Origin of the sequence: Corallococcus sp. CA054B, from assembly GCF_003611625.1 — a bacterium.
In the GTDB taxonomy this organism is placed as follows: Bacteria; Myxococcota; Myxococcia; order Myxococcales; family Myxococcaceae; genus Corallococcus; species Corallococcus coralloides.
This window is the reverse complement of record NZ_RAVY01000044.1, coordinates 1-51,028: the sequence shown is the minus strand read 5'-3', so window position 1 is coordinate 51,028 and position 51,028 is coordinate 1. Positions and strand designations below refer to the sequence as shown.

The following is a 51,028-nucleotide window of genomic DNA, read 5'->3' as shown; positions in this document are numbered from 1 at the left end:
CCCCAGGAGGCCCGCCCGGAGCGTCCGCCGCGGCCTCCCCGCGAGCCCCGCGCCGAGCGTCCGCCGCGTGAGGACCGGGGTCCCCGCGAGGAGCGCCCCGCCCGTCCGCCGCGCGAGGACCGTCCGCCGCGCGACCCCAAGAGCCTGCCCGGCGAGCTGACCTTCAAGCCGTTCAGCGCGCTGGCGCCGGCCCCGAAGTCCGGTGGTGAGGGTGGTGGCTCCTCGGAGGGCTGAAGTCCATGGCGAAGCGGCTGGGAGAGCGGTTGATTGAGGCCGGCCTCGTGGCTCCGGGGGCCGTGGAGCAGGGTCTGGAGCACCAGAAGATCACCGGCCACAAGCTGGGGGACTGTCTGGTGGAGCTGGGCCTGCTCCAGGAAGCCGCGCTGCTGCGGCTCCTGGCCAACGAGTTCCAGACGCGCTTCGTCACCGCGGACAAGCTGGCCAAGGTCCGCATCGACACGAAGGTGTTGGACAAGCTGCCGGTGCGGCTGGCGGAAGCGCAGAACGTGCTCCCGCTGGCCGTGGATCCGGAGCGCAAGCTGCTCTCGGTGGTGGCCGCCGAGCCGCAGAACAAGTCGCTGCTCGACGAGATCGCCCTCGTCACCGGCATGTCGGAGGTCTACGCGTACATCGGCCTGCGCAGCGCCATCTCCGCGGCCATCCGCAAGCACTACTACGGCGACCCCACGGCGTTCACCACGCTGCTGGAGGGCCCCTCCGCGAACAATGGCCCCCGCCGTCCGGACACCCCGTCGAACACGCACGTGGGCGCGGAGCCCGGGCGCGGCGGGAGCTCCGCCGGACGCAGCAGCGCCACCAGCCTGAGCATGCGGCTGGAGACGGACGCGCGCATGCGGCTGCAGCGCGGCGGCAGCGGCACCAACGTGGCGCGCGTCTCCACGCAGCGGCGCGAGCCGGGCGGCCCGCGCGGGCTCATCAGCGACACGGACTACGTGGAGACGCTGAGCCTGATGGTGGGGCTGCTGGAGCAGGACCGGCCCCGGCACCGGGGACACTCCGCGCAGCTGGCGCGGCAGGCGGGCATCGTCGGCCAGCGCATGGGCATGCCCCACAAGGAGCTGGCGGCGCTGTCCATCGCGGCGTACCTGCACGACCTGGGCAAGCCCCCGGAGCGGCACTACTCGCTGGCGAGCAACGCGGCCAATCCGGAGTGGAAGGCGCAGGCGAAGGCGTGCTGCCGCGCTCCCACGAAGCTCTTCGAGACGGTGCATCTGCCCGCGCAGGTGAACACCATCCTGGCGCAGCTGTACGAGGCCTGGGACGGCTCCGGCACGCCCCAGGGCGCCAAGGGCGAGGACATCACCCTGGGCGCGCGCATCCTGGCGGCGGTGGACAGCTTCCTGGAGCTGACCAAGAACCCGGGCAATGCGTTCGGCCGCGTCTTCACCAAGCAGCAGGCGCTGGAGCACCTGAAGAAGAACGCGGGCGTGCTCTACGACCCGGTGGTGGCGGACATCGTCGGGCAGCTGCAGAGCGGCGCGCTGCTCGTGCACCGGCTGGCCAGCGAGGGCCGCCAGGTGCTCATCGCGGAGCCCGACGAGGCCACGCGCGGCGAGCTGCTGGAGGCGGTGCTCAAGCAGGAGCTGGTGGCGCACGCGCTGTCCACGCTGGACGGCGCGCTGGACGGCCTGGCTCGGCAGGACTGCGACGTGCTGGTGGTGAGCCTGCGGCTGGGCCAGCAGGAGGTGATGGACCTGCTGGAGGCCGTGCGCTCCATGCCGGAGAGCGCGGGCCTGCCCATCGCCGTGGTGGGTGAACCGGATGCCCAGGCGCGCGAGCGGCTGCTCATGGCGGGCGCGACGGCGGTGCTCTCCCCCAGCGACAAGGCGGAGGTCGCCCGCACGGTGCTGTCCCTCTTCCAGGACCGCGTGCAGCACAACGGCCCGGGCCGGGTGGTGCGCGGCAGCTTCGACGAGCTGCCCCCGAAGGAGCTGTTGCGCACGCTGGGCGGCGGCAAGAAGAGCGGGAAGCTCCAGCTGCGGAGCCACACGCTGGAGGGCTCGCTGCACCTGGAGCGCGGCCGCGTGGTGCACGCGGCGTTCGGCGGCCACGCGGGCGAACCCGCGCTGCAGGCCCTGCTGAAGCTGAAGCAGGCGGACTTCGTCTACGACCCGGACGCGCTGCTCCTGGACATGCCGCAGCTGGACCAGGACCTGGAGGCCCTGGCCAACGCGCTCACCCCAGCGTGAGGTTGAAGAGGCGGGCCGCGTTCGCCGTGGTGACGCGGGCCACCTCTTCCAGCGTGACGCCCTTCAGCTCCGCCACCTTCTTCGCCGTCTCCAGCACGTGCGCGGGCTCGTTCTTGCGGCCGCGGTGGGGCACCGGCGCGAGGTAGGGGCTGTCCGTCTCCACCATCAGGCGCTCCAGCGGCGCGAAGCGCACCGCGTCCTGAAGGGCCTCCGTCTTCTTGTAGGTGACGACGCCGGACAGCGACAGGAAGAAGCCCCGGTCCAGGTACTTGCGGGCCGCGGCCGTGTCGCCGGTGAAGCAGTGGATGACACCGCTGGTGACGTCCTCGGCCGCCAGGGCCACTTCGCAGTCGTCATGCGCGTCGCGCACGTGCACCACCAGCGGCTTGGACAGGCGCTTCGCGAGCGCGCACTGCCGCCGGAAGACGGTGGCCTGAATCTCGCGCGGCGAATGGTCGTAGTAGTAGTCCAGCCCGGCCTCGCCCACGGCGCGCAGCTCCGGACGGGCGCAGGTGCGCTCCAGCATCTCGAAGTCCGCTTCGGTGGCGCGGGCGGCCTCGTGCGGGTGGATGCCCAGCGTGGGCGACAGGAAGTCCGGGTGCCGGGCGGCGACCTCCAGCGCGTGGCCCCAGTCACCGGGGCCGTGGAACTGCCCCACCAGCACCGCGTGCACCAGCCCCGCGGCGCGAGCGCGCTCCAGCACCGGCGCCACGTCCGCGTAGTCCTTCGGCTCCAGGTGGCAGTGCGCATCAACCAGTTTCATGGCTTCTCCTGAAACAGCTCTTCCAGCTCCGTCCGCGCCTCTTCCGAGGCGAAGGTGGGCACGGCGGCGCGCAGGCGCTCCACGCCCTCCGCCACGCCCAGGCGCCACACTCCGTCCGCCGCGTCCAGCCGGTCGTCCTCCGGCGCGCTCCGGTCCTCCAAAACAGCGAGCAGCCAGGGCAGCGCCTGCGCATCCCCCAGCCGGCCCAACCCGCGCGCGGCGGCGCCACGGCACGGGTCCTTCGCGTCCGCGAGGATGTCCTTCAGCCGCTCCAGCGCGCCCGGGACCTTCAATTCACCGCACAGCTCCACCGCGAGCGCCCGGTCCGCGCTCCACTTCTTGCGCGTGCGCTGCATCAGCCAGTCCGCGCCCTCCGGGTCGCCCAGCTTCAGCAGCACGCCCGCGGCCTGCGTCTTGTCGAACGCGGGCAGCAGCCACTTGCCGAAGAGGCGCTTCACCGCCGGCAATGCGCGCGTGTCCTCCAGCTCCGCCAGCGCGCCCAGCGCCCGGAAGCGCAGCGTGTCCACGTCCAGCGCGGCCACGAGCACGTCCAGGCCCGCGGGGTGCTTGAGGGCGGCGATGCCTCGCGCGGCCTCGAAGCGGACCTCCGGCGTGGGGTCCTCCAGCATTCCGGCCAGGGCGCCACGCGCGTGTGGCAGCGCGAGGTCCGCGAGCCGTCCGGTGGCCTCCAGCCGCACGCGGGTGTCCTCGTCGCGCAGCCTTGGCAGGAGCATGTCCGGGAGCTGCTCCGGCGGCAGGATGACGGACGCCAGGCTCACGCCCGAGCGGCGCACCTCCGGCTGCGCATCCGCGAGCAGGCGCACGAGCACGTCCGTGAACTCCGCCGCGTGCGCGGGCTCCTCGGACGCGAGTTGGAACAACAGGTCCGCCGCCTCGGCCCGGCTCGCTGGCCGCTTCTCCCGCTCCAGGGTCAACAGGGCGCGGTCCCGCTCGGCACGCCAGTCCGCCACGTCTCGTCACCTCTCTGGCGCCCGGGCCTTCCCATGCCTGGCGCGTCCTTGGAGTTCCTGTGGATTTCCGGCCACTGGCGAGGTGTCCCGCCCTACGTCCTGGCTCGCCCGCGTCCCGGTTCCCGGCGGATGCTCGGGCCTGCCGCACGACAGGCATCCCAGGGAGCGCAGCGGCCGCCCGGGATGCCATCGCCCGCGCTACTTCACTTCGGCGCCAGGCGGCACGTCGCCCGGATCCAGCAGGGACAGGTCCTTGCCGCCCGAGCCCGCCGTCAACAGCATGCCGCGCGACTCGATGCCCTTGAGCTTGCGCGGCTTCAGGTTCGCGACCACGACCACGCGCCGGCCCGCCACCGCCTCCGGCGCGTACGCCTCCGCGATGCCGGACACGATGGTGCGCGGCGTACCCTCGCCCAGGTCCACGTCCAGCTTGAGCAGCTTGTCCGCGCCCTTCACCTTCTCCGCGGCCACGATGCGCCCCGCCTTCAGCACCACCTTGGCGAAGTCCGCGTACTCGATGTCGGCCGCGGGCGCGCCTTCCGCCGCCCCCGCTCCGGGGGACGCCTGCGTGGTGGGCGCCGCTTCGGGAGTCTTCGCTTCCACGGGCTTCTTCTCCGTCTTCTTGTCCTTGCCGCCTGCCTTCGCGGGCTCGGCGGCCGGCGTCCCCGCGGGGACCTTGATGATGGCGTTGACGCGCTCCTCCTCCAGCCGGGGCAACAGCGGCTCCGGCGTGCCCAGCGGACGGGTGCGGTCCAACAGCGGGTACTTCGCGGTGGCGAGCGCCTGGAACGTCAGCGGCTCCGCCCCCAGCTGCCCGAACAGCTTCTCCGAAATGCGCGGCGTCACCGGCGCCAGCAGCGCGCCCAAGAGGTACGCCACGTCCGCCGCGTCCGACAGGTCCGCCCGCGCGGCCTCCGCGTCCTTCTTCACCAGCGCCCACGGCGCCGCCGTCTGCAGGAACGCGTTCGCCGTGGAGGCAATCTCCGTGATGACCCGGATGGCGTTGCGGTACTCCAGCTTCTCGAACGCCTCGCGCACCTCCGGCACGCGCGCCAGCGCGTCCTCCACCAGCTTGCGCCCTGCCCCTTCCGCGCGGCCCGGCGCGAGCTTCTTCTCCAGCGGCCCGGCCAGGAGCGACAGCGCGCGGTTGGCCAGGTTGCCCACGTTGTTGACGAGCTCGCCGTTCACCCGGAGGCGGAAGTCCTTCAGGTTGAGGTCCAGGTCCTCCACGCCCGCGCCCAGGTTGGCCGCGTAGAAGTAACGCAGGTAGCTGGGGTCCAGCAGGTCCAGGTAGTCACGCGCGGCCACCATGGTGCCGCGGCTCTTGCTCATCTTCTCCCCGTTCACGGTCAGGTGCCCGTGCACCTTGATCTCGTTGGGGATGTGGAACCCCGCGACGTTCAGCACCGCGGGCCAGAACAGCGCGTGGAAGTAGACGATGTCCTTGCCGATGAAGTGGACGATGCGCGTGGGCGCGTCCTTGCCCCAGTACGCGAGCGCGTCCGGGACGCGGCCCGACTCCTTCGCCCACTTCTCCGTCGTGGCGATGTACCCGATGGGCGCGTCCAGCCAGACGTAGAAGAACTTGTCCGTCTCACCCGGAATCGCGAAGCCGAAGTACGGCCCGTCACGGCTGATGTCCCAGTCCGCCAGGCCCTTCTCGAAGAAGCCCTGGAGCTGGGCGGCCAGGCCCGGGTGGATGAAGCCGGGGCGCTTGAGCACTTCCTGGAGGAAGTCCGCGTGCCGCGACAGCTTGAAGAACAGGTGCACGGAGTTGCGGCGCACCGGAGGCGTGCCGCACAGCGCGCACTTCGGGTCGATGAGGTCCGTGGGGTTGTACGTCTTGCCGCACTTCTCGCAGGCGTCGCCGTACTGATCCGTGGCCCGGCAGTTGGGACAGGTGCCCCGGATGAAGCGGTCCGGCAGGAAGCGCTTGTCCTTCTCGCAGTAGGTCTGCTCGATGTCGCGGCGGTCGATGTCGCCCGCGTCCTTCAAGCGCCCGTAGATGAGCTCCGCGTAGTGGCGGTTCTCCGGCGAGTTGGTGGAGTGGAAGTAGTCGAAGCGGATGTCGAAGTCGCGGAAGTCGCGCTGGTGCTCGTCGTGGAAGCGCGCGACGAACTGCTCCGGCGGGATGCCCTGCTTCGCGGCGTTGATTTCAATGGGCGTGCCGTGGGTGTCATCCGCGCAGAAGTAGACGACGTCCTGGCCGCACGAGCGCAGGAAGCGGACGTAGATGTCCGTCTGGATGTACTCGACAGCGTGGCCGAGGTGGACGGCGCCGTTCGCGTACGGAAGGGCGCTGGTGACGAGGATTCTCTCCGCCATGGACTCTCCTGAGGGCGGCGGACCATAGCCGCTCGGGGATACGAGGTCATCGCCAACATGCAGGCCCGGGGCTGCATGGCGCGAAGATGGATGTTATCGACCGGACGCCATGTGCACCGTCCTGATCCTCCGTAACGCCCACCCCGAGTGGCCGCTGGTCCTCGCCGCCAACCGGGATGAGTTCTACGCGCGCCCGGCCCACGGGCCGAAGGTCCTCTCCGAGTCCCCCCGCGTGGTGGGCGGCCAGGACGTGGAGCGGGGCGGCACGTGGATGGGGGTCACCCACGAGGGAGTCGTCGTCGCCCTGACGAACCAGCGCGGCGCCCGGACCCCGGGCCTGGCCCCCCGCTCCCGGGGCGAGGTGGTCCTGCGCGCCCTGCAGGCCGGGTCGGTGGAGGCCATCGAGCGCTACCTCGGCACCCTGCCCGCCCCGGAGTTCCTTCCCTTCAACCTGCTCTACGGGGACGCGCGCACCCTGCGGGTGGCCTACGCGCGGCCGGGCCATGAGCACCTGCTGCACGAGGACGTCCCGGACGGCGTGCACGTGCTCCCCAACGACAGCCTGGACAACCTGGCGCTGCCCAAGGTCCAGCGGGCGCATGCCCTGGCGGAAGGCGTGGCGAAGCGCCCGTGGCCGGAGCTGGTGACGGGGCTCCAGGCGGTCCTGGCCGACCATGCCCTGCCGCCCCGGGAGGCCGCGACGGGCCCGCTCGCGGAGAACGAGCTGCCCGCGGACTTCCTCCAGCAGCTCCAGTCGCTTTGCATCCACACTTCAGAAGGCTACGGGACGCGCTCGTCCGCCATCGTCGCGCTCGGGCCCGGCCACGTGGGGCACTACCTGGCCACGGACATCGCGCCCTGCCAGGGCGGCTGGCGGGACGTGACGGGCCTGCTCACGGCGCCCTGAACGGACTGCCCGTTCTCAGTCCAGCCGCGCCCGCATCACCGCGTCTCGGCCCGCGTCGTAGGTGGCCTCGAAGGCCGGGCCCCGGCCGGTGAAGGCCTCCACCGGGGGCATGGCCACGTCCACGCGGACCTCCCGCACGTCGCAGCCCAGGTCGGAGCGGTAGAAGGCCGGCTCGCCGGTGACGTTGATGGCGATGAGCCGCGCGCCCGGGAACAGCTGACACGCGTCATGGATGGGCGTCGCGGACACGCGATCCGCGCCCGGGTCGATTCGCTCCAGCGTGGCGTCCTTGAACAGGAGCGGGTTGGAGGCGCTCGCGGAGACGGCCTCCGCCAGCGAGCCGCGCGTGACGGTCACCAGCCGGATGCCGCCCGCGAAGGGCTCCTGGTGGAAGGTGGCGAAGGGCACGGGGAGCTCCTCCACGCGCGCGCCCGCGTAGAAGGAATCCAGCACCTGGGTGAAGCGCTCATGGCTCAAGGGGGGCACGGTCGCCGCGCCACCCGCCGCGCCCAGCGCGCCCGCCGCCACGGCCGGTCCCAGCGCGCCGCCCGACACCAGCACCGCGAGCAGGCCCACCGCCGCGCCCACCGCGCCGCGCGTCGCGGCGACCTTGCGCGTCTGTTCCTCGTAGGCGGTGAAGAAGGAGTGGTAGCGCTGGCGCAGGTTGGCGCCGGGCGCGGACGCGTAGAGGCCGCCCACCACCGCGCCCATGCTGTTGCCCACCACGCAGTCAATGGGCACGCCCCGGGCCACCAGCGCATCCAGCGCGCCCACGTGCGCGAGCCCCTTGGTGCCGCCCACCGACAGCACCACGCAGGTGCGCGAAGCGCGCGTGTCCCGGTGGCACGACAGGGCCCCGGAAGCCACCACCACCGTCAACACCATCAGGCCCAGCCGGCGCCGCATGCGTCCTCCCGCGCGAAGTCAGGTCACCCTACCCTGCTCCCAGCGCGAAGGCCCGGGCGGCCGTGCCTCCACCCCGAGGCGGCCGGACACCCGCGCCTGGCCGGCCTCACACGGGAGCTTCCCCGAGCGCCGGAGGCCGCAAACACGACCGCCCCCGGGACAGGAGCCCCGGAGGCGGAAGGTGACCTTCACGAGGCCCGGCGTGGACTCACGCCGGACCCGCGCGAGGACTCAGTACGTGGCCTTGAGGGACACGCCGCTGTACGCGGAGTAGCCGCGCACCATGATGTACATCTTGCCCGCCGCGGTCTTCGCCGCCGCGCTGCACGACTCGTTGTTGCCGGACAGGTACGGACGGCAGTCGTAGGACGTCGTCGTCGGGGCGGAGCCGAACTTGATGTACAGGTCCGCGTCACCCGTGCCGCCGCTCATGACGTACTGGGACGCCTTCGCGGCCGGCAGGTCGATGCAGTACATCGTGTTGGAGCTGGCCGCGCCGGACAGGCCCGTCTTCGCCACGCCGTTGGTCAGCGCGATGCACGTGGTCGGCTGGGTCGTGCCACCCACGCCCACCGCTTCCCAGGCGGCCGTCACGGCAGCCTGCTCGGCCGCGGTGTAGCCCAGCGCCGCGGCGGCCTGGACGGTCCACGTCTTGGCCTGCGCGAACGTGGTGCTCGCCGTGAAGAGGTTGGTGTTGGCGTAGTACCAGATGCGAGCGGCCTTCTCGACGCCGATGGCCGGCACGTTGATGGTGCTGCGGCCGCGCGGGTGCACGCCGCCCTTGGAGAGCAGCGCGAACGCCAGGTTCGGCACGCCGGAGCTGTAGTGCACGTCCGTGCTGGACGTCACGTTGGCCGCCCAGTCCTTGGACACGCCGTCCTTCGCCGGGTCGTCCATGTAGCGCAGGGCGTCGTTCGCCGTGCCCGGCGTCCACACGTCCTCGCCCACCATCCAGATGGCCGGAGCCGTGCTCCAGCCGTTCACGCGGCTCTCGCAGACGGCGCCGAACGTGTCGGACATCGCCTCGTTGAGGCCGCCGGACTGGCCGGAGTACGTGAGGTTGGACTCGTACTCCGTCACCGCGTGGGTCAGCTCGTGGACGGTGACGTCCGCGTCCTTGCCCAGCTCGATGGAGTTCACGCCGTCGCCGTCGCCGTACACCATCTGGGTGCCGTCCCAGTAGGCGTTCACGTAGTTGCGGCTGTAGTGCACCGTGCTGATGAGCGCCGTGCCCGCGTTGTTCAGCGAGTCGCGGTTGAAGAGCACCTTGTAGCAGTCGTAGGTGTAGCCCAGCATGTCGTAGTTGGTGTCGACGTGCGAGTCACCGATGGCCGCCTGGCCCTCGCTGCGCTTGAGCGTGCCCGGGGTGCTGGTGCCGTTGTTCGCGCTGTAGACCTTGCGGTTGAGCGCGGTGTGGATCTCCGGCACGCGCAGCAGCGTGGCGCCGTTGAGCGCGTCCACATAGACGCGGTCGCGCAGCGGCATCAGCTCGCTCTCGCCCGTGATCTTCACCTCGTACGCCAGGCGCAGGCGGCCGTCCTCGGCCTTCACGTAGACCAGGTGCGCACCCTCCGCGGCCAGGTCCGAGCCCTTCGTGTCGCGCAGCGCCGCCGTCTGGGCCGCCTCCGCGGCGACCAGCGGGCGCGCGGACACGGCGCCGCCGGAGCGAGCGGAGCCGTTCGCGCCGAAGATGGCGCCCGAGCTGTCCACGTGCACCACCAGCTCCTCGCCCACCACCGGCAGACCGTTCAGCGTCTGCGCGTAGCGGATGTGCGAAACGCCCTGCTCGTCCACGTTGATGCGGCGGACCTGCAGGTCGGACGCGTTCAGGCGGAACAGCGACGCGATGGAGGGCAGCGACCCGGCGATGGCCGAGTGCACTTCCGCGGACGCGAAGCCCGTCAGCGGGCGGTCCGCCTGGCCCAGGCGGCCCTGGATGGTGTGCGGCGTCCCATCCTCGTTGGTGCCGACAATCTGGGCGCCCGGAATCACGCTCAGGGCGTTCTGCACTTCGGCGACTTCATCCGGCTTCTGCTGATCCTTCTGGGTGTTGGTGTCCGTCTCACCGACGCCACAAGCGATGAGGGGGAAGGCCAGCAGGGCTGAAACGAAACGAGTGCGCACCAAGGTACTGCCTCCTGCCCGGCGCAAAGGGGGTGGTCGCCGGGACAGCGCTCCTTTCAGCATTCTTCAGGCCAACTCATTAAGTCCGCGAAATGCCTCGCAGTACGGGAAGGCCTCGAAAAACGGCTGGCACATCAGTGCCCAGTAAATCTTCTGTAATGTGGAAGTCCTCGTTACATCTCTGGCGCAAACGCCCGTTCTTGCTGGGCATTTCGCCGCTCGCGGGCCCCTGTCCTGAACCGTGACAGTGCACACGAGGTGCGTCCTCTATTCGGACAATCCCAGGCTAGCGGCTTTTTCTTGGTGTGCAAAGCATGGCCACGAATTCGCGCGGCGTGCGTCAGCGCCACACGCCGAGCAGCACCCGCGCGCGTCCGTCCATGGGGAGCGCGGCCTCTTCCACCGTGGTGAAGCCGGCATCGCGGGCCACGTCGGCCAGGTGCCGCATCCACGGTTTGTAGGGCATCCCATTGTCGGAGCAGCAAGGGACGACGGCGAAGCCCAGCCCGTGGCGCGCGGCGTACTCGATGATGATCCGCGTGGCGCCGTCCGGGTGCATGCCCACGACGAGCTCCGCCTCGCAAGGCTCTTCCAGGGTGAAGAGCCGCTGCGCGTACTTCACGGGCAGGTGCTTGTGGCGCAGGTCGAAGGTGGTGACGGTGCGCCCGCGCTGGGTGAGGGACTCGTTCAGCTTCCCCATGCCACCGGCGATGTCATAGACGCGCAGGGCCTGGGGAAAGCGCGTGACGAGCAGGTCCGCGAAGAGGTCGAAGCGTCGCTTGTCCGCCATGGCGGCTCCTTCAGCCCGGGCCCCTTCAGGCGCGGGTGCACACCGTCCACAACAGCCGCTCGATGACGAGCTTCCCGCTGGCGGAGGACTTCAGGGCCAGGTCCGCGTCCGCGCACGCCACCAGGGCGTTGAGCAGCTCGCGGCGCTCGTAGCGGGCGGCGGCCTGCATGCCGAACGCGAGCGCCCACGCGTTGGGCGTCTTGCGCTTGGTGGCCTTCAGCTCGGCCTCCAGCTTGGGGAGGATGCGCGCCTCCACGTCACGGCCGGTGCGCGGCGGCTGGCCGCCCGCGTACTTCTCCAGCCAGGCGTGGTTCTCCAGGAGTGAGCGGACGATGGACGCCACCGCGCCCAGCAACTGGAGCGCGTGCGTGCCCTGCCCCATCGCGTCCTCGGCGTAGGAGAGCGCGTCGCGCAGCTCGCGCTTCTGGAGCGCCTCCGTCAGCTCGAAGAACTCCTCCTCGCGCGCGTGGTGCACCAGCAGCGCCACGTGCTGCGCTTCGATGGTGGGCCCCTCCGCATAGACGGCCAGCTTCTCCAGCTCCGACTGGAGCAGCCGGATGTTGCCGCCGATGCGCTCCTTCAAGCCCTCCAGCGCGCCCGGCCCCAGCTTCTTCTTGAAGGGGGCGAGGAACTCCTTCGAGATCTCGCTGAGGTCCAGGTCCTTGTGGCGCGCGGCCACCTTGCGCTCGAAGAGGCGGCCCTTGTCCTGCGCGAACTTGAGCAGCGGGCTGCGCGAGTCCACGTCCGTGGCCGCGAGCACCAGCGCGTGCCCCGGCGGCACGCCCTTCTGGAGCAGCTCCAGGAGCGCGGACGCGTCCCCTTCCGGAGCGCTGATGCGCTCGTCACGGCAGAAGGCCGCCGCCTCCTGGAGGAAGGCCAGGTCGGCTTCCGCCAGGTCCACGTTGAGCTCTTCCTTCCACTGCTCCACCGAGGGCGCGCCGGGCACGCGGGGGTCCAGCTGCTCCACGCCCCAGCCCGCGCGGCCCGCGAGCGCCAAGAGCCGCCGCGCGCCCTCCTTGCGCTTGCCCGCCTTCCACGCGTCGCGCGCCTTGGCCAGCGCGTCGCCCTTGCCCTTCTTGGGCGCGAGGAACTCCGGGTCGCGCACCAGCACCACCTTGCGCCCGGGGAACAGCGGCAGCGTGGCCAGCTCCTGCGCCACCTCGCGCGGGGAGGCCGCGTCCAGCACCGCGAGGTTCAGCCCCATGGCGGCGTCCGGCACCAGCGTCTTCACCAGCTCGTCGGCGCCCTTCCTGACCAGGAACTCCTCGCCCCACAGGAGGTACAGCGGCCACACCTTGCCGCCCTTCACCTCCGCCAGCACCTCGTCCATGTCCGCGCTCACCGGCCCTCCACGCACAGTTCGATGAGCAGCCGCTCCAGCTGCAACCGGGGCGCGCCGTTGCGCGAACCGATGGCCGTGCGCGCTGACTCCAGCAGCGAATGCCGCCGGTGCAGCGCGGCCTCCGACGTGCGCTTCGCCGCGTCCTCCGCCAGCGCCTTCAGGTCGCGGTTCGCCAGCGCCTCCAGCGCCCCGGCCTTCGCGAGCGACACGTCCCGCGTCCACAGGATGAGCAGCTCCAGCGCCGTGTCCGCGTCCTCGCGCGAGCCGCCGTGCGCCTCCGCGAAGCGCAAGAGCGCCGGGATGTCGTTGCCGCTCAGGCCTTCGAAGGCGGTGAGGACGTCCTTGCGCTCCTTCAGCGCGTCCACGTCCAGCGCGAGCGCGCGGCCCAGGCTGCCTCCGGACATCACCGCGGCCAGGGCGGCGGTGTCCGCGTCCAGCTTGCGCTCCTGCTGCACGTGCCGTGCGACCAGGTCCACGGGCAGCGGACCGAAGTACACCTTGCTGCACCGGCTGCGGATGGTGGGCAGCAGCCGGTCCATGGCGCTCGCCACCAGGATGAGGGTGGTCTCCGCGGGCGGCTCCTCCAGCGTCTTGAGGAACGCGTTCTGAGCCTGGACGTTCATCTGCTCCGCGCTGACCAGGATGGCCACCTTGCGCTTGGACTCCAGGCCGCGCAGCGCCAGGCGCTCCTGGAGCTGCCTTATCTGCTCCACGCGCAGCTCGCGGCTGGGCGTGCCGGTGAAGTCGGAGCGGCCCGCGAGCCCTCGCGACACGCGCTCGTCATCCGGCATCACCCAGGTGACGTCCGGGTGCAGCCCCTTGGAGATGCGCACGCAACTGGCGCACTTTCCGCAGCCCACCTCCGGGGCCTCCGGACACGTGAGGGCCTGCGCCAACCCCACCGCGGCCAGCTCCTTGCCCACGCCTTCGGGCCCGGCGAACAGGTAGGCGTGATGCACCGAGCCGGACCGCAGGGCGGATTGGAGCGCATCCATCGCGCGGGGCTGTCCCTGCACCGAGGCAAGCGTCATGGGGGGCGTGTATCCCCGCTCGGCGACCACCCGTCAACCGCCACCTTGACCCGTGCGCGCGCCACCGGTCTGATTCGCCGGGCGTGTTGAACTTCCTCGAAGGCTACCTTCCCCTGCTGGCGGGCTCCATCCTGACGGTGCTCCTGCTGGGCATCCAGCGGACCACCCGCGACCCGGACCTGCGCGACGACCTGCGGGGCGCGGTGCGGATGCTGCTCGCCTTCCTGGTGCTGCGGCTGGCGGCGCGCTTCCTGCCGGAGGGCTCCACGCCAGAGGGCCTGCGCAAGTTCGCGAACGTGGGCTGGATGCTCACGTTCGCCTACGGCGTCATCCGGGCCGCGGTGGCGTTCGCGCTGAAGCTGGTGCGGATGCGCTCGCCGGTGACGACGCCCAAGATTCTGCGCGACGTCATCGACTTCACGCTCTACGCGCTCGCCACCGTCCCCATCCTCCAGAGCCAGCTCAACCTGGACCTGGCGGGCCTGGTCGCGTCCACCGCGGTGCTGACGGTGGTCATCGGTCTGGCGCTCCAGGAGACGCTGGGCAACCTCTTCGCGGGCCTGTCATTGCAGCTGGACCGGCCGTTCGAGGTGGGCGACTTCATCCGCATTGGCGAGCACACCGGGCGGGTGGTGCACATCGGGTGGCGCTCCATCCGCATCGCCAACTTCCGGCGCGAGGTCATCACCCTGCCCAACAGCATGGTGGGCAAGGAGCACGTGAAGAACTTCACCCAGCACCGCGAGCCCGTGGGCATCGAGGTGCAGGTGGGCGTGTCCCTGGACGCGCCGCCCAACCAGGTGAAGCAGGCGCTCTTGGAAGTGGCCCGGGAGATTCCCCAGGTGCTGGTGCAGCCGCCGCCCATCGCGCGCACGGTCACCTTCACGGAGTCCAACGCGCAGTACATGGTGCGCGTGTTCCTCAATGACTTCGCGCTGTCGGACAGCGTGAAGGAGGAGCTGCACACGCGGCTGTGGTACCGGCTGCGCCGCGAGGGCATGGAGCTGCCCCACGCCCAGCGCACGGTGACCCTGCGCCGCGAGACGAAGCACCGCCGCCGCGAGCTGGCGGACGAGACCGTGCGCGACCTCTTGCGGCAGGTGGACCTCTTCGCGCCGCTGGGCCCGGAGGAGCTGGAGCGCCTGCGGTGCGAGGTGGTGGTGCGCCGCTTCGGTCGCAACGAGCGCGTCATCCAGGAGGGCGAGGAGGGCGGGACCTTCTACGTCGTGGCCTCCGGCGAGGTCAGCGTGCGCGCCGGCACGCTCCAGTCCGAGATCACGCGGCTGGGGCCGGGCCAGTACATCGGGGAGATGTCCCTGCTCACCGGCGAGCCCCGCGCCGCCACGGTGGTGGCGCTCCAGGACTCCGTGCTGCTGGAGCTGGACCGGCCCACCTTCGCGCGCCTGTTCTCCGACTACCCGGGCCTCGCCCGGCAGCTCTCCGCGCTCCTCGCCCAGCGCCGCACCCAGCTGCGCGCCGTGGCCCAGGCCGCGGGTGGCGGGCCGGACCACTCGCCCGAGGCGGGCCGCATCCTCGGAAGGCTGCGCTCGCTCTTCGGCCTGAAGCACGAATAGCGGATTTTCCCCGCACAACTCCGGGGCAATCACGACCCTCTGTTACGCGCTGCGTGGCGGCCTGGAAGGCATGCATCCAGCCGCGACGCCGGGGCCTTTGACGCTTGGAGCCTGAAAGGTCTAAAGGTTCACACATGCAAGACATTCGTGGCTTCCCCGCGCGATTGGGCGCGCTGCTGCTTCCCGGCGCGCTGTTGATGGCCCTGCCCCAGAGCGCAGCGGCCTCGGCCCAGGTAAAGCCAGACGCGACGGTCGCGGGCATGGAGCGGCTGACGCACCGCCGCGTCTTCTTTGGCCACCAGTCGGTGGGCGGCAACATCCTGGACGGCGTGCGGGGCCTGCCGAACGCGCCGGGCTCCAAGACGCCCGCCATCGTGGAGGTGAAGGACGCGAACGCCACGATTGCGCCGGGCACGCTGGCGCACGCGCTCGTGGGCCAGAACGAGCAGCCGGAGACGAAGCTCGCGCACTTCGAGCAGTTGCTGGACGGCGGCGTCGCGAAGCAGGTGGACGTGGCGCTGGTGAAGTTCTGCTACATCGACTTCACCTCCAGCACGGACGCGAAGTCACTGTTCGAGAAGTACCGCGCCACGCTCGTAGGGCTGAAGTCGCGCCACCCGGGCGTCACCTTCGTGCACGTCACCGCGCCGCTGACGACGGTGCAGCGCGGGGCGAAGGCGTGGTTCAACGAGCTGCGTGGCCGCGCGGTGTTCGGCGTGGGGGAGAACGTGTCGCGCGAGGCGTTCAACGCGCTGATGCGGCAGACCTACGGCGGCAAGGAGCCGCTGTTCGACCTGGCGGCGCTGGAGTCGTCGCGGCCGGACGGAACCCGCGAGACGTACGAGGTCAACGGCCGCGCGTATCCGGCGATGGTGCCGGCCTACTCGGATGACGGGGGGCACCTCAACGCGCAGGGGCAGGCGCGCGTGGCCTCCGCGCTCGTCACGTTCCTGGCGGCCCTGCCGGAAGCACCGGCCGCCGCGAAGGCCGGGCCCTGAGCCATGCGCGTTCCGTTGATGATGCTGCTCGGCCTGGGGCCGACCGTCGCGCGTTGGAAGCTGCGCCGCTGTGAAGCCGTGGGCGCCATCCCCACCGTCTGGGGGCGCGTGTGGATTCACGGCGAGGGTGAAATCGAGGTGGGGGACCGCGTGCTGTTCGACGCGCGGCTGGCGCCCATCGAGCTGCACGCTCAGCGGGGGGGACGCATCGTGATTGAAGACGACGTGACCATCGAGGGAGGCAGCTCCATCGAAGCGCAATCATGCGTGACGCTGGGCGCGCGCAGCCGTCTGGGCATGTGGTGCAAGCTGATGGACAACATGTACCACCCGGTCCGGGGCAACCGGCACGAGCGGCCGCAGTCGGTGCCGCTGGTGGTGGAGGAAGGCGTCACGGTGGGCAGCCGCTCCATCCTCCTGCCGGGCGCGCACCTGCAGAAGGGCGCGAGCGTGGCCTCCGGCACGGTCATCTCCCGCCGCATCCCGCCGGGCGTGACGGTGGGCGGCTCTCCGGCCCGGGTGCTGCGGCGCGAGGTGGCGCGATGAAGCCTCCCCTCCCCTCCCGGGCCGAGGCGCTCCAGCTGGCGCGCGCGGGCCTCCAGATGGTGCGCACGGAGGTGTTTCCGCGCGCCGAGCGCGTGGTGGCCGTGGCGCGGGCGCGCTGGCTGTTCCGCGACTTCCGCATGGGCCGGGGCGTGGCGGCGTATGGCCCGGTGACGGCGCGCAACGACGGCCACGCGGAGCTGGGCGACAAGCTGACGTTCCTGGGCGGCATGCTGTCCACGTCGGTGGTCTGCTACGAGCACGCGCGGCTGCTGGTGGGCAACGAGACCCAGTTCAACTACGGCGCGTCGGTGGAGGCCTGGGAGTCGGTGCAGATTGGCGACCGGTGCATGTTCGCGTCGTTCGTGCGCGTGAGCGACCGGGACGGCCAGCGCATCGCCCCCATCATCATCGAGGACGACGTCTGGGTGGCCCACGGCGCCATCCTGCTACCCGGCGTGCGCATCGGTGCACGGTCGGTGGTGTCCGCCGGCAGCATCGTTTCCCAGGACGTGCCCCCGGATTCGCTCGCCATGGGCAACCCGGCGCGCAGCATGAGCCTGGACCTGGTGGCCCGCGACGCCACGGGCACGTAACAGGCCGCTTGCTTGCTTCGCCCGGCGCTCAGCAAAAAGCGCCGGGCGCGTACTTTTTCCGCATCCCCTCCCACACCCCATCTCGCTTTCAACGACAGGACCCAAACCATGAGCACGCGTGACACGCTTCGCACCTTCATCGTCGACACCTTCTTCGTGGACGACTTCGCGGACGACGACTCGTTCCTGCGCAAGGGCCTCATCGACTCCACGGGCATGATGGAGCTGGTGGCCTTCATCGAGACGGAGTTCCACATCAAGCTCGACGACAAGGAGCTGGTGCCGGAGAACCTGGACTCGCTGTCGCGCGTGGTGGCCTTCGTGGACCGCAAGCAGTCGCTGGCGAAGGCGAGCTGAGACGCCCATGTGCGGCATCGCGGGGTTCACCTTCCCGGCGGGTGACGCTTCGGGCACGGCGCAGCACGCCGACCGCCTGCGCCGCATGACCGCCAGCATCAAGCACCGGGGGCCGGACGCGCAGCGGGCCCTGCTCCTGGACGGCGCCGCGCTGGGGCACGCGCGGCTGTCCATCGTCGACCTGGCCTCTGGCCACCAGCCGATGCGCGACGAGGCCACCGGCCTCACGGTCGTCTTCAACGGCGAAATCTTCAACCACGTGGAGCTGCGCGAGCAGCTGTCGGGGGCGTATGCCTTCCGCACGCGCTCGGACACGGAGGTCATCCTCGCGGCGTTCCTCACGTGGGGCATCGATTGCGTGCGCCGCTTCGAGGGCCAGTGGGCCTTCGCGCTGTGGGATCCGCGCGACCGCACGCTGTGGATGTCGCGCGACCGCGTGGGCATCTGCCCGCTGTTCTACGCGCACCTTCCGCAAGGGCACCTGGCGTTCGCGTCGGAGGCGAAGGCGCTCTTCGCTGGCGGCCTGGTGACGCCGGTGCTGGACGCGCGGGGGCTCAAGCAGACGTTCCAGCTCTGGGCGCCGGTGGCGCCGCGCACGTCCTTCGAGGGCGTGTCGCTGCTGCCGCCCGCGCACGTGGCGAAGTGGCGTGATGGAACACTGACGCTCCAGCGCTACTGGGACCTGGACTTCGGCGTGACGCCGGACGCGGCGGAGGCGCCCCAGCTGCTGGAGGAGCTGGGCGCGGTGCTGGACCGGGCGGTGCGCCTGCGGCTGCGCGCGGACGTGCCGGTGGCGGCGTATCTGTCGGGTGGGTTGGACTCCAGCCTGCTGTGCTCGCTGGCACAGGAGCAGCTGGGCGGGACGCTGCGGACCTTCTCCGTGGGCTTCGCGCACGCGCGGTTCGACGAGCGCACGCACCAGGCGACGGTGGCGGAGCAGCTGCGCACCGAGCACCGCGTGGTGGAGATGCGCGACGGGGACATTGGCGCGCTGGTGCCAGGGGTCATCTTCCACGCGGAGCAGGCGATGATGCGCTCCGCGCCCGCGCCGTTCCTGCGGCTGTCCGGGTGGGTGCGCGACCAGGGCATCAAGGTGGTGCTGACGGGTGAAGGGTCGGACGAGATGTTCCTCGGCTACGACCTCTTCAAGGAAACGAAGGTGCGCCAGTTCTGGGCGCGCCAGCCGGGCTCGAAGTACCGGCCGCTGCTCTTGCGCCGGCTGTACCCGACGCTGTCGGTGAGCCAGCAGAACGTGGAGCTGCTGCGCGAGTTCTTCGGCACGGGGCTGGAGACGCCGGACGCGCTGGGGTTCTCGCACCTGGTGCGGTGGGGCAACAGCGGCCGCATCCTGCGCTTCCTCGCGCCGGAGTTCGCCGCGAAGGTGGCGGACGAGGATCCGGTGGCGTCGGTGCTCGCGACGGTACCGGACGCGGTGGCGAAGTGGCGGCCGTTGGCGCGGGCGCAGTACCTGGAGGCTCGGACGTTGCTGTCGGGCTACCTCCTGTCCGCGCAGGGCGACCGCATGTTGCTGGGCAACGCGGTGGAAGGGCGCTTCCCGTTCCTGGACACGGGCGTGATGGAGTTCGCCGCGCGGGTGCCGGAGCGGCTGCGGCTCCGAGGGCTGGACGAGAAGCACCTGCTCAAGCGCTTCTCGAAGGGCCGGGTGCCGGCGTCCATCCTGGAGCGCAGCAAGTTCCCGTACCGCGCACCCATCGCGGGAGCGCTGGTGGGCCCGGATGCACCGGCCTGGGCGCGCGAGCTGCTGGCCCCGGAGGCGGTGTCGGCGACGGGTGTCTTCGACGCGCGCAAGGTGGAGCGGCTGGTCGCGAAGCTGCGGGCGCCGAACTCCGCGGAGAGCGAAGCGGACACGATGGCACTGTTCGCCGTGGCGTCCACGCAGTTGCTGGCGCATCACTTCCTGAAGCCGAAGCCCGTGCCCCAGGCGGACGTGGACGCGGTGCAGTTGGAGGCCGCGTGAGCGCGGACACCGCGCCGTCATGGGTCCGTGGCCACGCGGCCTCTACACCGGATGCGCCCGCGGTGGACTCGCCGTGGGCGCGGCTCAGCTATTCCCAGCTCGAAGCACGGATGCTCGCGCTCGCGGGACAGCTGCGGGCCTCTGGCGTTGAGCCCGGGGCTCGGGTCCTCATTGCCCTGCCCCTGGGCTGCGCGGCGGCTGTCGCGAGTCTCGCGGTGCAGGCCCTGGGTGCCTGCGCCGTGGAGCTGGACCGCGAGACGGGTGCGGACTCCCTGGCCAGCATCCTCGCGCAGACGGGTGCCCGCCATGCGGTCATCTTCGGCCAGGACGCGCGGCGCTGGACGGGGCGCTCTCAGCTCACCCACTTCTTCATCGTCCATGGCTCCCGTCCTCCGGAGCGCATGCTCGGGCTCCTGAAGCCCGCCTCGTGCGCGTGGTTGCAGGAGGACGGCGCGGTGGATCCAGAGGCCAGCTCGGAGCCTCTGGCCACCCTGCCCTCGCTGCCTCCGGATGCGCCCGCGTCCATCGTCTATACGTCCGGCAGCACGGGCACGCCCCGTGGCGTCGTGCAGACCTTCGCCAACATCGCGGCGAACACGCGCTCCATCGTGGAGTACCTGGGCCTCACGCCGCGCGACCGCGCCATGCTCATCCTTCCCCTGCACTACTGCTACGGGAAGAGCGTGCTCCAGACGCACCTGCTCGCGGGCGGCTCCGTGTTCCTGGATCCGCGCTTCATGTACCCGCGGGTGGTGCTGGAGGCCATGGCCACCGAGTCCTGCACCGGCTTCGCGGGCGTGCCCCTCACCTTCGAGCTGCTGCGCCGTCAGGCCGCCCCGGACTCACTCGCGAACCTGAAGCTGCGCTACCTCACCCAGGCCGGCGGCGGCATGTCCCCGGACACCGTGCGCTGGACGCGCGAGGCCTTCCACCCGGCGGAGCTGTTCGTCATGTACGGCCAGACGGAGGCCACCGCGCGGCTCTCCTACCTGCCGCCCTCGCGCGCCACCGACAAGGTGGGCTCCATTGGCCAGGGCATCCCCGGCGTTACGCTCGCCGTGGTCGCGGACGACGGCACGCCCCTGCCCGACGGCGAAGTGGGCCAGCTCGTGGCCCGGGGCGCCAACGTCACCCCCGGCTACCTCAACGCCCCCGACGACACGGCCGCCATCCTCCACGACGGCTGGCTGTGGACCGGCGACCTCGCGTGGCGCGACGCGGACGGCTTCTTCTTCCTCGTCGGCCGCGCGAAGGAGATCCTCAAGGTCGGCGGCCACCGGGTGAGCCCCGCGGAGATGGAGCACGTCCTCGCGCGCCACCCGGCCGTGCTGGAGGTCGCCGTGGTGGGCGTGCCGGACGACCTGGGCGGCGAGGCCGCGTGCGCCGCCGTGGTCCTCCACCCCGGCGCCACCGCACAGGAGGATGACCTCCGCCGCTTCTGCCGCGAGGCGCTCCCGGCCCACAAGGTGCCACGCCACGTGCTGTTCATTGACGCGCTCAATCGCGGGCCCACCGGCAAGGTGCTCAAGGCCGACCTGCGCACGCGCGTGCTGTCTTCACTCTCTTCTCCTGAACCGAGGTCGCCGTGACGATGAAGTTCTCCAAGCAGGTGCTGGAACTGGACTGGGAGGCCAAGGCCGCGTCGCTGTCCGACGGGCTCAAGGAGGCCGTCCTCAAGAAGCTGCGCAAGCGCGGGCTGGTGGTCGCCGTCTCCGGCGGCATCGACTCCGCGTGCGTCGCCGCGCTGGCGGTGCGCGCGCTGGGGCCGGACCGCGTCTTCGGCCTGCTGCTGCCGGAGCGTGACTCCAGCGGCCTGTCCTCCAAGCTGGGCCGCGAGCTCTGCGAGAAGCTGGGCATCCAGTACACGCTGCACGACATCGCGCCCGTGCTGGAGGCCGCCGGGTGCTATTCGCAGCGCGACGCGGCCGTGCGCTCCGTGTTCCCCGAGTTCCAGCCGGACATGAAGTGGAAGATCGTCATGCACGGCGACCGGCTCAACACCGACGCCCTCAACGTCTTCTACGTGGTGGTGCAGGTGAACGGGCAGGAGCAGCGCTTCCGCCTCACGCCCCAGGCGTACGTGCAGATCGTCGCCGCCACCAACTTCAAGCAGCGCGTGCGCAAGATGATGGAGTACTTCCACGCGGACCGGCTGAACTTCGCCGCGTCCGGCACGCCCAACCGCCTGGAGTATGATCAGGGCTTCTTCGTGAAGCTGGGCGACGGCTCCGCGGACGTGAAGCCCATCGCCAGCCTCTACAAGACGCAGACGTACAAGCTCGCGCGGCACCTGGGCGTCATCGACGGCATCCTCAACCGCGAGCCCACCACGGACACGTTCAGCCTGGAGCAGTCGCAGGAGGACTTCTACTTCTCCGTGCACTACTCGCAGCTGGACCTCATCCTCTGGGCGAAGAACCACGGCATCACGCCCGAGGAGGTCTCCCCGGAGATGGGCCTCACGCCGCAGCAGATCCAGCGCGTCTACGACGACATCGACCAGAAGCGCCGCACCACCGCGTACCTCCACGCGCAGCCGCTGCTGCTCGAAGAGGTCAGCGAGCTGAAGCCCTTCAAGATCTCCTGAAGCGCTTCACCCGCCTCCGGAACCGGAGGCCGCTTCGATGGTGTCCGCGGCCTCCACCCGGAGGCGCTCCTCCGGGGTGAATGAGTCGAACAAGAGCCGCTGTACCGCGGCCTGACGCCGGGCAGGGTCTGGCTCGCTCTGGCCCAGCGCCGCGCGCTTCGCGCGGAAGTCCGCCAGCCGCTGCTTCCACTGCGCGCGCTCCGCGTCCAGCGCCTCCAGCCGCTCGGTGGCCTCCGGCCCCACGGTGGACAGCCGGTGCTGGTGCAGGTCCTCCGCCGTCGCTCCCGCCGCCAGCAGCTCCTGCTCCACGGCCTGCTGCCGCAGCGGGCGCACGGCCTCCTCGCGGCTGGCACGCACGTCCGGGGGCAGCCGCTCCTCCAGGGCCGCCATGCGCTGCTCGCGCTCCTCCTTCGTCAGCGACGCGTCGTTCATCAGCTTCAGCCGCTCCACGGCGACGGCATCCACCGCCTCCTCCTGCCCGAAGAGGCCGTCCGCCACGCCCGGGCCCAGGTGCTCGCGGCGCAGCTTGCGCAGGGCCTCCAGGCGCTCGGCGGTATCCATCGTGGCGGCGGAGCCCTTCGACGCCAGCCCCCGGGCCGCTTCCAGATAGGCCAGGTAGTCGTCCAGCACCTGCACCGCTTCGTCCATGGCGGCGGCGGGCAGCTTCTTCGCGCGCAGGGCCGTGAGGATGCGCTCGCGGATGAGCGACGCGGGCTCCTCGCCCGTGGCGGACAGGTAGTAGTTGAAGAACCGGCGCAGGTCCGCGTTCGGCACCAGGTGCCCGGACGCGTCCACCAGCACCGCGCCATCCTCCTCCGTGTCCTTCAGCGAACCGGGCAGCGGCGGCAGCGGCGAGCCAGCCTGCGGGGCCGGGCCCGGCGTCGCGGCGGCACCGGGAACGGAGGGAGACGTCCCCAGCGGCTTCGGCGCCTGGGCGGCTTGAACGGCGGACGGCGGGACAGCGGGTCCGGGCGCATCAGGCGCCCGGACCTTCCACCACGAGAAGACGCCGGCACCCAGGAGGGCGCACAGCGCGACCACGAGAATGACGGCGCGGCTCTTCATGGCGGGGCACTCCTGGAGCGGATTACAGGCCCGCGGTCTTCAGGCGGTTCGCCTGGGTGCGGAACACGGACTTCGGGTCGGTGAAGAACGCGGTGAGGCCCAGCACCTGGTTCACCTCGTCCAGGTGGTTCATGTCGTAGTTGTCGCGGATGACCGTGCCGAAGTGCGAGCTGCAGCGGCCCACGAGGCCGTCGTTGGACTCGCTGTAGAAGAAGGACGACAGCTTCATGGCGTAGTCAGACGCGTCCAGGATGTTGGTGAAGGGGTCCGTGCCGGACCAGGAGTAGTAGCGCTGGCCCTGGGCGCCCGTCGCCGCGCCGCTGCCGCAGGACGTGGTGGGGATGCCCGCGGGGAACTTCGCGGTGAACGCGGCGCCGCCCGACTTGCTCAGCGCCGCCAGCGCGCCAATCGCGTTCTGCGGCTGCGTGTGGCCGGACAGCAGGCCCAGCACCGTGCCCAGGCTGTTGGCGAAGTACGCCAGGACGCCCTCCGTGAACGAACCATTCTTGAGGTTGTTGCGCAGGTAGTCCGCCAGGTCCGCGCCCTTGTGCGGCGAGCCCACCGTCGTCACGGACGCCACCAGGTCCGGCCGCACCGCCGCCACGTAGCGCACGTCCAGGCCGCCGTGGCTGTGGCCAATCAGGTTCACCTTCTTCGCGCCCGAACGCGCGAGCACGTCCTGCACCTGCGCCAGCAGCGCCTCACCGCGCGCCTCGCTCGTGTTGAACTGCGGAACGTGCGTGATGTAGACCTTCGCGCCGCCCGACTTCAGCGTCGACTCGATGCCGTAGAAGTAGTCGAGCACCCCGAACAGCGAATCAAAACCCGCCATGCCGTGCGCCAGCACGATGGGGTACTTCGTCTGCGTGTACGTATCCGCACGGGCAGGCTGCGCCCAGAGGGCAAGGACCGCGACGGTCAGAACGAGGGTCCGGACGGCGTTTCGCATACAGGCTCCTGATTGGGGGTGCGGATCATCGAAGGGATTGACCCGCGAATCAGCCCATAAGGCGAGCCCCTGATAAAAATCAAGCCAACCTCAGGATTAACTGAAAAGCGTGTCAGCTCCGGGTCAGGCCAGACTTTTAACGCCCCGCGTTGAACTGGCAGCATGCGGGCCTTTCCCAGAGGAGCACGCGCTTGGACACCGCCGCCTATCAGGCCTTCACCACGGAATTGACGCGCAGGGGTGACGCGGACGGCCGCTTCCGCGGGCTCGTGGCGCTGGGCTCGATGGCGGCGCGCGACTACGCGCCGGATGACTTCAGCGACCATGACTTCTTCGTCGTCGCCTGGCCCGGACACGCTGAAACATTGAGACAGGAGCGCGGCTGGCTGCCCCGCGCGGAGGACGTGGCGCTGGCGTTCCGCGAGACGGCGCACGGCCTCAAGGTCGTGTACCGCGACGGGCACCTGCTGGAGTTCGCGGTGTTCGACCTGGAGGAGCTGTCATTCGCGCGCGTCAACCGCTACCGCGTGCTGCTGGACAAGGGCGGCGTGACGGAGCGCATGGACGAGCGCGCGCGGGACACGGCGGTGGAGCTCCAGCGCACGGCCCCGGACGACGCGTGGCTGTTCGGGCAATGGCTCACGCAGGTGCTGGTGGGCGTGGGGCGCCATGCGCGCGGCGAAGGGCTCAGCGGGCGCTCGCGGCTCTACGAAGCCGTGCGCCTGTTCTGCCTGCTGCTCGCGCGCCATGTCCCCGCCCCTGCTGCTTCGCTGCTGGACGGGTTGGATCCGGTGCGGCGCGTGGAGCGCGTGTATCCGGAGACCGGCGGTGAGCTGGCGCGGGCCCTGGAAGGCGATACACCGGGCCTCGCGCGCACGCTCCTGCGGCTGGCCGAGCGCGAGCTGTCCCACGTGCCCGCGTACCCGCGCGACGGAGTGGCCGCCGTGCGGGCGCGGCTCGAGGCGATGCACCGGTAGGCGCGCGGCACGTCAGGCGCGGGCGGGGTCCGGTTCCCGGGCGTTGTGCGCGATGACGAGCACCCGTTCGGGATGCGGCTGCTGGCGCGCCCAGTCCAGGAGCGCGGTGAAGGCATCCGGCGCGGGGGCGGCCGTGGCCAGGAGCATGCGCGGCTGGTGTTCGAAGAACAGGTCCTCCGCTCCCAGGTTCTGGGACGCCCACGTGCGCCAGCCGGGCACCGCCTTCCCGGGCGCGGGCTGCAGGCCGGTGACGGTGTAACCACCGGCCATGAAGATGCGCGTCAGGCCCACCAGCGTCGCGCCCGTGCCGAAGCCGCACACCACGTGCCGCACCGTGGGGAAGCGCTCGCGCACCTGCGCGCGCAAGCCCGACGCCCACGCCTCCACGCACGCCACCAGGGCCCGGTTGGTGAGCTGCCGGGGCCAGCTCCAGCCCTCGCGCTCCAGGGACTGGGCCTGGTGGAACATGTCCGCCATCGAGTCCACCTGGCGCACCTGCCCCTGGAAGCCGTGGGCGCGCAGGTACACCGCCCCCGCCGCGTCCGTCAGGGCCACCGTGGGCAGGCCCCGCTCGCGCCCCAGGACGTCCAGCGCCAGCGCGCTCGACGCGCCGGACAGCTCCACCAGCCCGCGCGAGCCCGGCGGCATCGCGGCCAGGTAGCGTGCGAAGGTGAGGTACTTGAGGCTGCCGGACGGCTGCGCCCCACCCCACAGCACCACCGGCCCGCCCGCTTGCGGACGCGAAAGGGAAAACACTCCACGCATGGCCGCCCCCTGGCGCGCACTCGTATTCCGCGCCCGACACGCGCCGGAGTCTTCCGAAGGGCCCTCCCCGCGGCCATTGCCCCCGGGACGGGGCGGATGTCCTGCGTGGGACGGCGCAAGTCCCTGCAAGCACGTGGCGGGCGGTTATGCTCCGCGCCCATGTCTCAAGCCCCGCGCGTCCGCATCCTGCTGTCGGAGACGTACAACCCCTGGTTCAACCTCGCGACCGAGGACTGGATCTTCCGCGAGCTGGATCCCTCCACCCAAACGCTCTTCCTCTGGCGCAACGACAACACGGTCGTCATCGGCCGCAACCAGAACCCGTGGTCCGAGTGCAACCTCACGCGCATGGAGGAGGACAAGGTCTTCCTCGCGCGGCGCACCAGCGGCGGCGGCGCGGTGTTCCACGACCTGGGCAACACCTGCTTCACGTTCCTGTCCGCGAAGGAGGGCTACAACAAGACGGCGAACGTCACCATCCTGCTGGACGCGCTGTCGCGGCTGGGCGTCACGGCGCAGGCGTCCGGGCGCAACGACCTGGTGATTCCGCTGGAGGACGGCCCCCGGAAGATCAGCGGCAGCGCGTACCGCGAGACGAAGGACCGCGCCTTCCACCACGGCACGTTCCTCATCCACGCCAACCTGGCGCGGCTGGCCAACTACCTCACGCCGCACCCGAAGAAGCTGGAGTCCAAGGGCAGCGCGTCCGTGCGCTCGCGCGTGATGAACATCCGCGACCTCCAGCCGGAGGTCTCCCATGAGTCGCTGGTGAAGGCGATGATTGGCGCCTTCTGCGACTTCCACGGCGCCACCGCGGAGCCGGAGCTGCTGGAGCCCTCGTTCCTGGAGAACCAGCCGTCGCTCAAGCGCACGTTCGATCACTACGCGTCGTGGGACTGGCGCTTCGGCAACGCGCCCCGCTTCAGCCACCAGATGGTGGAGTACCTGTCGTGGGGCTTCTTCGAGGTCCACGTCGACGCGGAGAACGGACACGTCACCCGCGCGCAGGTCTTCTCGGACGCGCTCTACCCGGACCTCGTGCAGGACCTGCAGACGGCGCTCACCGGCAAGCCGCACAGCCGCGACGGGATGCAGCAGGCCGTCGCCGAGGTCCGCGCCCGTCACCCCTCGCAGGAGCGCGAGCTGGGAGAGCTGGAGACGTGGCTGATGGGCCAGGTCGAGGTCTGACCCGGCCCATCCGCCGTCACTTCACTCAGCGATGGCCACCACCGTGGCCACCGCCGCCGTTGCCACCCCAGCCGCCGCCGCCATTGCCACCGCCGCGGCTGGAGCCGTGAGACTCGCCACCGCTGGAACCGCGCGAGGAGGAGCCACCGCCGCGGCCGGAGCTGCCGCCCCCCCAACCGCCGCCGTGGCTGCTGGAGGACCCGCCGCCGGTCTGCTGGACGCGAACGGAGCCGCCACCCCAACCGCCACCGTTGCTGGACGAGGAGCGTCCCCCACCACCCGACGGCGGACGCGCGGGACTGCTGGAGCCACCACCGGACGACGGACGCCCGGGGTTCGAGCCGCCACTCCAACCGCCGCTGGACTGGTGCGCGCCACCGCGCGTGCCGTTCCCACCGGGAGGCGGGCTGCGCGTGCCACCCCAGCCGCCGCTGTTGCCGCCGTTGCCGTTGTTCGACGAGTGGACGCCGCCGCCCTGCGGACGGTAGGGCCCGGGACGGCTGTTGCCCCGTCCGCCGTTGGACGAGTAGCGCCCGGGCGACGCGTCATGCACGCGCGGGCTGTTGTACCGGTACGGCCCCGGGCGCGAGTAGTGGTAGCGCCCCGGGCGGTAGCGGTCGTGCCCGTAGCCGTAGTAGCGCCACGACACGCCCGGGTACCGGTACCACGAGCGCAGGAACACGTTCGGACGGCCGAAGGAGAACGAGATGTGCGCGTGGCGGTAGACCGGGACGACGACGCGCACCGAGCCGTTCCAGCCCCAGCCGCCACCCACGAACACCCAGGACGGGCCGCGGCGCACCCAGTGCGGCGACACGAACACCAGGCCCGGACGCGGCGGCTCCATCCACGAGCCGGAGATCCACTCGTAGCCGTTGGCGCCCCAGTACCAGTAGCCCGGCGCCCACGTGTAGCCCACGGACGGCGCAGGGGGCGGCGTCTCCACGCGCAAGGCCGGAGGCGCCTGGGTGGCCGTCACGTCCTCGCTGGCGACCTCCACGGGGATTTCGACCTCGGTGGAGCCCTCCTGGGCCCAGCCGCCGGACACCCAGCGCCAGACGTCGCCGTCCTGCGCCCAGTAGCCGTTGACGTACTGGTAGCCGGGCATGCGCTCCACCCAGCCGCCGGACTTGAACTGCCAGTTGTCGCCGTCCCAGTACCAGTGCCCGGACGTCCAGACCGCGCCGGCATAGGGCCGGGGGGTCGGTGACTCGGCGGGCAGGTCAGGGGGCGGAGAGGGCGCGATGGGCCCGGAATCCTCCGCGTTGGAATCCTGGACGTACGCGTCGTCGCCCCAGTCATCCGCGGCGACCGGCGAGGTCTGCGCGAACGCCCCCTGGGTCGCCAGGCCGACAATCAAACCCATCCACCATCGAGAACCCATGACTCCGTCTCCGATCTCCAGACACCCCAGGGGACGCGGGCTTCCCCCACTTTATTCACCCTGGAGGCTCCAGGCCCGCAAACCTGTCGACACTGCTACAGTCCCGCGGGACGCGAATGCTGCGCCGACTCCTCCCCACATTGGTCGCCCTGGGTTGCGGACTGCTGGCCCTGGGCTGGGGGCTGGTGAGCCTCCAGCGCATCTTCACCCAGGAGCGTGAGGACGCGCGCGCCCAGGTGCGCTCGCGGCGCATTGCCCTGGAGCAGCTGGCGGCCGAGTCGCTGCGCACCGCGCTCGCGCAGATGATGAAGACCCACCTGCCGAAGCTCAACTCGGCCGTGGGCGACCCGCTGCTGCCCGCCGAAGGCTACTACCTGCTCTTCCGCGGCCACCAGTTCCTGCCCCGCGTAGACTGGCCCCGGGAGGGCGCGGACGTCCCGGCCCAGGCCAACTACACGATGCTGGCGCACGCGCTGGACGACGGTCAGGCCCCCTCCCCCTATCAAGAACGGCTGGCCCGGCTGCGCGCGGCGGGGGCCGCCCTGGCCTCTGGCAGCGAGGCGCGCAAGGACGCGGCGGTGGAGTCCCTGCTGCGCTACCACGCGGCGCACCCGCTGCCCGCGGATCAGGAGCTGCCCTTCACGCTGCTGATGGTGGAGTACCTGCAACGCGGCGAGGGCACGCAGCCCCTCATCCGCGCGCTGGTGCGCGAAGGCCTTCCGGAGGAGCTGGGCGGCATGGCGCGGGACGCGGGGCTCCAGCGAAACCTGCTGCGCGCCCGGTCCCAGCTCACGCAGCCGGACTTCAACTTCCTCCAGGCGCGCATCGTGGCGCTGAGCCTCACCCTGTCGGAGCCGTTCGACGCCTTCGTGGCGCGCGTGCAGGAGGCCGGCGCGGGCGCGCTGGTGCTTCCGGAGCCGCTGGACGGTCCCACGCTGCTGGCCGAGCAGTGGTACGTGGAGCCCGCGGCCGAGCAGGTGCACGGGCTGGCCGTGGACATGGGCGCGCTCTTGTCGGAGCTGACGCAGGAGCTGCGCGGTCGCAACCTCATCCCCCGGGATGGCCAGGTGCGGCTGGGGCCCGGCGGCGTGGCGCGGCCCCTGAAGCACCCGGGGCTGGAGGTGGCCACGCCCGGCTGGGCCGCGGCGGAGGCGGACATCGAGGCGCGGTACGGCCTGAAGACGCTGCTCGTCGCGGCATGCGGCGCGCTCGCGTCGGCCATCGCGGCGCTGGCGGTGGTGGCCCAGCAGCGCAAGTACCGCTTCGTGGAGCTCAAGAGCGACTTCGTCTCCACCGTGTCCCACGAACTGCGCACGCCGCTCGCGTCCATCCGCCTGCTGGGGGAGACGCTGGAGCGCCGGCTGGGCAAGAGCCCGGAGGCGGGGGACTACCCCACCCGCATCGTGCGCGCGGCGGAGGGGCTGCACTTCCTGGTGGAGAACATCCTGTCGTTCAACCGCATCGACAAGGGGCGCTGGGCGCTCAGGCCCGCGCGCGTGCGGCTGGAGGAGGCGGTGGGCAACCTGCGCCACGACCTGATGGACGCCGTCACCGTGCCGGTGGAGCTGAGCTCGGACGTGGGGGACGTGGAACTGGACGCGGACGCGTCGCTCGTGCGGATGCTCTTCGCCAACCTGGGCCGCAACGCCTGTCTCTACAACCTGCGAAGCCCGGTGGTCCTCACGGTGCGCGCCTATCCGCAGCCGGGCTTTGGCGCCACGGTGCTCATCAGCGACAACGGGGTGGGCATCCCCCCGGAGGAATGGGAGCGCGTGTTCCAGGACTTCTACCGTCTGACAACCCCCGGGCCGGAGGTGCATGGAAGTGGCCTGGGGCTGGCGCTGTGCCGCAGAATCATGGGCCTGCACCAGGGCAGCATCCAGGTGGCCTCCTCCAGCCCCGAAGGCACGACCTTCGCCCTGACCTTTCCCGAGACGCGCCGATGACGACGCAGACGCCAGGCTCCACCACCCGCCCCACCATCCTCATCGTCGAGGACGACGCCAACCTGCGCACGGGCCTGCGCGACAACCTGCGCGACGAGGGCTACGACGTGACGGACGCCCCGTCCGCGAAGGACGCGGCGCCGCACCTGGCGTCGCGGGCGTTCGACCTGCTCATCCTGGACGTGATGCTGCCGGGCGAGGACGGCTACAGCTTCTGCCGCCGCCTGCGCGCGGAGGGCGTGAAGAGCATGGTGCTGATGCTCACCGCGCGCTCGCTGGAGGACGACCTGGTACGCGGCTTCGAGGCCGGCGCGCAGGACTACCTCACCAAGCCCTACCGGCTGCGCGAGCTGCTCGCGCGCGTGCAGGCGCTGGTGCGCCGGGCGGGCACGGCGCCGCCGCAGGTGGTGACCTTTGGCGCCTTCACGCTGGACCTGGGCCGCCGCGCGGTGCTGCGCGCGGACGGCAGTGAAGTGGACCTGACGCGCACGGAGTTCGACCTGCTGGCGTTCCTCCTGCGCCACCGCGACCGCGCCCTGCCCCGCGGCGAAATCCTGGACGCGGTGTGGGGCCGGGACGTCGTGGTGGATCCGCGCACGGTGGACAACTTCGTGTCGAACCTGAAGAAGAAGCTCGGGTGGACGAGCACGTCCGGCTTCACCATCCACACGCTGCGCGGCGTGGGCTACCGCATGGAGGTCCTGAGCGGCGGCCCGTCATGACAAAATCATGACCGACACATGGAGCCCTGACGGCCTTTCGACTGGCGGGACTTCGTACCTTGCATCTTGTGGGGACGGGACGCCTGGAGCGTCCGCCCCGAACAGGAGGCGGGTCAGATGTTTGAGTCGGTCATCGAACGGCGGGGAGTGCGCTCGGGACGGTTCGGCACGGGCGCGTGGGTGTCCATCGGCGTGCACGCGGGGCTCCTGGGTCTGGTGTTCTTCATCTCCGGCCGCCCGCCCGAGACCGTCGAACAGCCGCTCAAGGACATCGTCTTCCATCAGCCCACCATCCAACTGGGGACGAAGCAGGCCGCGCAGCCGAAGCCGGCCACGACCCCCGCACCGAAGCCGAAGCCCAAGCCGCGCACGGACCGCATCCCGCTGAACCCGACGCCGCTGCCCGCGGATCCGCCGGAGGCGACGCCGGAGCCGGCGACGATCGCGGACGCGGCGGCCACCACCGACGCGACGGGGACGGGCGAGTCCGGTCCTGTCGGGGACCCGAACGGGGATCCGAACAGCACCAGCCCCATCGGCGCCATCGGCGTGGCGGGCCTCGTGCCGACCGCGCCCACGGGCACGGACGTGCTGCCCTTCCAGGGCGGGATGACGCCCCCGAAGATGCTCAGCGGCTCGCAGTTCAGCTACACGGACGAGGCGCGGCGCGCGGGCGTGGAGGGGATGCTCATCGCGAAGTGCGTCATCACCACGGAGGGCCGGGTGCGCGACTGCCGCATCATCCGCGGCCTGCCGTTCATGGATGACGCGGTGCTGGACGCGCTCTACTCGCGGACGTATCAGCCGCTGACCTTCCAGGGCCGTGCGGTGAACGTGTCGTACACGTTCAACATCAAGCTGAAGATGCCCCGGTAGCAGGGGCAGGTGTCCGCCAGTGGAAGCGGCCGGACGCCTGTCTCCCCCTCGGGTGGGGAAAAGAATCGCGGCGGGAGTGCGGGCCCGTTAGGAAACTCCCGTCGCGCCTGGCCATGTGCGCGATACCGGCACCGGAAGGAGCGGGTCTCCCCCGGCCCGCTCCCGGTGCCGGTCCTTTCACTCGAGCCATGGCGGACACCTGGTACGACGCGGTGGTGGTGGGTGCGGGCTTCGGTGGCCTGGGTACGGCGCTGGAGTTGTGCCGCCGGGGCGCCCGGGTGGCGCTGTGCGAAGGGCTCAACTACCCGGGCGGCTGCGCGAGCACCTTCCGGCGCGGGGGCTACGCCTTCGAGTCCGGCGCCACGCTGTTCTCCGGCTTCGGTGAGCATCAGCTCTTCGGCCGGTGGATCCGCGAGCATGCGCTGGACGTGACGGTGGACTGGTTGGATCCCCTGGTGGAGCTGAGAGCCCCGGGGATGCGGTTGCCGGTGCACCGCGACCGCGACCGGCTCATCGAGGAGTTCTGTGCGCTGCCTGGAGCGCCCGTGCGGGGCGTGCGGCGCTTCTTCGAATTGCAGGCACAGGTGGCCGGTGCGCTGTGGCCTCTGTTCGATGACCCGGACCTGCTGCCGCCGTTGAACCTGAAGACGCTGATGCGGCACGCGGGGCGCGCGTGGTCCTACGCGCCGCTGGCGCGGTGGCTGGGCCGCCCGCTGGGCGCGGTGCTCGCGCATCACGGGCTGGAGGGCTTCACGCCGCTGCGCACGTACCTGGATGCGCTCTGTCAGATCACCGTGCAGTGCCCCGCGGCGGAAGCCGAGGCGCCGTTCGCGTTCGCGGCGATGGACTACTACTGGCGCGGCACGGGCCATGTCCGGGGCGGCATCGGCCGGCTGGCGACGGCGCTGACGAAGGCCATCTCCGCCCGGGGCGGTGACGTGTTCATGGCGAACCGGGTGCGCGCGGTGACGCCGGTGGACGGAGGCTGGCGGGTGACGGCGCGCAGGGGTGAGCTGCTCGCCCGGCATGTGGTGGCCAACGTGTTGCCTCAAGGGCTGCGCACGCTGCTGGAGGTTCCGGTGGGCCAGCTGCCCCGGGTGGATGCGCTCGCGGAGCGCGTGGACGACGGCTGGGGCGCGGCGATGCTCTACTTCGTCGTGCGGCCTCCCGAGGGCGACTCCGGCGGCGCGCATCACTTCGAGCTGGTTCGCGACGAGCAGGCTCCCTTCATCGAAGGCAACCACCTCTTCGCGTCAATCAGTGGGGCCGCGGATGAAGGCCGCGCACGGCCGGGACAGCGCACGGTGACGGTGTCCACGCACGTGCCCTTGAAGAAGGTCGCGGGCATGACGCCGGAAGAACAGGCGCCCTGGTTCGCCGGGCTCCATGCACGGATGCGCGAGAACCTGGACGCGCTGCTCCCGGAGTGGATGGCCAACGTGGTGCACGCCATGACGGGCTCGCCACGCACGTTCCAACGCTTCACGTTGCGAGAGGCCGGCGCGGTGGGCGGCGTGCCCCGGCGCGCGGGGCTGGACAACTACCGCATCCTGGGACCGTTCCAGGCGCAGCGCGGCGTGTGGTTGGTGGGGGACTCCGTGTTCCCCGGCCAGAGCACCTTGGCCACCGCCGTGGGTGGCGTGCGCACCGCCGCGAGCATCGCCGCGGTGCGCTGAAGCGCGGCCGAAGCCTGTGCGTGTACCGCGAGCGCGCGGGTCGCCGGCCGGTCCCACGCCGGGTCTCGCACGGCGTCTGGCCGGCCCCTGCCAGCCCGACGAGGTTCAGTGCCTTTTGCGAACGCCTGGCCGTGGCCACACCTTGAGAGGGAACGTGCCTGCACGGTGGCCCCCTACGAACGGAGTCTCGCAGGCCTTGCGCGGGCGGTGACGTGGTGAGGAAGAACACCCAATCGCTGTGGCGGATGACGCCGCTCGCGCTCGCCCTCACGGGCCTGGCGGCTGGCGGCGTCCTTTATGTGGCGCATGCCGGCGACGCGGCTCGCTGGGCGTGGGCCGCCGCCACCGCGATCGTCCTGCTTCCCACGCTCGGCTCCGTCATCAAGGGACTCTTGCGGCGAGAGACAGGCGTCGACCTCATCGCGGTCCTGGCAATGGTGGGCGCGCTGGCCCTCGGCGAGTACCTTGCGGGCGCCATCATCTCCGTGATGCTCACGGGCGGAGCGGCGCTTGAGCGCTTCGCGGTCGCGCGAGCCCGCCGTGAGCTCTCGGCTCTTCTCCAACGGGCGCCGCGTGTCGCGCACCGGCGCTCCGGTGCTGACATCGTGGACGTGGACGTCGCCGAGGTCGCACTCGGCGATGTCCTCGTCATCAAGCCCGGTGAGGTTGTCCCGGCCAATGGCATCCTCCGCGGCGGAGGCGCCGTACTCGACGAGTCCGCCCTCACGGGCGAAGCGAGGCCGGTGCAGATCAACGCCGACACGCCCGTCCGCAGCGGTGGCACGAACGCGGGGGGCCCGTTCGAGCTGCGCGTCACCGCCTCGGCGGCCGAGAGCACGTATGCGGGCATCATTCGCCTGGTCAAGGCGGCCGAGGAGTCGAAGGCGCCGTTCATCCGGCTCGCGGACCGCTACGCGCTCGGGTTCCTCGGACTCACGCTCTGCCTGTCTGCCTTCGCTTGGTTCGCGTCAGGCAGTCCGACCCGCGCGCTCGCGGTGCTCGTCGTCGCGACCCCGTGCCCGCTCATCCTGGCCGCGCCGGCGGCGATCGTCGCCGGAGTATCACGCGCGGCGAAGCACGGCATCATCGTCAAGGGCGGCGGCCCGCTCGAGACCCTCGCGCGCACCCAGGTGCTGCTGCTCGACAAGACGGGGACGGTCACGTCGGCGAGGCCGCAGGTGGTCGCGGTTGAAACGTTCGGGCGCATGTCGTCGGACGACGTCGTCCGGCACGCGGCGTCCGTCGAGCAGGTCTCGGTGCACCCTTTCGCACCCGCCATCCTCACGGAGGCGCACAGCCGGAGCGTCGAGCTCAGCTTCCCCAACGACGTTCGCGAACAGATGGGCACGGGCATCGCGGGGACCGTCGACGGCCGGCGCGTCGCGGTGGGCCAACTCGCCTTCGCCGCTCCGGACACGCCACGCACGCCGGAGCTGCGGTCTCTCGAGATGCGGACGGCGGTCGAAGGCTCATCGAGCGTCTACGTCTCCGTCGACGGCTCGCTCGCTGGCGCCTTCCTGATGCAGGACCCGATTCGCCCGGAAGCCCCCCGCGCGCTGCGCTCGCTCCGGGCCGAGGGCGTCCGGCGCATCCACATGGTGACAGGCGACCATCCCGACGTCGCCGAGCTCGTCGGCGACGCACTGGGCATTGATCGCGTGTTCGCCGAGCGGACTCCCGAGGAGAAGGTCGAGGTCATCAAGCTCGTCCGGGCCGAGGGCGTCACGGCGATGGTCGGCGACGGCATCAACGACGCACCGGCACTGGCGCTCGCCGACATCGGCATCGCGATGGGCGCGCGCGGCGCGACGGCCGCCTCCGAAGCAGCTGACGTCGTGCTCACCGCGGACCGGCTCGAGGGGCTTCTTCTGGCGACGCGGATCTCGCAGCGCACCCGGCGCATCGCTCTGGAAAGCGTCTTCGTCGGGATGGGGCTTTCGCTCGTGGCGATGGTCTTCGCCACGGCGGGCTACATCACCCCGGTCGCGGGAGCCATTCTACAGGAAGGCATCGACGTGCTCGTCATCCTGAACGCGCTGCGCGCCCTGGGCGGCGGAAGGCTCGTCGCGCCCAGGCGCGCGGAGGCCAAGGGACTCGCGCAGGAGCTCGCCGCCGCTCATCGCGCGCTGCGCCCTCAAGTCAGCGAACTCGCGGCCCTGGCGGCACGCCTCGATTCGCTGAAGCCGCCGGATGCACGCGCCCAGCTCGAGCGTGTCCGCGAGATGCTCGAGAAGAAGCTCTTGCCGCACGAGCGCGAGGAGCAGCAGGCGGCCTACCCCCTGCTCGGGAAGATGCTCAAGGACGAGGACCCCACCGGCCCCCTCATCCAGACACACCACGAGATCCATCGGCTCACGCGTCTCTTCGGCAGACTCGTCGCACAGCTTCCCTCCGAGGGCCCCCGCGCGGAGGAACTGCGAGATCTCCGCCGGGCCCTCTACGGCCTGCACGCGATCCTCACGCTCCACTTCGCGCAGGAGGAGGAGCTGTACAGCCTCTTCGAGGCATGACGCGATGGATACGCAGAAGCTCAGGCAGGGCCACGACCCCAGGATCGTCGCTCTGCGCGGGGACTCTCCGGAAACCGGGCAGACTGGGGCCAGGTGTCTTCAACCTCCAGGGAGAACACCCGCGGTCAGGCCACTCCCGACACCATGGGGGCGGTAGAAGTCCGCGCCTCCGCGAGGATGCGCACCGACTCCACGGCGGCGTCCTCCGGCCGGACGCTGGTGTCTGAGATTCCGGCGATGAGCCGGGTGCGGTCGTGGTCCACCGCGCCCGGCTTCGCCCAGGTGTCCGCGTCCGGCGCGGTGAGGTACGAGGAGAACGCGTGGTGCCCGGAGCCAGGGCGCTCGCCAATCACATGCACCAGGGCGCGCGGACGCGGGTCCCCTTCCGCGCCGAACAGCAGGTGGCCCACCTGGTAGCCCGCGCGCACCCGGCCGTGCTTCACCACCAGCACCTCCGGCGCCACCCTCCAGCCGGTCGCCTCCAGCTCCGCGCGCAGCCGCGTCAGGAACGGCGCCAGGTGGCCCTCGTCCATCAGCGACCGGGGGTCCAGCCCGTCCGACACGACCACCTGCGCGTCGTACCGGCCCGCGTGCCGCTCGCGCAGCGCGCGCACCGCCGCCTCCGAGGCCTCGTCCAGTGACTCGCCGGACGGCGGGTGCAGGATGTAGTCGCGCCGGTCCAGGGAGCGCGTCTTGAGCCGCGCCGCGCCCGGGATGGACTCCACGGCCGCGTCGGACAGCTCCGACCACAGCCCCACCTTGCCGTCGTCGTAGAGGCCGCGCACCTCCCGCTCCAGCGCGGGCTCCAACGTCCAGGGTGTCTCGCCGTGCCCCACCGCCAGCGGCACGCCCCGGGCGCGCACCTCCGCCATCTTCGCTTCCGCCTCCGCGCGCAGCTCCGCGTCCGTCCGCGTGTCGCCCTTGGCCCGGCGGTAGTGCACGTAGACGTGGGCCGGGTCGCCGAAGTGCCTCGTGGGCCGGCCATCGGCGTTGATGACGCCCAGGCTCTGGAAGAAGGCCCACATCCGGTCGTCCACCTTCAGGCCGTACCGCTCGCGCAGCCGCACGTGGTCCTGGAAGGACGTGGTGAGATAGCTGAGCATCGGATCATTCCGCGTGGGCAGCGCCATCAGGTACGCGGGCCCGGCCTCCGCGAGCTGCTCCTGGCACCAGCCCAGGTCATCCAGCGTGACGTCCATGTGCAGCGTGGAGCACACGTCCAGGCCCAGCGTGAGGCCGTGCAGCTTGCCCATCACGATGTCTTCCAGGCAGCAGCGAACCAGCTGCTCGCGCGTGCGGAAGACCTCCGGGCCAATGAAGCCCGCCACGTCGTTGACGTGCACCCACGGCGCCGCTTCCCGCCCCGCGCCCGCTTGCGCCAGGGCCACCCGGCGCTTCAGGGCCCGCGCGAAGCCGTACTTGCGCGACTCGTGGATGAGCATGTCCGTGCCGAAGTGGTGCCCGTTCGTCGCGTCCGCGCCCTGCCCCGTCTCGAAGTACAGGCCCCACTTGCCGGTGCGCGCCGCCGCGTGCGCCACCATCTTCTCCAGCGTCACGTCGAAGGTGCGGTTGGCCGCCTCGCTCCCTCCCAGGCTCTGGAACCAGATGCCCGTGGTGCCCGGCCGCATCGCCTCCACCTGCGCCTGCACATCGATGTGCGAGAGCACGCAGTGGGGCATCACCTCCTCCAACCCGAACGTCACCAGCACGTCGTGCAGCGCGGACTCCACCGCGGCCACCGACGCGACGTCGGAGGACACCGGGTTGGTCCCCAGCACCACGTCGCCCACCGCGAAGGACCACCCGTTGAACACCTGCCAGCGGATGTCCTCCGGATGATCCGTGGGGGAGTTGGGCTGCAAGCGCGCGCTCAGGTAGCCCTTCGCCCCCACGCGGCTGCCCGGCAATGGATGGAAGATGCGCCCACCGACGGTCTTCAGCTCCGCGTCGTCCATCAGCTTCACGACGCACGCGATGACGTCACTGGGCAGTCCGTCCAGGACGTCATGCACCTGGGACTCCGGCGCGGTGAGGAGGAAGCCCTTGAGCCGTCCCAGCGTCCAGTCCGCCACGCGCTTCCAGCGCGCCGGGGCCCACGCCTCCAGGTTGAAGACATACAGCCGGTCCTCGAAGGGAGGATGCGCGTGCAGATCATCCAGCCGCGTGCGCGACAACAGGGTCCGCGCGTTGCGCCGCGACTCCTCATCCGCCGCCGCGACGCCGATGGCCTCGTCGCCTTCCTTGAATGCGTTCGCCGCGCCCAGCACCTGCTGATACAGGCGCGCGTCGAAGCCGCCGCTCAGGCGTTGCACGTAATCCAATACGTCTTCATGGGGGAGGACGTCGGGGATGCGGACGTTCATGGGGCCATCAGCTTTAACCGGCGGCCCCGCCGCGCCACCATCCCCCGAGGGCCGTGTCACCTGCGTGACGCCCGGACGCCTGCCCCCCGCGATGCTTGGTGTTGCAATCGTTAGCGCGCTGAAGCTCAGCCACCGTCCTTGCCAGGAACGCAGCCCGCTGGGGGCTTCCAGGTGAGCAGCGCGTCCACTCGCGCGTCCTGGACCTTGGACACGCCCTCCGGTGCGTCGATGCGGTTGACGCCGGGCTCGCGCGTGAAGTCGAGCTCCCGGACCGGGACAGGCAATGCCGGGCAGCCCTCCTGGAACGTGGTTTCGGCTTCGGTCATGAGGACGTTCGCGTGGTCCTCCCCCGGAGCCCATGAATAGGGAAACGTGAAACGACCCGACAGGAGCTCCGCGCCTCCGGGAGGGAACCAGTTCCAGCTCAGCCTCGTCTGCGCCGTGGAGCCGCCGAAGACGCCACCGGCGACCCCGCCCAGGCTCCCGTCATCGGTCGCGGGCCACTCGACGCGGAGGCCCTTCGGCACCGGCACGCGCACGGCCTCCACCTGCACCCGGTCCTTCACCTCCGGCTCCATCAACAGCATCCACATCAGCTCGCGAAGCCGCTCCGGTGACACGCGCCCCACCCGCACACCGGACTGCCGCGCGGCGTCCGTGGCCGCTCCGTCCACCTTGCCGTCGGACTTCAACGCCAGGTTGGAGCAGCTGCTCGAGCGGTACGTGGTCCCCGTCGCCAGGTGGTAGGCGTCGAGCTGATCACAGAAGGCGTAATGCCCCCGCCTGCCCCGGATCACCAGCCAGCCATCCATTGGCGCGCGGATGCGTCCCAGCGGCAGCACCGTCTGGACATTCCGCGCCTTCGGGCTGAGCGCCAGGCATGCTCGCCACGTCTTGTAGCGACGGAGGGATGGCTGCTTCCGGGCCTCCTTCATGCAGTCCGGCGGAGGCGGCTCATCCTCGTCGAACGTGCCGGGACGGCGGTTCTCCGGACGGAAGGCCTTCTCCGCCCGCGCGCGCCAGGGCTCGGTCTCCGCGCCGCAGTCACCGGCCTTCACGGGGCACAGCAGGGACGCCAGCCGATGCTTCGGTGCTGCCTCGCGCGCCAGCACGTCGCGAAGGTCTGGAGGAATCACGACGGTCTGCGCTCCGGCACGGCCCAGCTCCAGTTGGGACGTGAAGTACGCCTTGCCCCCGTCGCGCCACCACGTCTTCAACGCGAGCGCGGGTACGGGGTGCTCCTCGTCCCACGTCAGCGGCTCCCGTGACTCTTCTTCGCGTGCGATGCCGAAGCAGCGGTGGCTCAGCAGGAGCATGACTCCCGCCCGCGCCTCCTCCACCTCACCGTCCTCCGGAAGCGCCTCCATCCGAGCATCGAACGCGGACAGCTCCTCCCGCGCGGCCTTCCAATCGGCGGAGTCCGGCGTACACGGGACGATGCGCTTCGCCTGCGAGGGCGCGGCAGCCAACAGCCAACCCAGCCCGAACGACGCGATGAAAGACACGGACATGCCCGCCATGGCAGCCGCTCCCGGGCTCGGACGTCAAGTCGCGTGGCGGCGCACTACTCGCCGAGCAGGGCCGACCAGAAGCGCACCATCTTCAGCGCCTCCATCGCGCTGGCCTGCCGGTCCATCTCCGCGTGGGTGATGAGCGGCGTGGGCCGCAGGTGCACCTGCGTGTGCGGCTCCAGCGCTCGCGCCAGCAGCGTGGATTCGATGGCGGGGATGACGGAGTCGTCCGTCCCGTGCAGCAGGTACACCGGCGCTCGCGGCGCGGGAGAGCGCTCCGGCGACAGCGACGTGTCTCCGGCGAAGTCCTTCACGAAGGGCAGCAGCCGGGGCCCCAGCGCGGCCACGTCGCGCGTGTTCACCTGGTGCAGCAGCGTGGCGGCGGGCTCCGGCAGCGTGGCCTCCATCGCGCGTGCCTCCGCGAACGCGGCCTCGGCCTGCTTCGAGTCCACGAGCGTCAGGTGCGACGCGTGCATGAACTTCAGGACGCCCTCGCGCAGGGCCGCCACCTGCTCGGGCGGCACCAGCCGGTCCGCGACGTTCAGCAGGATGACCACCACGCCGTAGTCGTGCGGCTTGCGGTGCACCCCATCCGCCTGCACGCCCGTGCACAGGAAGGACAGCACGCGCGACAGGTCGCCGTGCCCTCCGAAGGACAGCACCGCGGCCACCTTGTCGCGCAGCGCGGGCCGGCCCGCCGCGACGACGGACAATCCTCCGGAGAAGCTGATGCCGAAGAGGTCCACCTTCCCCTCCCCCGCCAGCCCTCCTGGCCCCAGCGCCCACAGGGCCGTGTCCTCGATGTCGTCCGTCAGGCACGGCGTGATTTCGTAGCGCAGCAGGTCCGGCGGCTCCGGCGTGAGCACCGGATGTCCGCCCATCGCCAGGTCCTCCGCCAGCCGTACCAGCCGGGGCTCGTCGATGCCCGCCGCGTGCACGCCCGACGTGAGCACGATGAGCCGGCCCCTGCGCCGGTCCGGATGGTAGAGCCGCCCGCGCATCGGCCCGTGACGCGTGGGGATGCTCAGGTCCGCGACGCTGAAGGCCCCGGTGCCGTAGCTGCTGGCCAGGGCAGTGGCCGTGGTGCCGTGGATCCCCGCCGCGCGCAGCACGAAGGACAGCCCTCGCAGTTCGGGCGGCAGCAGGAAGAAGACAGCGGCCAACACGGCCGCCAGCACGGCCCCCAGCGTCCAGCGCGTCCGGTGCTTCATTGCATCAGGGTTTCGACGAAGGTGCACAGCTGGTCGCGCTCGAAGGGCTTCTCCAGCAGCTCGCGCGCGCGGCGGCCCACGAACTCACGGGCCTGCGGGTTCACCCCGCCCGTCATCAGGCCGGTGCGCGGCGCCAGCTCCGGCGCCAGCCGCTCCAGCTCCACCAGGAAGTCCATGCCGCTCATGCCCGGCATCATGAGGTCGCAGAGGATGGCGTCGAACTTCTCACCGTGCGACAGGCGCTTCAGGGCCTCGCGCGCGTCCTGGATGACGTGCACTTCGTAGAGGTTGCGCAAGAGCCGGCTCACCGCGCTGCCCACCGCCGGCTCGTCGTCGATGAGCAGCAACCGGCGCAGGTCGCGCGTCGCGCGCACCGGCTGCGAGGGCCCCTCCGCCACGGCCGGGGTGGCCTGCGCGGGCCGGGCGGCTTCGGGCGGCAACGTGAGCGCCGGCAGCTCCACGCGGAAGAGGCTGCCCTGCCCCTCTTCGCTGGCCACCTCGATGTGGCCCCCCATCGCGTGCACCAGCGTGAGGCAGATGGACAGGCCCAGGCCCGTGCCGCCCTTGGGCGAGCGCGTGGTGAAGAACGGATCGAAGATGCGCTGGCGCACCTCCGCGGGCATCCCGTGCCCGTTGTCCTCCACCTCGATGAGCACGTGGCCCTCGCGGCCCGGACGCACGCGCAGCTTGAGCAGGTTCTCCTCCGGGGCCCGATCGCCGAAGGCCTGGAGCGCGTTGGTCAGCAGGCCCGTGACGACCTGCGCCAGCCGGCCTTCGTTGCCATGCACCGCGGCCACCGGCTCCAGGTCGCACGCCATGCACGCGCGGTGCTGGAGTTCGTCGCGCATCAGCTTGACCGCGTTCTCCACCGCGCGCCGCACGTCCACCGGCCCGTGCTGCTCCTCCTCCGTGCGCGAGAACGTCCGCAGGTCGCGCACGATGGAGCGCACCCGCCCCGCCCCCTCCAGCGCCTCCGCCACCACCTGCCGCAGTTCCTCCAATTGCTCGGTCGGCACCGGAAGCACCGGCTGCGCCACGCGCTCCCAGAGGTAGGCCAGGTTGGAGGTCACATACGAGAGCGGGTTGTTGATTTCATGCGCGACGCCCGCGGCCAGCGTTCCCACGGACGTCATCCGCTCCGCCAGCCGCCGCTGCGTCTCCAGGCGGGATTGCTCGGTGACGTCGCGCACCAGCCCCACGAGGAAGCGCTCTCCGTTGGGCAGCATGTACGCGGCCCGCTGCGTGAGCACCTCGCGCGAGCGGCCCCTGGCGTCGGTGAAGGAGCCCTCGTCCTCCACGGTCTGCCCGGTGGTGAAGGCGCGCTCGTCCTGGCGCCACGACGCCTCCGCCTCGTGCTGCGGCACCTGTACCGAGGTGACCGTGCCCCGCAGCGCTTCAGCGGGTTGATCCAGCAGGCGGCAGTAGGCGCTGTTCACCGCCACGAGTCGATGCTCGCGGTCCTTGATGAACAGCGGCTCCGGCACCGCGTCCAGCGCGCCCTGGAACATGTCGCGGGCCCGCCGGAGCGCCTGCGCGTCCCCATCCGAGGATCTGCGCCGCAGCGCCACGAGCCTCGCCCCCCAGCGCGTACCGGGCGGCGCCACGCACTCGTCCGCGCCCGCAGCCACCAGCGCCTCCGCCTCGTCTCCCTCGCGCTTCGTCAGCACGACCAGCCAGGTCCGGGTCTGCAGCCGGCGCGCGTGCGCCCACTGGCAACGCGCCTTCACGGCCTCCAGCGGACCGCCGTGGTCCCAGAGAACGAGGAGCCCTTCGGGCAGCGGCTCCGGCGGGGACTCCACGCGGATCACCCGGCACGCACGCCCTTCGGCCGTGGCGCAAAGGTCGCGCTCCACGTCCTGGGCCACCGGGGCTGGGACCGCCACCAGCATTGCGTGCACCGCGTCGCTCCTCGCGCTCCGCAGGATCATTTTTCCCGCGTCGCCCGACCGCATTGCAGCCTTGACCGCGCCAACCCGTCAACGCGGGGCCGCGGGGACTGCCCGTAGCCCATTTCCGGGTCGGGTGGGACTCAGAATTGCAGTGAACCGCGCGCGATGACGCGGGGGCCTACCTTGCAGGAAGGTAGGAGCGAGCAACCCTCGCAATGCCGCGGCAGCGTCTTCGCCGGGCAGGCGCCACTCATACCGTAGTGGCACAAAGCAAAGTCGTAGCGGACGGGGTCCACGGGATCGAGCGCCCGCAGCGACGCCGTCACCTCCTCGGCGGTCCGCCAGGTCAGGTCCGTACGCTGCGTCAGTCCCAGGTGGAGCGCCATGCGTCCGATGTGCGTGTCCAATGGAACCAGCAGTGCGGACGCGGGCACCTGCTTCCAGATGCCGAAGTCCACCGCGTCAGGTCCGCGCACCATCCACCGCAGGTACAGGTTGAGGCGCTTCGCCGCACCCGGCCCCAGCGGCGAGGGCAGCAGGTGATGCAGTCCCCGCTCCGGCCCCATGGCCTTGCGGAGCGCCTCCATGGGCACGTCCCGCAGCGCGGCGGTGAAGGCCGCTATCGCCCCGTGCAGCGTGCCGCTCGCCTTGAAGCCCCGCACGAACAGGGCCTCCAGGCTGCCGTGCTCGCGCAGCGCGCGGCCCATGCCCAGCAGCAGCACCGCGAGGTCGGTGCCCACGTTGAAGCGGTACACGAAGCCCGTGAGCAGCGCCTTCGCGCCCTTCACGTCCAGCGCGCGCACGAAGGCCGCGGGCGACGGCCCCATCTGCTTCAGGAGCGCGTCCACCTTCGGGCGGAAGAGGTCCGCGCGCCCGTAGGCCAGCGCCGCCGCGAGCAGCGCGCTGACCTCCACGTCGCGGGGATCCGTGTAGCGGTGGGGGAACTCCACCGGGTCGAACCCGATGCGCGCCTTCGGGTCCGTGGAGGCCAGGAAGGCATCCAGGCGGGGGCGCAGGAGGTCGGCCGCCTGGGTGCTCAAGCCGGTGTGCGCGACGCGGCGTTTCTTCATCACGCGTCCAGTGCTAACGCGTGAGCTCGCGCACCGCGTGGCCGAGTTCCGGGAGGATGAGCGCGTCCAGCGCCAGCTTCACGGCCTGCGGCGAGCCCGGCAGCGCGAAGAGGATCATCCCCTGGTACGTGCCCGCCGTGGCGCGCGACATCATCGCGGGGCTGCCGATGCGCTGGAACGACAGCATCCGGAACAGCTCGCCGAAGCCGGGCAGCTCCTTCTCGAAGAGCGCGCGCAGCGTCTCCACCGTGCAGTCGCGCCGGCCAATGCCCGTGCCGCCCGTGAAGAGCACCGCGCGGGCCCCCGCCGCCTGCGCCTGCGCGAGCGCGCCCCGGATGGCCTCCGGATCATCCTTCACCACCGTGTGCCCGGCGACGGTGTGGCCCGCGGCGGCCAGGCCCTCGCGCAGGTCCTTCCCGCTGCCGTCGTGCGCTTCGTCCCGGCTGTCCGAGCACGTCACCACGTACGCGCTGACATGCACCGGCGCGCGCGACTTGTGCTCCGCCGCCACCGGGGAGCCCTCGTGCGAGTGCCCGTGGTCGTGGTCGTGCGGGTGGTGGTGGTCATGACCGTGGTCGTGCGAATGGCCGTGGTCGTGCGAATGGCCGTGGTGGTGATGGCCGTGGCCATGACCGTGGTCATGGTCGTGATCGTGTCCGTCGTGTCCCATGGTGGACGCTCCTGAAGGCGGAAGGCTCAAACGTCGGGCAGGTCGACGACGAGCGTTCCGTCCTCGACCGTGAGCTGCACCGTCGGCTGGTCATCACAGACGCCGGGCGAAGTCGCGTTCTTCCCCGAGTCCATGTCGAAGCCGACCTCATGGCACGGGCACACGACCATGTTGTCCTCGAGGCGTCCGCCCGACAGCAGACATCCGGCGTGGTTGCACCAGTCATCGAGGCCCTTGTAACGGCCGTGGATCTTCGCGATGCAGACGTTTCGCTTGCCGATTTCGTAACCCCGCATCTCCCTCTCGGCGAAGTCCGCGGGGCCCAGCTTGATCTTCGTCATTGCGTTCCTTTTCCCACAACCCGTCCGGGCCTGCACCCCCGTTCCCCCGGCATTAATTTCCCGACCGTGACTCCCGACGTGACACCCTCCACCGCCGTGCTCACCGACAAGGCGGCCGTTGCCCAGCTCCTCCGGGACATGTCCCTCCTGCTCCAGCTCCAGGGGCAGAGCGGCTTCCGCGTCCGCGCCTACGACATCGCCGCGGACCGCATCGCGAACCTGCCGCAGGACCTGGGCGCCATCGTCACCGAGGGCCGCCTGCAGGAGCTCCAGGGCATCGGCCCGGGGCTTGCCGAGAAGCTCACCGAGCTGGTGACGACCGGCCGCATGACGGCGTTCGAGGAGCTGAAGGCCCAGTTCCCCGCCGGCCTGCTGGAGCTGATGAAGCTGCCGGACGTGGGCCCGAAGAAGGTGGCCGCCCTGTGGAGCGAGCTCCAGGTGGGCAGCGTCGAGGACCTGGAGCGCGCCTGCAAGGACGGCCGCGTGAGGGAGCTCAAGGGTTTTGGCGCCAAGAGCGAGGCGAAGCTCCTGGACGGCATCGCCGTGTACCGGCGAGCCAAGGGCGAGCGGAAGCTCCTGGGTGAAGCGCTCCCCATCGCGGAAGGACTGCTTGAGCTGATCCGGCATGCCCCGGGCGTGGTGCGCGCCAGCCTGGGCGGCAGCGTGCGCCGTCGCGCGGAGACCGTGGGTGACGTGGACATCATCGCGTCCGCGAAGGAGGCGGGGCCGGTGCTGGACGCGCTCGCGAACGCGCCGGGCGTGGCCACGGTGATTGGCAAGGGCGACAGCAAGTGCTCCGTGCGCATGGTGCAGGGCGACCTCCAGGTGGACCTGCGCGTGCTGCCGGACGAGGACTTCGCCACCGCGCTGCACCACTTCACCGGCTCCAAGGCGCACCACATCCGGCTGCGCAACCTGGGCCACGAGAAGGGCCTCAAGATTTCGGAGTGGGGCGCGCACCGCGAGGACGGCACCAAGGTCCCCGTCCCTGACGAGGCGACGCTGTACCGGCTGCTGGGCATGCAGGAGGTGCCCCCGGAGCTGCGCGAGGACAACGGCGAGGTGGAGGCCGCCCGGGCCGGGAAGCTGCCGGAGGACCTGGTGACCCTGGAGGACGTGCAGGGCGCGGTGCACGCGCACAGCACCTGGTCCGACGGCCGCAACACGCTGGAGGAGATGGCGCGCGCGGCCCAGGCGCTGGGACTCAAGTACCTCACCATCACCGAGCACAGCGAGGCGGCCATCCACGCGGGCGGCCTCAAGGTGGACGACCTCAAGCGGCAGTGGGAGGAGATCGACCGCGTGAACGCGGCGGTGCCCGGCATGCGGCTGCTCAAGGGCATCGAGGTGGACATCCTGGAGTCGGGCGCGCTGGACTACGCGGACAGCGTGCTGGAGCAGCTGGAGGTCGTCATCGCGTCCATCCACGTGCGCCACTCCATGGACGAGGACCAGATGACGCGCCGGGTGCTGGCCGCGCTGGACAACCCGCACCTGCACATCCTGGGACACCCCACCGGCCGCCTCATCCAGAGCCGCGAGCCGTACGCGCTGCGCATGGAGGAGGTGCTGGAGCGCGCCCGGGAGCGCGGCGTGGCCGTGGAGATCAACGGCAAGCCGGCGCGCCTGGACATCAAGTCCGAGTACGTGCGGCAGGCCGTGGGGCGCGGGGTGAAGCTGGTGGTGAGCTGCGACGCGCACCGCCAGGAGGACCTGAAGAACCTGGCCTTCGCGGTGGCCACGGCGCGCCGCGGCTGGGCGAGGAAGCAGGACATCCTCAACACCCGGTCCGCGGAGAGCTTCCTCGCCGCCCTGCGGGAGCGCTGATAGGCTTCCGGGCGCGAAGATGTTCCGCCCGTTCCTCCTCGTCCCCGCCCTCCTCTGGCTCCTCCTGGCCCTGCCCTCGCGGGCCGGCGCGGAGGCCCGTCCGTCGCGCGCCGACCTCCAGCGCGTGCTGGACCTGCACGCCCGCTCGTCCGTGCGCGTGCGCGGTCCCCAGAACGCGGGCCCCGGCATCATCGTGGGCGCGGACGGCCAGGTGCTCACCGCCGTGTGCCACGTGGGCCCCGACTCCGCCCAGGTGGTGCACGCGGGCAACGCGCTGACGGCGCGCGTGGTGCTCTCCAGCGCGGCGCTCCAGGTCGCGGTGGTGGCGGGCCCCCAGGGCACGTGGCCCGCGGTGCCGGTGCGGCTGGTGCCGGAGGGGCTCGCGGGCCACTGGGTGGTGGGGGTCATGCCCGCGCGCAAGAAGGGGCAGCGGGACACGCCCAGGGCCGCGGTGGCGAAGGCCGCTCCCGCGCCGTTCTTCGACGTGGACCTCACGCTCGCGCCGGGCAGCCCGCTGTACGACGGAGACGGGCGGCTGGTGGGCGTCGTCGTCGAGCGCCGGGGCCGCGGCGCCCGCGCCCTGCCCCTGTCCGCGGTGAAGGCGGAGCTCGCCTCGGCGGACGCGCCATGAGCCGGCCTTCGGGGCCACCGTTCAAGCTGAGCGCGGTGCAGGAGGCGATGGGCCTCTGGGCGCTGGGCTTCCTGGGCATCATCGCGGCGTTCCTCATTGCCGGGGGCACCAGCGTGCCCAAGCTGGTGGCCACGGTGGGCTTCCTCTACCTGCCGCTCATCCCCATGCGCTGGCGCGACGAGGACTACCGCGACTACGGCCTCACCCTGCGCGCGTGGAAGCAGGACCTGCGGCTGTTCCTGGTGATGTGCGCCATCGTGGGGCCGCTGTTCTTCGCGGGCTTCGCCGCCTTCGTGCAGGTGGTGCCGCACCTGCCGCCCGAGTTCGCGCGCCACCTGACGCCCATCATCGGCGAGGGCCACTTCCAGCCGCGCCTGCCCCCGCGCTTCGGCGAGTGGGTGATTGATCAGCTCTTCGTCGTGGCCCTGCCGGAGGAGTTCTTCTACCGGGGCTACCTCCAGTCCCGCCTGCGCGACGCCTGGCCCCAGGGGCGCGTGGTGCTGGGCGCCCGGCTGGGGCGCGCCTTCTGGGTGACGGCGCTGCTCTTCGCGCTGGGCCACCTGGCCATCTTCCAGACGTGGCGGCTGGCGGTGTTCTTCCCGGCCCTCCTCTTCGGCTGGATGCGCGAGCGCACCGGCACCCTCGTCGGCTGCTCGCTCTTCCACGCCGCCTGCAACCTCTACGTGCGCTTCCTGGAGGTCTCCTTCTTCGGCGGCCCGTAGCGACCCGCTCAGGCCGGCGGCAGGTGCTGGACCTGGAGGTCCGCGCCCACCGTCAGCGTCGTGCCCTGCGGCAGCTCCACCCAGCCCTGCGTGCGCGTCACGTGGCTGGCCACCACCACCGTGCGGCGGCGGCGGTGCGCGCCCACCTCCGGATGCGTCTCCGGCGTCGCGGGAGTCACTCCGCAGTGGGCGCACTCCGCGCTGCCCTCCAGCCGCGTGTAGTACAGCGGGGCCTCGCCCCGGCGGGTGGCGGCCAGCACGGCGCCATTGGTGGCCACCATGTTGAGCGGGGGCATGCGCCGCTGCCCGGCCTGCACGAACGCGGCCTCGACCTCGCGCACCGTGTCGCGCAGCACGCGGCCGGCGACAGAGGGCTCCAGGCGCGGATCATCCGTGCGGCCCAGCTCCCGCAGGCGCGTGAGGAACAGGGCGAAGAGGACCTCGCTGTCGGTGGGGCCGCGCACCAGCCGCTGGAGGTGCTCCGGCACGCGCGACAGCAGCGGGGCGCGCAGGGGCTCGAAGTCCGGCAGCGGGCCCTGGTGGGCGAACAACCAGTGGCGGGCCCGGAAGGGCTGGGTGTTGTCCTCGGGCGACAGGCCGAGCGGCAGCCGGTTCGCGTGGAAGAGCACCGCCTCCGATTCGTGGGGCGGCCCCAGGTCGTCCAGCGTGAGGTCCCGGTCGGGCGCCAGGCGACGCAGGAGGACCTCTTCCTGGGCATAGGAGCCCACCCCCAGGGCATTGGCGCGAGCGTCCGGGCGGAGGACGACCTGCCCGGCCAGCCGGTGCAGCTCGCACCGGAGGAGGTTGGGGTCCGACGACAGGGCAGCAAGGATGGCGGACATGGTGATTCCCCCCTTCTTCCCTAGGGATAAGGTCCATGGGACCGGGGTTCAGCGCCGCGAACCCGCTCCCCTGCTCTGGCGCTAAGCCCTTGAAATGGCTGGCATTTGATCAGTCATTGAATTGACACCCCGGAGCATGGAGCCTAACCTCCGGGCGCTTCCCGACGGCCCTCTCCCCCGAGGGATCGGGGTGCAGGTCTTCACCGGAGACGGAATGGCGGACGACATCGCAATCGGCATCGACCTGGGCACGTCGTACTCATGCGTGTCGGTCGTCCATGAAGGCCAGCCCATGGTCATCCCCAACGAGTGGGGCGAGACGACGCATGCCTCGTGCGTGTCCTTCCTGGAGGAAGGGTCCGTGCTGGTGGGCAACGCGGCGAAGAAGAACATCATCACCAGCCCCGAGAACACGGTGTACTCGGCCAAGCGGCTCATCGGCCGGTACTACTTCTCCGACGAGGTGAAGAAGGCGCAGGCGGTGATGCCCTACCGCATCGTCGAGGGCGACAACAACGCGGTGCGCATCGGCGTGCGGGAGCGCAGCTATTCGCTGCCGGAGATCTCCGCGCTGGTGCTCAAGGAGATGAAGGCCGTCGCGGAGACGTTCCTGGGCCGCGAGGTGCACAAGGCGGTCATCACCGTCCCCGCGTACTTCAACGACAACCAGCGACAGGCGACGAAGGACGCGGGCCGCATCGCGGGGCTGGAGGTGCTTCGCATCCTCAACGAGCCCACGGCGGCGGCGCTGGCGTACGGCTTCGGCCGGGACGTCAACCAGCGCGTCGTCGTCTACGACCTGGGCGGCGGCACGTTCGACGTGTCCATCCTGGAGATCGGCAAGGACGTCTTCGAGGTGCTGGCCACGGCCGGTGACACGTACCTGGGCGGCGACGACTTCGACGACCGCATCATGACGTGGATGGCGGACGACTTCCTCAACCGCACGCGGCTGGACCTGCGGCAGAACAAGTACTGCCTGCAGATGCTGAAGGACGCGGCGGAGAAGGCGAAGATCGACGTGGGCCAGAACGGCACCGCGGACATCCTCTGCCAGGGCATCTGCCAGGACGCCAACGGCAACGTGATGGACCTGCGCAACACGCTCAACCAGGACCAGTTCAACCGGATGGTGATGGACCTGGTGCAGCGCACGTTCAAGGTCTGCGACGAGGCGCTCCAGAGCGCGCGGCTGACGGCGGCGGACATCGACGCGGTCATCCTGGTAGGCGGGCCCACGCGGCTGCCCATCATCCGCAACTCGGTGAAGCACTACTTCCAGAAGGAGCCGATGGAGGGCATCAACCCGGATCAGGTCGTGGCCATGGGCGCCGCGCTCCAGTCGCACGCGCTCCTGGACAGCAAGACGGAGACGTTCCTGGTGGACGTCACACCGCTGACGCTGCGGATTGGAACCGTGGGCGGGTACACGGAGAAGATCATCGACAAGAACACGCCGGTGCCCATCGACCGGTCGAAGACCTTCACCACCAGCCGCGACGGGCAGGAGAAGGTGAAGATCCGCGTGTACCAGGGTGAGTCCAACCGCGCCGAGGAGTGCGAGATGCTGGGCGAGTTCGAGTTCTCGGGCTTCCGCATCGGGTATCGCGGCGAGGTGAAGATCGAAGTGACGTTCGAGATCAACACGGACGGTCTGGTGAACGTGTCCGCGTGCGACGTGGAGACGGGCCAGAAGACGTCCACGACGATCACGTTGTCGTCCGGCATGACGGAGGCGGACATCCAGCAGTCGATCCAGTCGAACCGCAACACGCGGCTCGCCGGCCACAACAGCAGCGACCTGCCCGCCGTGGCCAACTAGGCACCGCCGATGTCCGAGCCTTCCGATCCGAACTCTGGCGCGCCGCCAGGGCCCCCCGCGCCCCCGGCC

At 71.0% G+C, this 51,028-nt stretch carries 41 protein-coding genes and 1 pseudogene; 22 read left to right on the top strand and 20 right to left on the bottom strand.

Annotated elements, in window-relative coordinates; translation table 11 throughout:
* Positions 1-234, top strand: a pseudogene (locus D7V80_RS13990) (DNA-binding protein); the annotation flags it as partial.
* 5 nt (positions 235-239) lie between these two features.
* On the top strand, positions 240-2,210 hold the full coding sequence (locus tag D7V80_RS13985; protein ID WP_120588628.1) for an HD domain-containing phosphohydrolase: 1,971 nt from the start codon (positions 240-242) through the stop codon (positions 2,208-2,210).
* Here the strand turns inward: D7V80_RS13985 and D7V80_RS13980 are convergent.
* The 3 genes from D7V80_RS13980 to metG form a co-directional block, all read right to left on the bottom strand.
* Positions 2,197-2,973: a TatD family hydrolase gene (locus D7V80_RS13980; RefSeq protein WP_120588627.1), complete on the bottom strand. Its 777-nt coding sequence runs from the start codon at positions 2,971-2,973 to the stop codon at positions 2,197-2,199. The genes D7V80_RS13985 and D7V80_RS13980 overlap by 14 nt on opposite strands.
* Entirely contained in the window at positions 2,970-3,944 is a 975-nt protein-coding gene (locus D7V80_RS13975) for a HEAT repeat domain-containing protein (RefSeq protein WP_120588626.1), read from the bottom strand. The genes D7V80_RS13980 and D7V80_RS13975 overlap by 4 nt, the downstream gene beginning before the upstream one ends.
* 198 nt (positions 3,945-4,142) lie before the next feature.
* Entirely contained in the window at positions 4,143-6,269 is a 2,127-nt protein-coding gene (metG, locus tag D7V80_RS13970) for a methionine--tRNA ligase (protein WP_120588625.1), read from the bottom strand.
* A 109-nt stretch (positions 6,270-6,378) separates the two neighbouring features.
* Here metG and D7V80_RS13965 point away from each other — a divergent pair, with 109 nt between their 5' ends.
* Positions 6,379-7,176 (top strand): NRDE family protein, encoded by a 798-nt coding sequence (locus tag D7V80_RS13965; RefSeq protein WP_120588624.1) that lies wholly within the window; start codon positions 6,379-6,381, stop codon positions 7,174-7,176.
* A 15-nt stretch (positions 7,177-7,191) separates the two neighbouring features.
* Here the strand turns inward: D7V80_RS13965 and D7V80_RS13960 are convergent, their stop codons facing one another.
* From D7V80_RS13960 to holB, 5 genes are all read right to left on the bottom strand, one after another.
* Positions 7,192-8,082 carry a patatin-like phospholipase family protein gene (locus D7V80_RS13960; protein ID WP_120588623.1) on the bottom strand — a complete coding sequence of 297 codons (891 nt, stop codon included), beginning with the start codon at positions 8,080-8,082 and terminating at the stop codon, positions 7,192-7,194.
* 231 nt (positions 8,083-8,313) lie between these two features.
* Positions 8,314-10,206: a M4 family metallopeptidase gene (locus D7V80_RS13955; RefSeq protein WP_370452490.1), complete on the bottom strand. Its 1,893-nt coding sequence runs from the start codon at positions 10,204-10,206 to the stop codon at positions 8,314-8,316.
* Positions 10,207-10,546: 340 nt separating this feature from the next.
* Positions 10,547-10,996, bottom strand: coding sequence for a hypothetical protein (locus tag D7V80_RS13950; protein WP_014398053.1), 450 nt, complete (start codon positions 10,994-10,996; stop codon positions 10,547-10,549).
* A 25-nt stretch (positions 10,997-11,021) separates the two neighbouring features.
* Entirely contained in the window at positions 11,022-12,326 is a 1,305-nt protein-coding gene (gene holA, locus D7V80_RS13945; RefSeq protein WP_120588631.1) for a DNA polymerase III subunit delta, read from the bottom strand.
* 8 nt (positions 12,327-12,334) lie between these two features.
* Positions 12,335-13,369 (bottom strand): DNA polymerase III subunit delta', encoded by a 1,035-nt coding sequence (gene holB / locus D7V80_RS13940; RefSeq protein ID WP_120588621.1) that lies wholly within the window; start codon positions 13,367-13,369, stop codon positions 12,335-12,337.
* Positions 13,370-13,452: 83 nt separating this feature from the next.
* Between holB and D7V80_RS13935 the strand changes: the two genes are divergently transcribed.
* The 8 genes from D7V80_RS13935 (at position 13,453) to nadE (ending at position 22,002) form a co-directional block, all read left to right on the top strand.
* Positions 13,453-14,943, top strand: a complete 1,491-nt coding sequence (locus tag D7V80_RS13935; protein ID WP_120588620.1) for a mechanosensitive ion channel family protein — start codon at positions 13,453-13,455, stop codon at positions 14,941-14,943.
* 134 nt (positions 14,944-15,077) lie between these two features.
* Positions 15,078-15,941 (top strand): hypothetical protein, encoded by an 864-nt coding sequence (locus tag D7V80_RS13930; protein ID WP_120588619.1) that lies wholly within the window; start codon positions 15,078-15,080, stop codon positions 15,939-15,941.
* Positions 15,942-15,944: 3 nt separating this feature from the next.
* On the top strand, positions 15,945-16,487 hold the full coding sequence (locus D7V80_RS13925) for a DapH/DapD/GlmU-related protein (RefSeq protein WP_120588618.1): 543 nt from the start codon (positions 15,945-15,947) through the stop codon (positions 16,485-16,487).
* Positions 16,484-17,080, top strand: coding sequence for an acyltransferase (locus D7V80_RS13920; RefSeq protein WP_120588617.1), 597 nt, complete (start codon positions 16,484-16,486; stop codon positions 17,078-17,080). The genes D7V80_RS13925 and D7V80_RS13920 overlap by 4 nt, the downstream gene beginning before the upstream one ends.
* A gap of 108 nt (positions 17,081-17,188) precedes the next feature.
* Positions 17,189-17,437 carry an acyl carrier protein gene (locus D7V80_RS13915; protein ID WP_014398060.1) on the top strand — a complete coding sequence of 83 codons (249 nt, stop codon included), beginning with the start codon at positions 17,189-17,191 and terminating at the stop codon, positions 17,435-17,437.
* 7 nt (positions 17,438-17,444) lie between these two features.
* The gene (gene asnB, locus D7V80_RS13910; protein WP_120588616.1) at positions 17,445-19,415 is read left to right on the top strand and encodes an asparagine synthase (glutamine-hydrolyzing); all 1,971 of its coding nucleotides are present in this window, start codon (positions 17,445-17,447) and stop codon (positions 19,413-19,415) included.
* Positions 19,412-21,004 (top strand): class I adenylate-forming enzyme family protein, encoded by a 1,593-nt coding sequence (locus tag D7V80_RS13905; RefSeq protein ID WP_120588615.1) that lies wholly within the window; start codon positions 19,412-19,414, stop codon positions 21,002-21,004. The genes asnB and D7V80_RS13905 overlap by 4 nt, the downstream gene beginning before the upstream one ends.
* 2 nt (positions 21,005-21,006) lie before the next feature.
* On the top strand, positions 21,007-22,002 hold the full coding sequence (gene nadE, locus D7V80_RS13900; RefSeq protein ID WP_120588614.1) for an NAD(+) synthase: 996 nt from the start codon (positions 21,007-21,009) through the stop codon (positions 22,000-22,002).
* Positions 22,003-22,008: 6 nt separating this feature from the next.
* On the opposite strand, the gene D7V80_RS13895 is transcribed toward nadE, so the two are convergent.
* Both D7V80_RS13895 and D7V80_RS13890 read right to left on the bottom strand, forming a co-directional pair.
* Positions 22,009-23,067, bottom strand: coding sequence for a lipase secretion chaperone (locus D7V80_RS13895; protein ID WP_120588613.1), 1,059 nt, complete (start codon positions 23,065-23,067; stop codon positions 22,009-22,011).
* A gap of 22 nt (positions 23,068-23,089) precedes the next feature.
* Positions 23,090-24,016, bottom strand: coding sequence for a triacylglycerol lipase (locus D7V80_RS13890; protein WP_120588612.1), 927 nt, complete (start codon positions 24,014-24,016; stop codon positions 23,090-23,092).
* A gap of 191 nt (positions 24,017-24,207) precedes the next feature.
* On the opposite strand from D7V80_RS13890, the gene D7V80_RS13885 reads away from it, so the two are divergent.
* Entirely contained in the window at positions 24,208-24,993 is a 786-nt protein-coding gene (locus D7V80_RS13885; protein ID WP_120588611.1) for a hypothetical protein, read from the top strand.
* A 12-nt stretch (positions 24,994-25,005) separates the two neighbouring features.
* Here the strand turns inward: D7V80_RS13885 and D7V80_RS13880 are convergent, their stop codons facing one another.
* Positions 25,006-25,758: a pyridoxal-phosphate dependent enzyme gene (locus tag D7V80_RS13880; protein ID WP_120588610.1), complete on the bottom strand. Its 753-nt coding sequence runs from the start codon at positions 25,756-25,758 to the stop codon at positions 25,006-25,008.
* A gap of 159 nt (positions 25,759-25,917) precedes the next feature.
* Between D7V80_RS13880 and D7V80_RS13875 the strand changes: the two genes are divergently transcribed.
* A complete protein-coding gene (locus tag D7V80_RS13875) occupies positions 25,918-26,946 on the top strand; it encodes a lipoate--protein ligase (RefSeq protein ID WP_120588609.1) in 1,029 nt (342 codons plus the stop codon).
* A gap of 25 nt (positions 26,947-26,971) precedes the next feature.
* Here D7V80_RS13875 and D7V80_RS43640 read toward each other — a convergent pair whose 3' ends face one another.
* Complete coding sequence (locus D7V80_RS43640; protein WP_304987572.1) at positions 26,972-28,330, bottom strand: hypothetical protein; 1,359 nt, start codon at positions 28,328-28,330, stop codon at positions 26,972-26,974.
* A 116-nt stretch (positions 28,331-28,446) separates the two neighbouring features.
* Here D7V80_RS43640 and D7V80_RS13865 point away from each other — a divergent pair, with 116 nt between their 5' ends.
* The 5 genes from D7V80_RS13865 (at position 28,447) to D7V80_RS13845 (ending at position 36,060) form a co-directional block, all read left to right on the top strand.
* Positions 28,447-30,276: a HAMP domain-containing sensor histidine kinase gene (locus D7V80_RS13865; protein WP_120588608.1), complete on the top strand. Its 1,830-nt coding sequence runs from the start codon at positions 28,447-28,449 to the stop codon at positions 30,274-30,276.
* Positions 30,273-30,998, top strand: coding sequence for a response regulator transcription factor (locus D7V80_RS13860; protein WP_120588607.1), 726 nt, complete (start codon positions 30,273-30,275; stop codon positions 30,996-30,998). The genes D7V80_RS13865 and D7V80_RS13860 overlap by 4 nt, the downstream gene beginning before the upstream one ends.
* 117 nt (positions 30,999-31,115) lie before the next feature.
* Positions 31,116-31,874, top strand: a complete 759-nt coding sequence (locus tag D7V80_RS13855; protein WP_120588606.1) for an energy transducer TonB — start codon at positions 31,116-31,118, stop codon at positions 31,872-31,874.
* 188 nt (positions 31,875-32,062) lie between these two features.
* Complete coding sequence (locus D7V80_RS13850) at positions 32,063-33,550, top strand: NAD(P)/FAD-dependent oxidoreductase (protein WP_120588605.1); 1,488 nt, start codon at positions 32,063-32,065, stop codon at positions 33,548-33,550.
* 215 nt (positions 33,551-33,765) lie between these two features.
* Entirely contained in the window at positions 33,766-36,060 is a 2,295-nt protein-coding gene (locus D7V80_RS13845) for a heavy metal translocating P-type ATPase (protein WP_233585327.1), read from the top strand.
* A gap of 125 nt (positions 36,061-36,185) precedes the next feature.
* On the opposite strand, the gene eutB is transcribed toward D7V80_RS13845, so the two are convergent.
* From eutB to D7V80_RS13810, 7 genes are all read right to left on the bottom strand, one after another.
* A complete protein-coding gene (eutB, locus tag D7V80_RS13840; RefSeq protein ID WP_120588603.1) occupies positions 36,186-38,423 on the bottom strand; it encodes an ethanolamine ammonia-lyase subunit EutB in 2,238 nt (745 codons plus the stop codon).
* 125 nt (positions 38,424-38,548) lie between these two features.
* On the bottom strand, positions 38,549-39,943 hold the full coding sequence (locus D7V80_RS13835) for a hypothetical protein (protein ID WP_120588602.1): 1,395 nt from the start codon (positions 39,941-39,943) through the stop codon (positions 38,549-38,551).
* A gap of 44 nt (positions 39,944-39,987) precedes the next feature.
* Positions 39,988-41,145, bottom strand: coding sequence for a dienelactone hydrolase family protein (locus D7V80_RS13830; protein WP_120588601.1), 1,158 nt, complete (start codon positions 41,143-41,145; stop codon positions 39,988-39,990).
* Positions 41,142-43,097, bottom strand: a complete 1,956-nt coding sequence (locus D7V80_RS13825; RefSeq protein WP_120588600.1) for an ATP-binding protein — start codon at positions 43,095-43,097, stop codon at positions 41,142-41,144. Before D7V80_RS13825 ends, D7V80_RS13830 begins: the two co-directional genes overlap by 4 nt.
* A 77-nt stretch (positions 43,098-43,174) precedes the next feature.
* Positions 43,175-44,104, bottom strand: a complete 930-nt coding sequence (locus tag D7V80_RS13820) for a TIGR02757 family protein (protein ID WP_199738612.1) — start codon at positions 44,102-44,104, stop codon at positions 43,175-43,177.
* 13 nt (positions 44,105-44,117) lie between these two features.
* Positions 44,118-44,585: a molybdenum cofactor biosynthesis protein B gene (locus D7V80_RS13815; RefSeq protein ID WP_043323766.1), complete on the bottom strand. Its 468-nt coding sequence runs from the start codon at positions 44,583-44,585 to the stop codon at positions 44,118-44,120.
* A 215-nt stretch (positions 44,586-44,800) separates the two neighbouring features.
* Positions 44,801-45,115, bottom strand: coding sequence for a Rieske 2Fe-2S domain-containing protein (locus D7V80_RS13810; RefSeq protein WP_014398081.1), 315 nt, complete (start codon positions 45,113-45,115; stop codon positions 44,801-44,803).
* A gap of 66 nt (positions 45,116-45,181) precedes the next feature.
* Here D7V80_RS13810 and polX point away from each other — a divergent pair, with 66 nt between their 5' ends.
* The 3 genes from polX to mrtX are packed head-to-tail and all read left to right on the top strand — an operon-like array spanning position 45,182 to position 48,295.
* On the top strand, positions 45,182-46,942 hold the full coding sequence (gene polX / locus D7V80_RS13805) for a DNA polymerase/3'-5' exonuclease PolX (RefSeq protein WP_120588598.1): 1,761 nt from the start codon (positions 45,182-45,184) through the stop codon (positions 46,940-46,942).
* 19 nt (positions 46,943-46,961) lie between these two features.
* Positions 46,962-47,573, top strand: a complete 612-nt coding sequence (locus D7V80_RS13800) for a serine protease (protein WP_014398083.1) — start codon at positions 46,962-46,964, stop codon at positions 47,571-47,573.
* On the top strand, positions 47,570-48,295 hold the full coding sequence (mrtX, locus tag D7V80_RS13795) for a myxosortase MrtX (RefSeq protein WP_014398084.1): 726 nt from the start codon (positions 47,570-47,572) through the stop codon (positions 48,293-48,295). The genes D7V80_RS13800 and mrtX overlap by 4 nt, the downstream gene beginning before the upstream one ends.
* Positions 48,296-48,303: 8 nt before the next feature.
* Here mrtX and D7V80_RS13790 read toward each other — a convergent pair whose 3' ends face one another.
* Entirely contained in the window at positions 48,304-49,137 is an 834-nt protein-coding gene (locus D7V80_RS13790) for a class II glutamine amidotransferase (protein ID WP_120588597.1), read from the bottom strand.
* A 214-nt stretch (positions 49,138-49,351) separates the two neighbouring features.
* On the opposite strand from D7V80_RS13790, the gene dnaK reads away from it, so the two are divergent.
* On the top strand, positions 49,352-50,959 hold the full coding sequence (dnaK, locus tag D7V80_RS13785; RefSeq protein ID WP_120588629.1) for a molecular chaperone DnaK: 1,608 nt from the start codon (positions 49,352-49,354) through the stop codon (positions 50,957-50,959).
* Positions 50,960-51,028 lie beyond the last annotated feature (69 nt).

Excerpts from the sequence above, each read along its gene's own strand:
- D7V80_RS13810 (WP_014398081.1), bottom strand. The coding sequence starts at position 45,115 with ATGACGAAGATCAAGCTGGGCCCCGCGGACTTCGCCGAGAGGGAGATG.
- D7V80_RS13980 (WP_120588627.1), bottom strand. The coding sequence starts at position 2,973 with ATGAAACTGGTTGATGCGCACTGCCACCTGGAGCCGAAGGACTACGCG.
- D7V80_RS13875 (WP_120588609.1), top strand. The coding sequence starts at position 25,918 with ATGTCTCAAGCCCCGCGCGTCCGCATCCTGCTGTCGGAGACGTACAAC.
- D7V80_RS13855 (WP_120588606.1), top strand. The coding sequence starts at position 31,116 with ATGTTTGAGTCGGTCATCGAACGGCGGGGAGTGCGCTCGGGACGGTTC.
- D7V80_RS13865 (WP_120588608.1), top strand. The coding sequence starts at position 28,447 with ATGCTGCGCCGACTCCTCCCCACATTGGTCGCCCTGGGTTGCGGACTG.
- nadE (WP_120588614.1), top strand. The coding sequence starts at position 21,007 with ATGAAGTTCTCCAAGCAGGTGCTGGAACTGGACTGGGAGGCCAAGGCC.
- D7V80_RS13930 (WP_120588619.1), top strand. The coding sequence starts at position 15,078 with ATGCAAGACATTCGTGGCTTCCCCGCGCGATTGGGCGCGCTGCTGCTT.
- D7V80_RS13880 (WP_120588610.1), bottom strand. The coding sequence starts at position 25,758 with ATGCGTGGAGTGTTTTCCCTTTCGCGTCCGCAAGCGGGCGGGCCGGTG.
- D7V80_RS43640 (WP_304987572.1), bottom strand. The coding sequence starts at position 28,330 with ATGGGTTCTCGATGGTGGATGGGTTTGATTGTCGGCCTGGCGACCCAG.
- D7V80_RS13890 (WP_120588612.1), bottom strand. The coding sequence starts at position 24,016 with ATGCGAAACGCCGTCCGGACCCTCGTTCTGACCGTCGCGGTCCTTGCC.
- D7V80_RS13925 (WP_120588618.1), top strand. The coding sequence starts at position 15,945 with ATGCGCGTTCCGTTGATGATGCTGCTCGGCCTGGGGCCGACCGTCGCG.
- asnB (WP_120588616.1), top strand. The coding sequence starts at position 17,445 with ATGTGCGGCATCGCGGGGTTCACCTTCCCGGCGGGTGACGCTTCGGGC.
- D7V80_RS13835 (WP_120588602.1), bottom strand. The coding sequence starts at position 39,943 with ATGGCGGGCATGTCCGTGTCTTTCATCGCGTCGTTCGGGCTGGGTTGG.
- holA (WP_120588631.1), bottom strand. The coding sequence starts at position 12,326 with ATGGACGAGGTGCTGGCGGAGGTGAAGGGCGGCAAGGTGTGGCCGCTG.
- holB (WP_120588621.1), bottom strand. The coding sequence starts at position 13,369 with ATGACGCTTGCCTCGGTGCAGGGACAGCCCCGCGCGATGGATGCGCTC.
- eutB (WP_120588603.1), bottom strand. The coding sequence starts at position 38,423 with ATGAACGTCCGCATCCCCGACGTCCTCCCCCATGAAGACGTATTGGAT.
- D7V80_RS13860 (WP_120588607.1), top strand. The coding sequence starts at position 30,273 with ATGACGACGCAGACGCCAGGCTCCACCACCCGCCCCACCATCCTCATC.
- D7V80_RS13895 (WP_120588613.1), bottom strand. The coding sequence starts at position 23,067 with ATGAAGAGCCGCGCCGTCATTCTCGTGGTCGCGCTGTGCGCCCTCCTG.
- D7V80_RS13950 (WP_014398053.1), bottom strand. The coding sequence starts at position 10,996 with ATGGCGGACAAGCGACGCTTCGACCTCTTCGCGGACCTGCTCGTCACG.
- D7V80_RS13790 (WP_120588597.1), bottom strand. The coding sequence starts at position 49,137 with ATGTCCGCCATCCTTGCTGCCCTGTCGTCGGACCCCAACCTCCTCCGG.
- D7V80_RS13850 (WP_120588605.1), top strand. The coding sequence starts at position 32,063 with ATGGCGGACACCTGGTACGACGCGGTGGTGGTGGGTGCGGGCTTCGGT.
- D7V80_RS13800 (WP_014398083.1), top strand. The coding sequence starts at position 46,962 with ATGTTCCGCCCGTTCCTCCTCGTCCCCGCCCTCCTCTGGCTCCTCCTG.
- mrtX (WP_014398084.1), top strand. The coding sequence starts at position 47,570 with ATGAGCCGGCCTTCGGGGCCACCGTTCAAGCTGAGCGCGGTGCAGGAG.
- D7V80_RS13960 (WP_120588623.1), bottom strand. The coding sequence starts at position 8,082 with ATGCGGCGCCGGCTGGGCCTGATGGTGTTGACGGTGGTGGTGGCTTCC.
- D7V80_RS13820 (WP_199738612.1), bottom strand. The coding sequence starts at position 44,104 with ATGAAGAAACGCCGCGTCGCGCACACCGGCTTGAGCACCCAGGCGGCC.
- D7V80_RS13920 (WP_120588617.1), top strand. The coding sequence starts at position 16,484 with ATGAAGCCTCCCCTCCCCTCCCGGGCCGAGGCGCTCCAGCTGGCGCGC.
- D7V80_RS13830 (WP_120588601.1), bottom strand. The coding sequence starts at position 41,145 with ATGAAGCACCGGACGCGCTGGACGCTGGGGGCCGTGCTGGCGGCCGTG.
- D7V80_RS13825 (WP_120588600.1), bottom strand. The coding sequence starts at position 43,097 with ATGCGGTCGGGCGACGCGGGAAAAATGATCCTGCGGAGCGCGAGGAGC.
- D7V80_RS13965 (WP_120588624.1), top strand. The coding sequence starts at position 6,379 with ATGTGCACCGTCCTGATCCTCCGTAACGCCCACCCCGAGTGGCCGCTG.
- dnaK (WP_120588629.1), top strand. The coding sequence starts at position 49,352 with ATGGCGGACGACATCGCAATCGGCATCGACCTGGGCACGTCGTACTCA.
- metG (WP_120588625.1), bottom strand. The coding sequence starts at position 6,269 with ATGGCGGAGAGAATCCTCGTCACCAGCGCCCTTCCGTACGCGAACGGC.
- D7V80_RS13915 (WP_014398060.1), top strand. The coding sequence starts at position 17,189 with ATGAGCACGCGTGACACGCTTCGCACCTTCATCGTCGACACCTTCTTC.
- D7V80_RS13985 (WP_120588628.1), top strand. The coding sequence starts at position 240 with ATGGCGAAGCGGCTGGGAGAGCGGTTGATTGAGGCCGGCCTCGTGGCT.